The organism is Thalassolituus sp. UBA675 (assembly GCF_002297765.1).
Taxonomy (GTDB): Bacteria; Pseudomonadota; Gammaproteobacteria; order Pseudomonadales; family Oceanobacteraceae; genus Thalassolituus.
The window spans coordinates 1-45935 of sequence record NZ_DBNJ01000007.1 but is presented as its reverse complement, the minus strand read 5'-3'; the positions used below and the strand labels follow the sequence as shown (position 1 = coordinate 45935).

Annotated in this window: 39 protein-coding genes; 10 read left to right on the top strand and 29 right to left on the bottom strand. The window is 52.2% G+C overall.

The window, feature by feature from the left end; genetic code table 11:
* The first annotated feature begins 379 nt into the window (after nucleotides 1–379).
* The 3 genes from B3007_RS02980 to B3007_RS02970 all read left to right on the top strand — a co-directional run bounded on the left by B3007_RS02980 (nucleotide 380) and on the right by B3007_RS02970 (nucleotide 2682).
* A complete protein-coding gene (locus B3007_RS02980) occupies nucleotides 380–1342 on the top strand; it encodes an integron integrase (RefSeq protein WP_301376589.1) in 963 nt (320 codons plus the stop codon).
* A gap of 89 nt (nucleotides 1343–1431) precedes the next feature.
* Nucleotides 1432–1917: a phosphatidylglycerophosphatase A family protein gene (locus B3007_RS02975; RefSeq protein ID WP_068440532.1), complete on the top strand. Its 486-nt coding sequence runs from the start codon at nucleotides 1432–1434 to the stop codon at nucleotides 1915–1917.
* Nucleotides 1918–2052: 135 nt separating this feature from the next.
* Nucleotides 2053–2682 (top strand): hypothetical protein, encoded by a 630-nt coding sequence (locus tag B3007_RS02970; RefSeq protein ID WP_068440535.1) that lies wholly within the window; start codon nucleotides 2053–2055, stop codon nucleotides 2680–2682.
* Nucleotides 2683–2695: 13 nt separating this feature from the next.
* Here the strand turns inward: B3007_RS02970 and B3007_RS02965 are convergent, their stop codons facing one another.
* The 5 genes from B3007_RS02965 to B3007_RS02945 form a co-directional block, all read right to left on the bottom strand.
* Nucleotides 2696–3568 (bottom strand): ATP-grasp domain-containing protein, encoded by an 873-nt coding sequence (locus B3007_RS02965; RefSeq protein ID WP_301376588.1) that lies wholly within the window; start codon nucleotides 3566–3568, stop codon nucleotides 2696–2698.
* A complete protein-coding gene (locus tag B3007_RS02960) occupies nucleotides 3565–4173 on the bottom strand; it encodes a hypothetical protein (RefSeq protein ID WP_301376587.1) in 609 nt (202 codons plus the stop codon). The genes B3007_RS02965 and B3007_RS02960 overlap by 4 nt, the downstream gene beginning before the upstream one ends.
* 75 nt (nucleotides 4174–4248) lie before the next feature.
* On the bottom strand, nucleotides 4249–4926 hold the full coding sequence (locus tag B3007_RS02955; protein ID WP_301376586.1) for a zinc metallopeptidase: 678 nt from the start codon (nucleotides 4924–4926) through the stop codon (nucleotides 4249–4251).
* Nucleotides 4926–5750, bottom strand: coding sequence for a mechanosensitive ion channel family protein (locus B3007_RS02950; protein WP_297533107.1), 825 nt, complete (start codon nucleotides 5748–5750; stop codon nucleotides 4926–4928). The genes B3007_RS02955 and B3007_RS02950 overlap by 1 nt, the downstream gene beginning before the upstream one ends.
* Nucleotides 5743–7791 carry a hypothetical protein gene (locus tag B3007_RS02945; protein WP_301376585.1) on the bottom strand — a complete coding sequence of 683 codons (2049 nt, stop codon included), beginning with the start codon at nucleotides 7789–7791 and terminating at the stop codon, nucleotides 5743–5745. The genes B3007_RS02950 and B3007_RS02945 overlap by 8 nt, the downstream gene beginning before the upstream one ends.
* Nucleotides 7792–7968: 177 nt before the next feature.
* Between B3007_RS02945 and ribA the strand changes: the two genes are divergently transcribed.
* Nucleotides 7969–8583: a GTP cyclohydrolase II gene (ribA, locus tag B3007_RS02940; protein WP_068440551.1), complete on the top strand. Its 615-nt coding sequence runs from the start codon at nucleotides 7969–7971 to the stop codon at nucleotides 8581–8583.
* A 16-nt stretch (nucleotides 8584–8599) separates the two neighbouring features.
* On the opposite strand, the gene B3007_RS02935 is transcribed toward ribA, so the two are convergent.
* The 5 genes from B3007_RS02935 to B3007_RS02915 all read right to left on the bottom strand — a co-directional run bounded on the left by B3007_RS02935 (nucleotide 8600) and on the right by B3007_RS02915 (nucleotide 14177).
* Entirely contained in the window at nucleotides 8600–9931 is a 1332-nt protein-coding gene (locus B3007_RS02935; protein ID WP_273090996.1) for an HD domain-containing phosphohydrolase, read from the bottom strand.
* Nucleotides 9921–10919 carry a sensor histidine kinase gene (locus B3007_RS02930; protein ID WP_076517865.1) on the bottom strand — a complete coding sequence of 333 codons (999 nt, stop codon included), beginning with the start codon at nucleotides 10917–10919 and terminating at the stop codon, nucleotides 9921–9923. The genes B3007_RS02935 and B3007_RS02930 overlap by 11 nt, the downstream gene beginning before the upstream one ends.
* Nucleotides 10920–11038: 119 nt before the next feature.
* Nucleotides 11039–12910 (bottom strand): 1-deoxy-D-xylulose-5-phosphate synthase, encoded by a 1872-nt coding sequence (gene dxs / locus B3007_RS02925; protein ID WP_301376584.1) that lies wholly within the window; start codon nucleotides 12908–12910, stop codon nucleotides 11039–11041.
* A gap of 149 nt (nucleotides 12911–13059) precedes the next feature.
* Entirely contained in the window at nucleotides 13060–13935 is an 876-nt protein-coding gene (gene ispA, locus B3007_RS02920) for a (2E,6E)-farnesyl diphosphate synthase (RefSeq protein ID WP_301376583.1), read from the bottom strand.
* Complete coding sequence (locus B3007_RS02915; protein ID WP_301179598.1) at nucleotides 13932–14177, bottom strand: exodeoxyribonuclease VII small subunit; 246 nt, start codon at nucleotides 14175–14177, stop codon at nucleotides 13932–13934. The genes ispA and B3007_RS02915 overlap by 4 nt, the downstream gene beginning before the upstream one ends.
* Before the next feature lie 143 nt (nucleotides 14178–14320).
* Here B3007_RS02915 and pomA point away from each other — a divergent pair, with 143 nt between their 5' ends.
* The 4 genes from pomA to B3007_RS02895 all read left to right on the top strand — a co-directional run bounded on the left by pomA (nucleotide 14321) and on the right by B3007_RS02895 (nucleotide 17493).
* A complete protein-coding gene (pomA, locus tag B3007_RS02910; protein ID WP_301179597.1) occupies nucleotides 14321–15079 on the top strand; it encodes a flagellar motor protein PomA in 759 nt (252 codons plus the stop codon).
* Nucleotides 15080–15085: 6 nt separating this feature from the next.
* Nucleotides 15086–16063, top strand: coding sequence for a flagellar motor protein MotB (locus B3007_RS02905; RefSeq protein WP_297533104.1), 978 nt, complete (start codon nucleotides 15086–15088; stop codon nucleotides 16061–16063).
* Nucleotides 16064–16077: 14 nt separating this feature from the next.
* On the top strand, nucleotides 16078–16665 hold the full coding sequence (locus tag B3007_RS02900) for a PilZ domain-containing protein (protein WP_301376582.1): 588 nt from the start codon (nucleotides 16078–16080) through the stop codon (nucleotides 16663–16665).
* 96 nt (nucleotides 16666–16761) lie between these two features.
* Entirely contained in the window at nucleotides 16762–17493 is a 732-nt protein-coding gene (locus B3007_RS02895; protein WP_301376581.1) for a 16S rRNA (uracil(1498)-N(3))-methyltransferase, read from the top strand.
* On the opposite strand, the gene B3007_RS02890 is transcribed toward B3007_RS02895, so the two are convergent.
* Nucleotides 17456–18136, bottom strand: coding sequence for a hypothetical protein (locus B3007_RS02890; protein ID WP_301376580.1), 681 nt, complete (start codon nucleotides 18134–18136; stop codon nucleotides 17456–17458). The two genes, B3007_RS02895 and B3007_RS02890, sit on opposite strands and share 38 nt — an antisense overlap.
* Nucleotides 18137–18472: 336 nt before the next feature.
* Between B3007_RS02890 and radA the strand changes: the two genes are divergently transcribed.
* Nucleotides 18473–19843 (top strand): DNA repair protein RadA, encoded by a 1371-nt coding sequence (radA, locus tag B3007_RS02885; protein WP_068435477.1) that lies wholly within the window; start codon nucleotides 18473–18475, stop codon nucleotides 19841–19843.
* 10 nt (nucleotides 19844–19853) lie between these two features.
* On the opposite strand, the gene B3007_RS02880 is transcribed toward radA, so the two are convergent.
* The 18 genes from B3007_RS02880 to B3007_RS02795 form a co-directional block, all read right to left on the bottom strand.
* On the bottom strand, nucleotides 19854–20237 hold the full coding sequence (locus B3007_RS02880) for a Na+/H+ antiporter subunit G (protein WP_301376579.1): 384 nt from the start codon (nucleotides 20235–20237) through the stop codon (nucleotides 19854–19856).
* A complete protein-coding gene (locus tag B3007_RS02875; RefSeq protein ID WP_076517879.1) occupies nucleotides 20230–20499 on the bottom strand; it encodes a K+/H+ antiporter subunit F in 270 nt (89 codons plus the stop codon). Before B3007_RS02875 ends, B3007_RS02880 begins: the two co-directional genes overlap by 8 nt.
* The gene (locus tag B3007_RS02870; RefSeq protein WP_348655067.1) at nucleotides 20493–20981 is read right to left on the bottom strand and encodes a Na+/H+ antiporter subunit E; all 489 of its coding nucleotides are present in this window, start codon (nucleotides 20979–20981) and stop codon (nucleotides 20493–20495) included. Before B3007_RS02870 ends, B3007_RS02875 begins: the two co-directional genes overlap by 7 nt.
* Nucleotides 20978–22483, bottom strand: coding sequence for a monovalent cation/H+ antiporter subunit D (locus tag B3007_RS02865; RefSeq protein WP_301376590.1), 1506 nt, complete (start codon nucleotides 22481–22483; stop codon nucleotides 20978–20980). Before B3007_RS02865 ends, B3007_RS02870 begins: the two co-directional genes overlap by 4 nt.
* Complete coding sequence (locus tag B3007_RS02860; protein ID WP_301376578.1) at nucleotides 22483–22911, bottom strand: Na+/H+ antiporter subunit C; 429 nt, start codon at nucleotides 22909–22911, stop codon at nucleotides 22483–22485. The genes B3007_RS02865 and B3007_RS02860 overlap by 1 nt, the downstream gene beginning before the upstream one ends.
* Entirely contained in the window at nucleotides 22911–25712 is a 2802-nt protein-coding gene (locus tag B3007_RS02855) for a monovalent cation/H+ antiporter subunit A (protein ID WP_301376577.1), read from the bottom strand. The genes B3007_RS02860 and B3007_RS02855 overlap by 1 nt, the downstream gene beginning before the upstream one ends.
* A gap of 151 nt (nucleotides 25713–25863) precedes the next feature.
* A complete protein-coding gene (hemE, locus tag B3007_RS02850; protein WP_301376576.1) occupies nucleotides 25864–26928 on the bottom strand; it encodes a uroporphyrinogen decarboxylase in 1065 nt (354 codons plus the stop codon).
* A gap of 87 nt (nucleotides 26929–27015) precedes the next feature.
* Nucleotides 27016–28908 carry a hypothetical protein gene (locus B3007_RS02845; protein WP_301376575.1) on the bottom strand — a complete coding sequence of 631 codons (1893 nt, stop codon included), beginning with the start codon at nucleotides 28906–28908 and terminating at the stop codon, nucleotides 27016–27018.
* A 174-nt stretch (nucleotides 28909–29082) separates the two neighbouring features.
* Entirely contained in the window at nucleotides 29083–30501 is a 1419-nt protein-coding gene (locus tag B3007_RS02840; RefSeq protein ID WP_301376574.1) for an FAD-dependent oxidoreductase, read from the bottom strand.
* Nucleotides 30502–30531: 30 nt separating this feature from the next.
* Complete coding sequence (gene gltB / locus B3007_RS02835; RefSeq protein ID WP_301391053.1) at nucleotides 30532–34983, bottom strand: glutamate synthase large subunit; 4452 nt, start codon at nucleotides 34981–34983, stop codon at nucleotides 30532–30534.
* A gap of 175 nt (nucleotides 34984–35158) precedes the next feature.
* Complete coding sequence (locus tag B3007_RS02830; RefSeq protein ID WP_301377927.1) at nucleotides 35159–36655, bottom strand: SPOR domain-containing protein; 1497 nt, start codon at nucleotides 36653–36655, stop codon at nucleotides 35159–35161.
* A gap of 20 nt (nucleotides 36656–36675) precedes the next feature.
* A complete protein-coding gene (aroB, locus tag B3007_RS02825; protein WP_068438931.1) occupies nucleotides 36676–37761 on the bottom strand; it encodes a 3-dehydroquinate synthase in 1086 nt (361 codons plus the stop codon).
* Nucleotides 37761–38279 (bottom strand): shikimate kinase AroK, encoded by a 519-nt coding sequence (gene aroK, locus B3007_RS02820; protein WP_245820122.1) that lies wholly within the window; start codon nucleotides 38277–38279, stop codon nucleotides 37761–37763. Before aroK ends, aroB begins: the two co-directional genes overlap by 1 nt.
* Nucleotides 38276–40375, bottom strand: coding sequence for a type IV pilus secretin PilQ (gene pilQ, locus B3007_RS02815; protein ID WP_068438927.1), 2100 nt, complete (start codon nucleotides 40373–40375; stop codon nucleotides 38276–38278). The genes aroK and pilQ overlap by 4 nt, the downstream gene beginning before the upstream one ends.
* Nucleotides 40376–40377: 2 nt before the next feature.
* A complete protein-coding gene (locus B3007_RS02810; RefSeq protein ID WP_068438925.1) occupies nucleotides 40378–40920 on the bottom strand; it encodes a pilus assembly protein PilP in 543 nt (180 codons plus the stop codon).
* A gap of 1 nt (nucleotide 40921) precedes the next feature.
* Nucleotides 40922–41554 (bottom strand): type 4a pilus biogenesis protein PilO, encoded by a 633-nt coding sequence (locus tag B3007_RS02805; protein WP_301377926.1) that lies wholly within the window; start codon nucleotides 41552–41554, stop codon nucleotides 40922–40924.
* Nucleotides 41538–42104 carry a PilN domain-containing protein gene (locus B3007_RS02800; RefSeq protein WP_068438921.1) on the bottom strand — a complete coding sequence of 189 codons (567 nt, stop codon included), beginning with the start codon at nucleotides 42102–42104 and terminating at the stop codon, nucleotides 41538–41540. Before B3007_RS02800 ends, B3007_RS02805 begins: the two co-directional genes overlap by 17 nt.
* Complete coding sequence (locus B3007_RS02795) at nucleotides 42104–43207, bottom strand: pilus assembly protein PilM (RefSeq protein WP_348655068.1); 1104 nt, start codon at nucleotides 43205–43207, stop codon at nucleotides 42104–42106. The genes B3007_RS02800 and B3007_RS02795 overlap by 1 nt, the downstream gene beginning before the upstream one ends.
* 194 nt (nucleotides 43208–43401) lie before the next feature.
* Here B3007_RS02795 and B3007_RS02790 point away from each other — a divergent pair, with 194 nt between their 5' ends.
* On the top strand, nucleotides 43402–45873 hold the full coding sequence (locus B3007_RS02790) for a penicillin-binding protein 1A (RefSeq protein ID WP_301377925.1): 2472 nt from the start codon (nucleotides 43402–43404) through the stop codon (nucleotides 45871–45873).
* Nucleotides 45874–45935 lie beyond the last annotated feature (62 nt).

Below are 45935 nucleotides of genomic sequence, written 5' to 3'. Positions count from 1 at the left end.
TCCGTTTTATCGGGGCAAGATCATCCAACTATTATTCGTTTCAATTCGATCTCCTTTTGGCATTTAACAGCTTATTAGTGTGCGTGCGCGTTTATCCTGGGATACTCTTTCGAGCTTCCCTTGGTAACTTATTGAAAATAATGAAGAATCTTCCATAACTCAAATCTCCCATCAAGAAAAACGCGCACGCCTGTTATTTCGGCAACCCTGCGCACATAAACTTGTAAACCAAGTTTGCAAGTCTTTGATTCGATTGGAGTTTACGTTACCCCGCTCCGACAAAACGCGCAAGCACGAAAATAGAGCGTGCCAGATTTTCTTGAAATTCGCAAATCATACTGTATGTTTAACCAGTATACCTTTACATTTGGAGGCCAGGATGGCTAAGAGCAAATTTCTGACAGAAGTGCGCGAGTTCATGCGGCTGCATGGGTACAGTATTCGTACCGAACATACGTATATCTATTGGATCAGGTTCTATATCCGCTTTCATCGGTTGCAACACCCATCAACCCTTGGGCCTGAGCATGTCGTTATGTTCCTCAGCTTTCTTGCTAACCGCCGGGACGTCGCAATCAATACTCAAAAGGTTGCCTTGAATGCCTTGGCCTTCCTTTATAACAAATACCTTAACCAGCCATTGGGGGATATTGGCTTCACGTTCGCTACCCGCCCCCGGCACCTGCCTACTGTGCTGTCCTCAGCCGAAGTGGGGAAACTACTCGACGTGTGCAATGAGCGAGACCGCTTAATTTTTTCTCTACTGTTTGGATCAGGGCTACGTATCACTGAGTGTTTACGGTTGCGGATCAAAGATTTCGACTTTTCAAGAGGTACCCTGACGGTATTCGATGGGAAGGGGGCTAAAGATCGGGTAACTATCCTTCCGCAAAGCTTAAAGCCTGCCTGTCATGAGTTTTTTGAAATAGCCATCGCTTTGCAGAAGGAAGATAACAAACGTGGGGTTGGCCCTTCACTACCTGGCGCACTGGGTAAGAAGTATCCGTCTGCGCATTTGCAACCTGCATGGATGTTCGTTTTCCCATCTACGACTGTATGCAGCCATCCCTATACCAAAGTACTTTGCCGCCATCATTTGCACGACTCTGTGCCTCGCAAAGCGTTAAAGCAGGCAGTCATCAGTGCCGGGCTGACGTCGAAACGAATATCCTGCCATACCTTCCGTCATAGCTTTGCTACTGAGCTGTTACGCAGCGGCCGTGACATTCGTGCAGTTCAGGAGTTGTTGGGGCATAGCGATGTAGCAACGACCCAAATCTATACGCATGTTGTGGGGCAGCACTTTGCCGGGACCTCCAGTCCGTTGGATCTTCTGGTCTGAGTTGTTTCGCGCAAGCTTCGCGTTGCGCTCCTACAAAGGCGTTTTGTCGGTATACTCTCTGGTACGTTTTGACCTGTGCTGAGTATGTTATGACACCTCCTGATATGAAAAACCCGATTCACCTGTTGGCCTTTGGCCTGGGCTCTGGTCTGGCTAAGAAGGCGCCGGGTACCTGGGGCACTCTCGCCGCATTGCCTGTGTGGTGGTTTTTATTGCAGGGTGTACCGACCTTACCGTATATCGGCGTATTGCTCGCGGGTTTCGCCTTTGGTGTGGTGATATGTGAAATCACGTCCCGTGATATGGGGGTACATGACTTTGGCGGTATCGTTTGGGACGAGTGGATCGGGGTGTGGATTACGCTGTTGTGGCTGCCGATGTCGGGCAGTTTAGGCACCGATTTGCTGTGGTTGGCTTATGCGTTTGCTCTGTTCCGCTTCTTTGACATTATTAAACCGTGGCCCATCAAATGGCTCGATGCCAAAGTCCACGGTGGCTTTGGCATTATGATCGACGATGTAATCGCCGGTATTTTCGGCCTTGTGGTCGTGCAGTTAACGGCTGCTCTGCTCTGACGCCTAGCTATTTTCAGGGCACTATTGTACCACGCTGATCACCCTAACGGGTGATTGTGCAGGCAGAGTCATGATCCTGAGGTCATTTAGTGGTATGTTCTTTGGCGACGTATTCTGGGGTATGAGGAGCTTCCCATGACACAATCCGTATTTCCTGTTGCTTCGGTAGTTGCCGACGACACTCAAGATTTTCTTAAACAGTCAGACCCAGTCGCTTACGCCGTGTGGCGCCTTGCAGACGGCAGCCGATCAATTGAAACGCTGGCCGGTGATGCTGGCATTTCTGTTAAAGAATGCTGGACGGCTCTTGATCGTCTGGCCGATCAGAATGCACTTTCTGAGCGAGTGGCCCCACCGTCTGCCACGCCGCACCCAGCACTGCTGAATCGCCGTGAAGCTATGAGTAAGGTGATGATGGGTGCCTTAGGAGCGACCGCACTGATGAACGCCCCTCAGGTATTTGCGAACAGAGACATTTCTGTGGGCACAAACCCAGCTGTCGACACCCATGCCGCAGAACTGAAGCGACCAAAGGAGCAACACCGCAAGCAAGCTTCTGAGCAGCGGCATAAAGTAGTCGAGAAACGCAAAGCGTCGGAGCCGGATCAGAAAGCGGGCCAGCAGAAAGTCGTTGAGCAGCGTAAAAAGCAGGCAACTAAACAAGCCGCTGAAAAACGCAGCAAAGCAACTCAGCAGCGTGAAGCGGCCATGGAGAAAAAGTCGAAACGCGCTCAGCAGGAATCTAAGCGCAAAGCGGTACAGTAAGAAACTGCCGAGCTTAACCGGCCAGCTGCTCTTTGAGTCGCTGGCCTTTTTGTTTCAGATGACGAACTAAGTGGTCGGCAACATCCAGATCAATTGCGTGCTTAGGATGAGCAAAGTAGCAGGGAAAGTTCACTTCCAGAACGTATTCTCGTCCTGAGGTGTGCACCAGCACATCAACGCCACCAAATTCCAGCCCCAGCACCGCACAGGCATCAATCGCCAGCTGTTTCGCAGACTCAGGAGGAGGTGTAGTAAAACACTCTTTCTTGTCTTCATCGACGCAGGTTCTGAAGTCCCCCTCTTGAGGGATGTTCTGATAGGCTGCAGCGACTTCACCATTTACTACAAGCATCCGCCAGTGTTCTGCCGGTTCGACGCATGCCATCAAGTGAACGTACTGGCCGTGTGCGCTTTCAAGCGCATCAGCAACAGAATAAAAGGTTGGCCAGTTATCGACACGAACGACACCAACGCCCAATGATTTACCCGGGACTTTAAAAATTACCGGAAGGCCACCCAGCGCTTCAACCCTGCGCTTAAGTTCTTCGCGGTCGGTGGTCATGGCATGGAAAGTACGGGGCGTTTCGATGCCATTACGAGCAAGGAAGAGTGTCTGGTTATCCCAGATCAGAAAAGCCCCCAGAGCATCGCGGTAGCAGGTCGCTACGCCCGGATGCACAAGCTGCTGCTCTATCACACAAGACTCGTGAGTAATGGCAACCCGATAAAGGAGGTCGCCATGATTAAGTACAGGAGGCTCAACATGATCAAATAACGCTGGCTCGATAATAATCGGCTTAAGCTCGTGAGCATGAGCCGCCGCAACCAGCTGTTCAGTCAGGTCTTCGTCGGGCTCATCTGAGATGATGATGAGGCGCTGTGTCATGATCCGTTTTCAGCAGTCTTGCGCTGACCTTTCAGCAGTGATATTACTTTTTTCATATCAAACTGAATGGTCTGCTGGAGCAACGAGCCACGCAAAGTCTTCAGTTCGGTAGCAAGCTCATCTGTCATCTCAGTGTAGAAAGGCATGCGTACTGACATCTGTACCGTAAATACACCTTCACCTGCTTCGTCTTTCTGAATACGGTAAACGCTCAATTCCATATACTGGCGATTCGGCGGCCATGAAAGGAAGTCCAGAAGTACGACCTTTCCTTTCTCATCACCCACCAGCTGATACTTTGCACCGGGATTCAGAGCCTGCAGTCCTTCAACAAGGCGGACCGCTACTTTCTGAGGATCATCACCAATCTCTTCTATTCGATAATTGGCGTAAATAACCGTGCTGGTCCAGGTCTTGAAGTCTTCATTCGGTCTGATGTACTGCAAAGAGGTAACCCCCTCTTCTCCTTCAACGCGCGCAATTCGGGAGTAAACCTCGCCGTTCACGACGGGAACAACGTCCGCGGGCTTTAGCTCTTCAGCCTGAACACCGACACCCAGGAACAGAACAAATGAGACCACCAATATGTTTCGAAGCAACTGCATAAAACCACCATAGATAAAAGACACCTGTAAGACTACCGCCCGAACCTTTAAGCTTCAACGTCCGTAAGCGCATGTTTAACGCCTGAGTATCCGGGCAAGTGCGCCCAGATTAAGTAAGCTAGCGAGTGAACCAGCAACATAAGTCATGGCTGCTGCCGTCAGAATATGGCGCGCAGATGCCATGTCCGCCGAGCTTAGATACTGCCCTTCTTCGAGCATGGGCAGTGCTTTACCAAAACTGGCATCCCATTCAACGGGCAAGGTCACGAGGTTTACCAGCACTCCAATAAGCATGGAGCCAACCGCTGCGATGAGTGTCCAACGGGAAAGCGCCGGGTTAATCCAGATCAGCAGGGGCGTTGCCGCCAGAAACAGAGGTGCAGCCTTGCTTACAATCCAGCTCAAGCGGGCCAGGCCACCGCGTAGGGTAAACAAACTCTCGTTATTGTGATGCTGAATCGCATGCCCTACTTCGTGAGCTGCCACGACAACACCGGTCAGTGTACGCCCTTCAAACTTATCCTGGGTCAGGCGTACCGCTCTGTCCTGGGGGTCGTAATGATCGCCGTGTTCAGTAACCTCGACTTTGACGTCATCGATGTTGAGTTTCTGGAGCAGGTGCCTGGCCATATCGCCACCATTCCCCGGAAAGTCGCTACGCTCCTGACTGTGTTTTTTGAGTACAGATTTAACCCACAGACCAGGCAGGTACATGATCGCCATCACAATTACGACGAGAACCAGGTACAACATTACGTCCTCTCTGATGAGATCTTAGGACGAGCTATTTTATGCTCGTTTAATAACTGGGTACCACGCAGCACAATGTCACTCTGAAATGCTTTCTCGTAGCGCACATCAAGAACGTACGCTTTAACACGCAGGCGAATTGCCAGCATATGAGCGACTTCGAGTTCTTCGACAACGAATGAAACCGGCTTTTTAAGATAGGCATAGCGACTGGTAACGACGACCTCTTCAAGAAGTTTACGCGCCCAAGGGATATCAGCGTCCAACGCCAGATGGAAATCGGTCACCACCATCATGTCCAGTTCGCCAGCGTTACCAGACGACACGACGTCAGTTATAAAGCGGGAATTAGGAATCGTAACCAGATTATCGTCCAGCGTGACTAAACGCACAGTGCGTAGCCCGATAGATACAATTTCACCGTAGGTATCACCAAAACTGACCCGGTCGCCAACCCGGAATGGGCGATCAAACAACAACAAGATACCCGCAACCAACGAGGCCGCGATGTCTTTTAATGCAAAACCCAGGGCAACAGCGACGGAGCCAGCCGCAGCAAATATCAGCTCTTTGGGAGGCTGTAATACACCGATTAATAAACCGACGGTACCGAAAATATAAAGAGCAAAACTTAATAACGTCGAAATCTGAAGAATAAAGAATCGCCGCGCAGGGATTTTCTCCATCAACCGGTTACTGACATTATTCAGAGTTTTAGCTAACGCCCAGAGTGCAACGCCCCCTGCAAACAACAGGAAAATAGCGTAAAAGTTAAAAATGCCTGCAACACTCAGCAGGCCATCGACAAGACCACTGGTATCATTCATGCAACATATTCATCCTGTTAAGAATACTGACAACGGTGTGGTACCAGAGCGCGGTTATGCGGTAGCGTCCGTCCTCTCCTTTTTCGACGATTTCATCTTCCAACGTCGCCTTGAGTGAGAAACGGACTACGTTCTCGGAGAGATTTGTCACCCGCATAATTTCCGCTGTATTCAATGTGCCGTGTGTCACGATGGCCGCCAGAATAAACGACTGATTTGAGCCCGACTTTTCAATCCGGCTACCTGAAGGAATACGAGGTACCCTCACGGTCACTTCATTCCGCCGGGTCGTAACAGACTCCTGCCAAAGGCGTAACGCTGTAACAGGAACACCTCGACTCGCATCCCACAACAGGCTGAAGTACCTCTGTTCGGCATTGCGCAATGAATTATTAGCCGGCGCCCGCGTATCCATTAAAACATCGTCGTACCGAAGACGGTAACCGCTCTGCTGATTACGCGATAAAATCAAAGAACGGATTTCCGCCTGAGTCCAGCGCTTAACCCGAACGACATTGCGCATCTGATAATTGCGGCCAAATACATTACAGAGATAGGCCCAGCTCTGGTTATTCATGACAATCATCCAGAACAGGTTTCCAGCACGAGCATTCGTCAGGCTGAGCAGCGCCTGCCAGGCATCGAGAGCCCCGACATCAGCAAGGAACAAGTTCTCGGCGTTGTTAAGAACCAGGACAGTCGGCTCAAGTGCTTCATTGGCGTTAGCCAAAGCGACGGGCCCATCCGCGAGATCGACGCCGATCTGCTCGCCCACCAGCCCAAACAGAGTATTTGCATCCAGCGTTCGCGCCGGGATATCCAGCATCGAAATGCGAACTTCCTGGCTGCCAGCTGCAATTTCCTTGCAGAAGCGCTTCACCGCCGATTTTTTGCCGATACCCGGCTCGCCCGTCATCAGTAGGACATTGTCATCACCGCGATCAGCAATCCAGGCACTGTAGTACCGCTGAAAGACATCACTCAGTCCGGTGTTGATGATCGGGTACTCGACCTCACCATAGCTCTCAAACCAGCGCAGATAGTTCTCATCGGTACACTCTGCGACTTCGGCTTCTTCTGCGTCTTCCTGCAACTGATTCCGCATCCGGAACCATCGTGCACTCAGGCGCTGATACCATGCGAACTCCCCCAGCAACTGCTCAAGGAAAGCACGAAAGAACAACACCAGGTTTAGCGGAATCAGCAGAGGCAACAAGAAAACGGTTATGCGCCCCGCCGCCAGCGGCTCGATAACCGGGTCGAAACGCTCAGGTGTGAGTCGCTTAAGATTAATCACCAGAGGTTCGCGATAGAAGTTCAGCAGGTAACTCAGCATCAACCAGCTGAACAGCCAGACCAGTGCTCCGATCAGGTGACTTACTGCGGTACTTTGCAGCAGATATTCGGACAAGGTAATCACTACCCAAGGCAGCAGTAAAAGCGACGTCACCGAATGGGAACGACGCTCCAGAAGCTCAGTCGTCTCGCTATTGAGATAGCTGCCAGCGCCCTGACAGGCGCTGAGAAGAAACCACTCCAGAGACAGATTCACCAATACATAAATCACGTACACGGCGTAGAGCAGTGGTAGAGCACCGCCCGGCCCCGCTTCTGATGATGGAAACACAGGTACAAGCAGCGACGCCCACAAGAGGAGCAGCCAGGGTACCAACGGCGTGATACTGGTAACAAACCGGGTCAGTGCGCGCAGCCCCTTGTGTTTTATGTCGCCCGATACCAGTTGATTGTGCAGCCCGCGAAGGTAACCAGTCAGCCAGGCAGCAAACCAGCGCGACAGCGATCGCAGAGGCAGCAGTAATAAGAGAGGAAGGCCTGTGCGCGCGATGATGCTGACTTCTTCGCCACTGGGCATGCCCTGTAGCAACAGCGCCCACGCCCCAAGAACGCCTGCCATCACCGACTGTAACTCGCCCCACTCTCGCTCCAGCAGAGAAACAACCGCAGTCCGATCGACCGCTGCCCACGCACTCAAAGGCGCCGCAAACAACAGGGTAACAAATGTGGTCTTTTTTAATTTCATACTCTTCCTGAATAACAGGCGGGCTAAGGAAACGCCACCTGACGCCTATTAGCGGCTACTACGGCCTTGCCGTCAACCTGGGTTACGCAAAGAAACACCCTGTTCCGCTCATAGATTAGGCAATAAGAGCACCTGCTGATAGAATACGCGCCCTGTTTTACTCAGAGGGTAAGCCCCTTGAACATCAATTTCGTCGCCTCATGTAAGCTGCCAACACCCTTCGGTGTGTTTACCATGCATGGTTTTGAGGAAGCAGAAACAGGGAAAGAACATATCGCACTGACCATGGGCACGCTGGATGACGGTGAGCCGGTTCTGTTACGCGCCCACTCCGAATGTCTGACCGGTGACGCGCTGTTCAGCATGCGCTGTGACTGCGGTTACCAACTGGAAGAAGCACTCCGCTCCGTGTCTGAGGCCGGACGTGGCGTTGTTCTGTATCTGCGACAGGAAGGTCGTGGTATCGGGCTTCTGAACAAAGTGAAGGCCTATAACCTCCAGGATCAGGGTGCAGACACTGTCGAAGCAAACGAGCAGCTTGGTTTTGGCGCCGACATGCGAAATTACGGCATGTGCCAGCCAATGTTGGAGCATCTGGGTATCACTTCCATCCGCTTGATGACCAACAATCCGCGTAAAGTGAAAGCTCTGGGTGATGCTGGTGTCACGATCGAAGAGCGGGTCGCCATCGAAGTCGGTCGCAACCCCCACAACAACGGCTATCTGAACACAAAAGCCAGCAAGCTTGGGCATTACCTGTCGACTCATCAGGACGACGAGCCGGAAGCTTAATCATCTGCGCCGTAGGCTAGTCTTCATCCTGCGGCGGTTTCCTCACATGCACAAATATTTCGTGCCCCTCGAACTGACGCATCAGTGCCTGAAGTTTGGCAACATGCCGCTCAGTCAGCTGAGTGCCTGTTGAAAGCAGTACCGCACCACCGGGGCTGACCAGATTGCCCGCGAGAATCATGCCTTCTTTAACATCCGCGATATTCAGACGCTCCATACTGGAGATAGCGCCACCATCGTAGGTTTCCAGTGTTTCAGCAAAGACATCCACCAGCTCGCGGTCATAGCGTTGGCCGGCAAGTTTCAGAAGATATACCCGTGCATCCTTCTCGCTGAGAGGTTCTCCCAAAAAGTTACTTTCGCGCTGTAGCTCTGCATAGTCGCAAACGATGCGCAGAATCCGTGATGACTTGGGAATGGCATCCCCTGCCAAACGATCGGGAAAACCTTTACCGTTATAAAGCTCCATGTGCGAGCGAATAATGTTGGCGGCATTCTGCAGCGGCTCAAGCAGCATCAGTGAGGTCTGGCCGTTGATGGTAAAGCGCGCGTATTCCTGCTTTTCAGCGTTACTCATCTGCGGAATGGCTTTATTCAGAACCGAATCTGACAATGACATTTTACCGAGATTTTTTAGCAATGCTGCGTAGTAGGTGTCATTAATCTGAGCTTCATCCAGACCCGCATTTTTTGCGAATGAACGAACCAGTTCAGCGAATCTTTCGGTCGAGCCTTTTTCCATACCCAAGCGATCTTCCATGCTGCCCACAAGAATATGCACCATGGCATCAAACTCGTGACGCAGTGTTTTATAAGCTTCCTGCAGCTTTGCTTCCGCTTCACCCACCGCATCTGAAGAGGCTTCATATTTCGCTTGAAGCTCGCGATTAAGACGCGCCAGCTCGTCATTCTGCTCGACGATGTGCGCGCTCAGACGTTGGTTCGCTGACTTCAGTTCTTTTGATTCGAGCGCCTCTGCGACCATATCCCTGAGCTGATCATTGTCCCAGGGCTTAGAGATATAACGATAGATGTTGCCTTCATTTACCGCTTTAATGGCTGAATCAAGATCAGAATACCCGGTAAGCAGAACCCGGATCATGGCCGGATATTGTTCAAAGCAGGATTTCAGCAGCTCAGCGCCAGACATACCTGGCATGCGCATGTCCGAAATAATCATATCGAAAGAATCAGTTTCGAGAATGCTGAGTGCTTCTTCACCGCCATTTGCCAGCACGACATCGTAATGACGGTAGAACAGACGCTTTAACGCCTGCAGAACCCCCTGCTCATCATCGACCAGCAGTAACCGGCCACTTTTCTCCCGGCCTGTGGTTTCAATTGACATGGTCTTTCTCTCCATTGCGAACGGGTAGCGCCAGAGTGAAACGGGTGCCTTCACCCTCGCGACTATCTACTGAGATAGTCCCCTGATGCTCTTCTATTAATTTGTAGCACAAGGCCAGACCGATGCCCGTGCCTTTACCTTCTGCACGGGTCGTAAAAAATGGCTCAAATATATGGGCCTGCACCTCCGGGGACATTCCGCACCCGCTGTCTGAAATTTCAGTATAGAAGATATCCCCGCGATGGTACTGACGGACACTGACGGTACCCGTTTCTTCACCAATAGCATGCAATGCATTAATCATCATATTCATGATCACCTGTGCGAAGCGCGACGGGTGGCATAACATTAGCGGAGGGGTAATCAGATCCAGCTCAAGATTTACATTCGCAGGTAGCCTGCTGCGAATAATGTTAAAGACCGCCTGCAGATCTGTATTGATATCAGCAACCTGCATACTGGCGTCACCGCGACGGCTCAGCGTCTGCATGTCAGCCACGATACGTTCGATGTGGGCGATGCCTTCAAGGCAATCTTTCAGGCGCTCCGGCGCGCCCTTACACACCTCAGCAACATCGAGATTGTGATAGGCAGACAATGCCTTCTGGTAAAACGGGTTACGTATTTCAAGATGGTCGGAAGCTGAATCAAGAACACTGATGAAAGCGTTATAGGCCTCAATATCTTCATTCAGACCATGCAGATTGCTGTGGATGTAGGCGAGTGGATTGTTGATTTCGTGACCGATACCAGCCGCGGCCTCGCCTAACGTAGCAAGGCGCTCAGCCGAGAGGGCCTGAATTTCTATCCGCGCCTCGGCTCGTTTGCGACACCAGGCAGACACTCGCCAGATAACCAACGCGGAGAAGAGCACCAGTGCCGCACTCGCTATCGGAGATAAAGGACCAAACAATGCGGAAACAGCGTAGCCACACAAGGTCACGATAATCAGTGCAGAAATAGCGGTAAACTGGCGTCGCAGCGGCATGAGCCCCTCCGGAACTGAACCTTAATTCAGTTAAGCAGCTTCTATGTGAAGCGCTCGGCGACAGGGGCAAATAATGAGTGACTAATCAGACACTTAGGGCGCGCACACCCTGATCATAATCAGTCCTGAGGGAAGTGGCGACGAATAGCAGCCAGGATAGATGACTCATCGATACCGGCCACGACATGCTGCTGGGTCGGTGAATCGTGCTCAATGTAGGTATCCGGAATGCCAAGGACTTCAACAACCGACTTGAGCCCCTGATGAGCCAGCGACTCGAGTACAGCAGAACCTGCGCCACCCATTCGGGCGTTCTCTTCAACAGTCACTAAGAGGTCGTGCGTTTCTGCCAGTTCGGCCACCAGAGCATCGTCCATTGGCTTCACAAAACGCATATCAGCAACCGTAGCATCAACGACATCGGCTACTTTTAATGCGGCAGACAATGGGGCGCCAAACGCCAGGATAGCGACCTTCTTGCTTTGCGACTCACGACGAATAACGCCTTTCCCCAGAGGCAAGACTTCAAGTGGCGCATCAATGGCAGCACCTGTACCAGAGCCTCGAGGGTAACGAACAGCTGCTGGGCCTTCGTGCAGATAACCGGTATTCAGCATCTGCCGGCATTCATTTTCATCGGACGGCGTCATAATGACCATCTTAGGAATACAGCGAAGGTAACTAAGGTCATATGCACCGTGGTGCGTTGGGCCGTCTTCACCGACCAGCCCAGCGCGGTCAATGGCGAATAAGACATCGAGATCCTGGAGCGCAACGTCATGAATCAGCTGATCATATGCACGCTGAAGGAAGGTCGAATAGATAGCGACGACCGGCTTCACCTGTTCACAGGCCATCCCCGCAGCCAGAGTCACAGCGTGCTGCTCAGCAATGGCAACGTCGAAATAACGATCGGGAAATTCCTGTGAAAAGCGAATCAGGTCAGAACCTTCACGCATCGCTGGCGTAATACCCACGAGGCGCTCGTCCTGAGCTGCAACATCACACAACCAGCGACCAAATACGTTGGAATAGCTTGGTTTGGGTGTTTTCGCTGAGCCGCCCTTCTGGGCCTTCAGCGCGTGGTAGCGAATCGGCTCTTCTTCAGCGGGCGTGAAGCCTTTACCTTTCTGAGTGACGATGTGCAGAAAGCGTGGGCCTTTGAGTTTCTTCAGGCTACCGAGTGTCGCCACCAGCTCGTTCAGGTCATGACCATCGACCGGGCCGTAATAATTAAAACCCAGCTCTTCGAACAAAGTACCCGGAGCTACCATGCCTTTCATGTGCTCTTCAGTACGCTTTGCAAATTCCCAGGCGGCCGGAATATTCTCAAGCACACGCTTGCTGCCTTCACGCATGGCAGAGTAGGTCTGGCTCGACCAGATACGGGTGAAATATTTGTTCAATGCACCGACGTTATTCGAGATCGACATGTCATTGTCGTTAAGAATAACCAGCATATCGGCTTTTTCGTGCCCCGCATGGTTGAGAGCCTCAAAGGCCATACCGGCACTCATGGCGCCATCACCAATCACGGCAACGCTTTTGTTCGGTAGGCCACGCTGACGGAAACCAAGTGCCATCCCCAAAGCCGCACTGATCGACGTGCTTGAGTGACCAACGCCAAAGGTGTCGTATTCACTTTCTGTACGCAGCGGAAACGCAGCCGGGCCCTCGGCAGAACGGATCTTCGGCAACTGTTCGCGCCGACCGGTCAGGATCTTGTGTGGATAGGCCTGATGGCCCACATCCCAGACAATGCGATCATCTGGGGTATCAAAAACGTGATGCAGAGCTACCGTCAGTTCAACAACGCCCAAACCGGCACCAAAATGGCCACCCGACTGCCCAACGCTATAAATAAGATATTCACGCAGCTCACGACACAGAGGCTGTAACTGAGCAGAGCTCAGCTCGCGCAGGTCCGCTGGGGATTCAATCTGATCCAGCAGTGGCGTCTCTGGTCTGTGTTTGGGAATCTCTGTAAACATCTGAAGGAACTGCTTCCGGTAGAAAAAGTGCACCGGCAGCGCCGGAAAACTAAAGGGGGGCATTCTACCGGCTGAGAGACAAGATGAGTAGTTAAAACTCCCCTGCCCGGTAATACGGACAGGTGAGCTCTATCGTTGTTCCTGCGGTGTCAGTGATCGCGCTCAATAATGTAGCGCGCCAGTGACTCGAGTGTGGAGGTATCACCGGGCAAGCCCGCGAGTGCCTCAATCGCCTCATCGACCAGGGCTTTCGCACGCGTACGGGCTCCTTCAAGCCCAAGCAGTGACGGATACGTTGGTTTGTTCAACGCTTCATCCGCGCCCTGCTGTTTACCCAATACCGCGGTATCGCCTTCGATATCGAGAATGTCATCCTGTACCTGAAAGGCCAGCCCTACCGCTCTCGCGTAGGTATCAAGGGCTTCGGTGATGGATGCATCGGTGTTCTTATCAGCACAGATGGCGCCCATCTGCACGGCTGCCCTGATCAGCGCGCCGGTTTTATGCAGGTGCATATGTTCCAGTTGATCGACGGCCATCGACTTGCCGACGTTATTAATATCAATCGCCTGGCCGCCCACCATACCCGCGCTGCCAGCAGCACGACCGAGCACCTGCACCAGCTGCAGGCGCTGCTTTTCTGACAACTCTTTCGCAGAGGCTAATACTTCGTAGGCGCCATTGAGCAGTGCGTCTCCGGCAAGGATTGCAGTCGCTTCATCGAAGGCTATATGACAGGTTGGCTTACCGCGGCGCAGATCATCATCATCCATCGCTGGGAGGTCATCATGGACGAGGCTGTAGCTATGGATCATTTCAAGCGCGACGGCGGCACAGTCTGCAAGTGACTGCTCGGTATTGAGCGCATCCATGGTCGCGTAGACGAGATACGGCCTCAGACGCTTGCCACCATTCATCAGGCCATAATGCATAGCATCAGCCAGACGCTGATCAGCGATGCCCAGATCCGCGAGTCTGGCTTCAGCCAACTCAGCGACGCGGGCTTGCAAAGGCTGCAGGTTCATTCGCCGGCGTCTCCGCCCTGGAATGGCTGGGCGTCACTCTGACCATTGCGCTCCATAAGAAGCTGCACTCGCTGCTCGGCTGCCGTTAATGCTTGCTGGCACTGGCGAGTGAGGCCAATACCTTTTTCGAATGCTTCCAGGCTGTCTTCAAGGGTCAGCTCACCGCTTTCCATACGGGTGACCAGAGCTTCGAGTTCAGACAAGGCCGACTCAAAACCAAAGGATGAGGATTTCTCAGACATAGTTACTCCTGTCGTAAGGCTCGAACACTAAACCCAAGGCATGAGCGGGTCAACACAGGCTTTTTTTGTCAGATCACAGGAAGAACTGCAGGAAGCGTCTAAACTCTGTTACAGAAGCTACCTCAGTATGGAAAGGAGTGAGTGTGGATCTCGCGTCATTAGTAGGCCTTGTCGGCGCGTTCGGTATCGTAATTTTCGCCATGATTCTCGGTGGCGATATCACCATGTTTGTTAACGTGCCGTCGCTGCTGATTGTTATTGTCGGAAGTCTCTTTGCTGTAATGATGAAATTCGAGCTGGGCCAGTTTCTGGCTGCCGGAAAAGTCGCGGGCAAAGCATTTGCGTTCAAATTGATCAAACCTGAAGACCTGATTGGTGAAATTGTCGAGCTCGCCGGGCTTGCCCGTAAGGGGGGCCTGTTGTCTCTGGAAGGCAAAGAGGTCAGCGATGAATTTCTGAGTAAAGGGATTCAGCTACTCGTGGATGGTCACGACCCCGACGTTGTGAAAACCCTTCTCAGTAAAGAAATGAAACTCGCCAGTGAGCGCCACGATACCGGCATTACGATTTTCAAATCACTTGGCGATGTCGCACCCGCCATGGGGATGATCGGCACCCTGATTGGCCTGGTCGCCATGCTGGCAAACATGGATGACCCGAAAGCCATCGGCCCAGCAATGGCGGTAGCCCTCCTGACTACACTCTACGGCGCCATGGTTGCAACCATGTTGTCGCTGCCCATGGCAGATAAGCTGAATCTGAGAAAAAACGAAGAAGATCGGCTTAAGTCGATGATCATTGACGCCTTACTGGCAATTCAGAACGGTCAGAACCCCCGTGTTATTGAATCCATGTTGCAAGCCTACATCCAGGAAGGCAAACGCGTAGCGGCGAGCGAGTAGTAAGTCATGGCTGAAGAAGAAGACGAATGTCCACCCTGTCCCGATGGGATACCCGGCTGGGTAATGACCTTTGCCGACCTGATGTCGCTGCTGATGTGCTTTTTCGTACTCCTGCTGTCTTTCTCAGAAATGGACGCACGCAAGTTCAAACGTCTGGCCGGCGAACTCAGAGATGCCTTTGGTGTGCAGACGGTTGTTAATGCCAGCGATCCGCCCAAGGGGACCAGTGTGATTGCCCGGCACTTCAGTCCGTCGATTCCTGAACCGACACCGATTAATGAAGTCCGGCAAAAAACCAGCGACATCACCAAAAGCTCACTGGAGGTTCTGTGTCAGGATGAGGTGACGCAGCAGGAAGAACGTCAGGGCGACCGCGGTATGCAAACGCGTGAAGTCGTCGTGCCACGCGAGGACATCGAAAATAAAAAGAGCGAAGAAATGGCCGTCGAAATGGCTGCTCAGCTTGAAAATGAAATCGCACAGGGTCAGGTCGAGATTGAAACCGTGGGTAAGAAAATCATTATCCGCATTCAGCAGAGAGGCGCTTTCCGCTCGGGTTCAGATTATATCGAGGATCGTTTCTTACCTGTGATCGACAAAATCCGGGAAGTACTCGTTGATATTCCGGGCAAGATATCTGTGGAAGGGCACACCGATGATATTCCGCTCGCGGGCGGCCCATTCCGTTCGAACTGGGGACTATCGACTGCTCGTGCAGTTGCATTTGCACAGGAGCTGTTTATTGCTCCCGAAATGAACTCGGATCGGTTCCAGGTGGTGGGCCACGCAGATAAAAAGCCACTGGTGCCTAATATTGATGACGCATCCCGCGCACGTAACAGACGCGTGGAGATCGTCATTTTGCGTACGCACGAATTTGATGATGACGATCAACCGGAAATCACTCCGACGCAACAGGAGATTGATGACGCGGCGACAGCCCGCCCGGAAGATTTTGAATTAAATCCCAACGAAATATTCTGATCGGGAGAGAGACGATGGAAACTGGAACAATGGAAGAGAGACGCCGTTATTTCCGCCTGGATGATGAGGTCATCCTGGACTTTGAAGCCATCTCACAAGAAGAGGTACAACGCTGGAAGGCCCGCCATCAGGATCATATCAATGAGTTGGCAGAGCTGGAGCGGGACATCGCTGGTGTCCTTCATCAGGTACAGGCACAGAACCCCACTGTTGCTCGCTTGTTTGAGCTGCTGAACCAGAAGGTCAACCTGCTGAACTCCCCAGTGGGGCCGGATGCGAAACCAGAACTCTCGCAGACCGAAGTGCGTACGCGGGTGAATCTGAGTGCCTGCGGCATGGCGTTCCACTCCACAGAACCGCTTAGTAAGAGCGACAATCTGCGGCTGCAGATGCAGCTGAAACCGTCTAATATTCCCGTGACTCTTATGGGAACGATTGTTGGTGTGGAGCATACAGCAGATCCTGATGCTCCCTACCTTGTACGCGTTGACTTCGAAGGCCTGAGAGAGGCCGAACAGGAAATCCTGATTCACCACCTGTTCCAGCTACAGTCGCGTCGTCTGCGCTCTGAGCGCGAAGCTCAGAACGACGCTGCCTGCTGAACCCTATTCCACCGAGCCTTTTTTACTGCAGTAAAAAAGGCCTACCCTCTGCTATCATGCGTTTTAATTCATTCACTTTTACTCTAATGAGAGCGCATGATGTCTGGCCCTCGCATCTATACTTCCGAGTCACTCGCTAGCAGTACAACCATCGCACTGGATGATCAGGCAGTGACGCACCTGGTACGCGTTTTACGTATGAAAAAGGGTGACGATGTACGGCTCTTTAATGGCGACGGTTCTGAATACCAGGCACAGCTCATCATTGAGAGCAAAAAATCGGCATCGGCATCTGTCACTCATGCAATCCGGCAGGATGCTCCGCTGAAACTGGAGATACATCTGGGTCAGGTCATCTCAAAAGGCGACCGGATGGACTTCACTATCCAGAAAGCGACCGAGCTGGGCGTAACTGACATCACCCCTCTGACCAGTGAACGCTGTGATGTACGCCTGAAAGGCGACCGGATGGAAAAAAAGCTCGAGCACTGGCAGAAGGTAGCCATCTCAGCCTGCGAACAGAGTGGAAGAAACACCGTCCCGGTAGTTCATCCGCCAAAGTCGCTTAGTGACTGGAGTTCAGGAATAGAAGCCGACAGAAAATTGCTACTCCACCCTCATAACCAGAAGCCTCTCGTATCCGATCAGTCTCCAGAAAGCATTGCGCTTCTGGTAGGCCCTGAGGGTGGTTTCTCTGACATCGAAGTGACTCAATGCCAGGAGGCAGGGTTTGATGGTCTTTTATTGGGACCTCGTATATTGCGTACTGAGACCGCGGCGCTGACGGCTCTCAGCGTTCTTCAGTATGTGTGGGGTGACTTTCGCTAACGAGGCGGATGCCTTTCCAGTCCCAGTATGAGGATAAGAAATAGATCCCGATAAACAGGGTCGCCCACCATTCAATGATGCGCTTACCGTGACTCATCTCGATTCCAACGGTGACTCCGGCAAAGGCAATAAACATAAACCACAGAATTCCCATTACTGCTGTTTTCACCGCAAAGCTAGGGACAGCCAACCCCTGTTTTCTTGCCTTAAACGTCAAGACGTAGGCTGTGGTCAGAGCAATCAACATCCCCTGAAAAAACAGATTGGCGCCACGTACGTGCACACCCCAACGGGTATCTGATTTTTCTGGTAGCAACACCGCGGTACCAGCCAACAGACCAATGGCGGCCAGAACTCCGAAAAACTGCATTGCATTCAGCGCGATACGCCCGGAATACGGGCTCAACCAGACGCGGTATACCTGCCACCAGACCACAAAAAATGCACAGGCCGCAATCATTCCCCCACGAAAAATAAAGCCTGCATCGCCTTTCATCCCTGTATGGGTAATATCAGTACAGCCATCAAAAAATGGATTACATAATTCTGCCGTACCGGCTGACGTCCCAACAAAGTAAGTGACCGCAATCGTCCCCATAGAGAGAACGAAGGATGCTAACGCAATAAACTGACCGAACGACACGAAACCTCCCGAACAGCCCGGATTTCATTGGGCCATCAAAAATAAAGCGACATCATATCAATCAACACACCCCTGTAGAACTTTTAACATCTGCAATTAAGCGGTAACGGCGACAACTTCGCCTGCAGGCGTCATCGACTTGGGCACGCCGTAGATACATCCCTGTAGGCTCGGGCACAGCATCCATGCTGTGCACGCCCCTCGCCGACGATCCCTGCAGTTCATACATTCGCTGAAGCCGCAACACCGTGATATCTCATTCGACTATGTCGAAGATACACTCAAATACGAGTACACTTTTGACCACTATCCAGTATGAGAAACAGCGAACGCTACATGGCCAAAAAGAAAACCGCCTACGTCTGCAATGAATGCGGCGCAGATCACAGCAAATGGCAAGGCCAGTGTGCCGGTTGCGGGCAGTGGAATACTCTGCAGGAATTTGTCGTGTCTTCAGCGAAGACCGCTGCGCGGGATACCAGATTCAGTGGTTATGCCGGCGATGCCGGTGCCAGTGATGTTATTAAACTCGCCGACGTCGATCTCGCCGAACTGCCAAGATTCAGTTCCGGCATGCAGGAGTTCGATCGGGTGTTAGGTGGTGGCCTTGTGCCAGGCTCCGCCATTCTTATTGGTGGTCACCCGGGTGCAGGTAAATCAACGCTGTTGCTTCAGACTTTGTGTTATCTGGCGACACAGATGCCAGCCATCTACGTGACTGGTGAAGAAAGTCTGCAACAGGTGGCGCTGCGCGCAAACCGCCTTGGGTTGCCGACTGATCAGTTACAGATGCTGAGTGAAACCAACGTCGAGCGACTGACTAATGTGCTGCAGCAGCATAAGCCTCGTATCGTCGTGATCGATTCTATTCAGGTTATGCATGTGGATGGCATAGAGTCTGCGCCGGGCAGTGTTTCACAGGTTCGTGAAAGCGCAGCGTATCTGACCCGTTTTGCGAAACAGACAGGAACAGTTCTGTTTCTTGTCGGGCATGTGACGAAAGATGGTTCACTGGCGGGGCCGAAAGTCCTTGAGCATATGATCGACTGCTCAATCATGCTCGAGGGCTCAGGCGACAGTCGCTATCGGGTACTGCGCGGTATCAAAAACCGGTTCGGTGCCATTAACGAGCTGGGCGTCTTCGCTATGCTCGAGCGCGGCCTGAAAGAGGTTAAAAACCCAAGCTCGATTTTTCTAAGTCGCGGCGATGAACCTGCTGCGGGCAGTGTTGTGATGGTGATCTGGGAAGGCACACGCCCACTGCTTGTTGAAATTCAGGCATTGGTCGACGACAGCCATTTCGGGCATCCGAAACGGGTCGCCGTTGGCCTTGATCAGAATCGTCTGAACCTGTTGCTTGCAGCATTACATCGCCATGGCGGTATCCACCTTGGCGATCAGGATGTGTATATCAATGTGGTGGGTGGCGTGAAGGTAAACGAAACAGGAGCCGACCTGGCGCTCTTGTTAGCGGCACTGTCCAGCTTCCGCAATCAACCTCTTGAACAAGGCCTGATTGTCTTTGGAGAAGTAGGCTTATCCGGAGAAATCCGACCAGTACCCTCAGGTCAGGAGCGGATAAAAGAAGCGGCGAAGCATGGCTTTACCCGGGCAATTGTTCCCAAAGCGAATGTACCCAAGCAACCCGTTGAGGGTATGGAAGTGATCGGCGTTGATAAACTTCAGGAAGCTATCGAACGCCTGTAAGAAGACCTGTTCAGTCGTCGTCCCGGTCGTTAATGCCTTTTCTTTCAGCAGCGCGCTCTACTTCTTCCGCATTACGAGTGCCCTCAGCCAGAGGACGGCGGCGATGAATCGCAGCTTTGCCCATCATGTATGCTGACACAGGAGCGGTCAGGAAGAGGAAAATACTGATTACCAGCTCATGGATGTGCAGACTCTCTTCCTGCACGCTGAACCAAACAAGTGAACCAAGCAGAGTAGCCCCCATACCCAGCGTCGAGGCTTTTGTTGGCGCATGGAGCCGAGTATAGAAGTCGGGCAGCTTCGCCAACCCCCAGGAACCTACGAGCATAAATAACGCGCCACCAATCAGGAGTGCGGCAACAAAATAATCGCTATATACAGCCAGGTTATTCAATGATGTCACCCCGCAACAGATATTTGGCGACTGCCGACGTGCTGACAAAACCAAGCATAGCGATCAGAAGAGCCCCTTCGAAATACAGGGCGGTCCCGTAGTACAGGCCCAGCAGAATAATCAAAGCAATACTGTTGATATAGAGCGTGTCCAGAGCAAGGATACGATCAGTAATATCTGGCCCCTTTATCAAGCGCCAAAGGCAGAAAAGCATCGCCAGACCAATCATCCCGGTACAGATCATGATGACATTACTCAGCATCCGAATATCTCCTTCAGCGGCTGTTCGTAACGTTTGAAGATAAACGCCTGAAGTTCTTTTTCGTCTTCCAGGTGGAGTACGTGAATATAGAGACACGTGCGGTCTTCTGAAAACTCAACGCTTACCGTCCCTGGTGTCAGCGATACTGAGCTTGCCAGCACAGTCACCGGAAACGGCTCCGTCATAGATAAAGGATAAGCCAGCCAGCCGGGCTTCAGGTATCGGTTAGGCATCACCACACGACGCGCCACGTCAACGTTAGCCACCACGATGTCATATAAGAGGCGCAGGGAATACGCCATCATCGCCAGAGGCTTTTTAACCGGCGCATGCCCACGAACATACGGGTACGTAATAATTGGAATCAGCCAGGCCAGAATCACCGCCAGCAGTAACTGGCCGTACGAAAAACCGTTTAATAAAAGCCATACGACAATCAGCATCACTGAGTGCCATGGCATCGGCAGCAATCGCTTCATCATGGCTGCCCTCCGTTCAGATAATTCAACGTCACACCAGCGTGCAGGTCCTGAGCAGCCCTCAGAGACCATTCAGTCAGTGGTCCGCCGCCAATAACAAGAACAAGCGTCGTTGCGACCAATAGTCCTGAAGCCACAAGGTGAACATTGCTCAGCTTCTCCTTAGCTTCTGGAACAACGGAACCCTGGGTTCTCCAGAACAATGTAGTTCCAGCGCGAGACAAGGCAATGAGCGCAGCCAGACCAGAGATAAGGACGAGCGGCCAAACCCAGATGGCATCGCCACTGTCGACAGCAGCCTGAAGGATAAAGACTTTACCTAAGAAACCCGAGAACGGAGGTAAACCAATCATAGCCATCGCAGTTACAGCAAACAGAACGCCGGTAAATATCGGATACAGCAATGGGCGGGAACGCACGAATCTATCTTCCGCCTGGCCACGCTGCATAAGAATCAGGCCAGCGACCAGAAAGAAGGCCCCACTCATCAGCGTGCTATGCAACGTATAATACAGACCTGCCGCAACCGATTGAGTCGTGCCCATGGCGACCGTCATCAGCAGCGTGCCAACGGAAATAACAATCAGGTTAGCAATGAGCCAGCGCAGCGTCTGGCTCGCCAGAGCACCAATCGCCCCGGCAACTACCGTCAGGCCTGACAGCCACGCCAGTGGAACAACCCCAAGATCAGACAGTTCGCCACTGTCGTGACCAAACACAACACTGTGGATACGCCAGAGGCTATACACACCTACCTTAGTCATAACGGCGAACAAGGCTGCTACCGGCACTGAAGTTGTGCTGTAAGTTCTTGGTAACCAGAAATGCAGCGGTAACAGTGCCGCCTTCACGCCGAAAACAACCATCAGCAGTAACCCACCCGCCTGAGCCAACGGAATACTTTCTTCTGGTAAGGTAGGCGCTCGCGACGCCATATCCGGGATATTCAGCGTGCCGAAAGCTCTGTAAAGCAAGGCCAATGCAATAAGGAAAAAGGCAGAACCTATGAGGTTGTAGAGCACATAGTGCTGAGCTGCCCGGGTTCTCTCACGACCGCCGCCATGTATCAATAACGAGTACGAGGCGATGAGAAGAATCTCGAAAAATACGAAGAGGTTAAATGCATCTGCGGTCAGAAAGGCGCCGTTCAGACCCATTAACTGAAACATAAACAGGGGATGGAAAAAACGCCCTGTTTTATCTTCACCACCGCACGCAAAAAGGTGCGTACACAATGCCAGAACAGAAGTAACTACCAGCATAAAGGCAGCTAGCGGGTCCGCGAGCAGGTAAATGCCGAATGGGGCTTCCCAGTCGCCCATGGCGTAGCCCATTGGGCCTTCTGCCAAGGTTTTGAACAGTGTCAGCATGGATACCGCTACCAACATCAGCAAGGCGAACTGAGCGACCAGACGCTGAAGGTGCAGGCGCTTATTAAACCACGGATACAGAATCAGAATTGCCGCGAAAAATGGCAGAAGCACAGGAAGTGCCGGCAAATGCATCACCTTGTCTTACCTCCTGAGTTCTTCGCGGTATTGCTTGCGGTACTCTTGACAGTACTTTGACGGACTTTCCCTTGTGGCTCTTTATTCGCCAGAGAGTCGCCCGGCAAAGCGCGTCCATCGACCTGATCATTACCAAGATCTGCACGTGCCCGGATGGCAAGAATCAGAGCAAACGCTGTCATAGCAAAACCGATAACGATCGCAGTAAGCACCAGGGCCTGAGGCAGAGGGTCGGAATATTCTGCGCCGTCGGCCAGAATAGCTGGCTCGTGCAGCGCCAAACCACCACTGGCAAACAGAAACAGGTTTACGGCGTAAGACATCAGGGTAAGGCCAATCACAACCGCAAAGGTGTGGCCCCGCAGCATCAGAAACACCGAACAGGTCACCATCACGCCGACAGTGACTGCAAAAATCAATTCCATCAGGATCTCCTTCCAGGCCGTGTTGGTCGATCTGTCGTCGTCAGCTTGCCAAGGTTGGCAAGAATCGACAGCGTTGCACCGATTACTGTCAGATAGACACCAAGATCAAATGCCATGGCACTGGCCAACTCGAACTTACCGACTAACGGCAGATAGAAATAATCAAACCAGGACGTCAGGAATGGACGCTCGAATAACCAGCTTCCGACACCTGACCCGAAGGCAATAAACAAACCACAGACGATAAACCACTGGAATTTCAGGTCGCCACGATCGCGCATCCAAACAACACCGTTGGCCACGTATTGCTGGATCAGGGCAATCGCCGTAATCAGGCCTGCTATGAAACCGCCACCGGGCAGGTTATGTCCACGGAGGAAAATATAGGCGGATACCAGCAGAGCGAGTGGGAGCAGGCTCTGAGAAATCTGCATCAACATAAGTGGGTGGCTGTCTTTGGACCATGGCCGGCCATCCATATCCGCAGCAGGTACGAACAGGCGTACACCTGCCAACAATTTGTAGATACCAATCGCTGCAATCGCCAGAACGGTAATTTCACCAAAGGTATCGAAGCCACGGAAATCAACCAGAATGACGTTAACGACATTGGTGCCACCACCGCCGGTTTTCGCGTTGGCGGTGAAGAAGCTACTGATACTCTCAAACGGACGTGTCAGCATGGCATAGGTCAGGGTACCCACGATGGCACCCGCGGCCGTGGCTATCCCCATGTCGCGGACGATGCGCCCGGGAGAAAGGTGATTGAGGCTGACTTTCTGGGGAAGAAAGTAAAGTGCCAGCAGGAAAAGAATAATGGTCGCAACCTCAACCGACAGCTGCGTCAGAGCCAGATCCGGGGCTGAGAACCAGGCAAACGCTACCGACACCACAAGACCCACCACGGAAATCGTTACCAGTGCCAGAAGGCGTTGATGACTAAGCATCGCCGTCGCCACAGAAGCAACAATCATGAGGAGAGCACCACCGAAGGCAACCATATCCAGTTCAGTGACTTCGAGGCTTCCACGCGCATGAGGAATGTTCACCATAGGGACACTCATCGCGGCGATCGCCATCAATAATAACCACAGCGCGTAACGCTGGAAGCTGCCGTTATCGAGCCAAAGCTGAACACTGCGGGCACGCTCCACCAGCGTCTGGATCATATGCTCAAACGCCAGTTTAGGATCAACTTCAGTAAAGCGGGCCTGAAAGTTAAACATATGCCGACGCTGGCGATAGAGAGCAACACCGCCCAGTACAGCCAGAAAGCTCATCAATAGCGGGATGTTAAATCCGTGCCAGATAGAAATGCTGAACTCAGGCACCCCGGCAGGCATCAGAGACGCACCCACGGCGACTAAAAGATCGCCAACGATCAGGTCCGGCAAAACACCGACTAACAGACACAGAACCACCAGAATCTCGACCGGCACACGCATGTAGCGCGGCGGTTCGTGAGGTGTTTTCTCAAGCCCGATCGGCTCTCCATTAAAGAAGACGTCGTGAACGAAACGAAGAGAGTAAGCAACGGCCAGAGCTCCGCCCACCGTTACCAGCAAAGGAATCAACCATGACAGAGAACCGAAGGTTTCCTGTTGCAGAGATTCAGCAAACAACATTTCTTTAGAAAGGAAGCCATTCAACAGCGGTACACCCGCCATCGACGACGCTGCCACCATGGCCAGGGTCGCGGTATAGGGCATGTAACGGAACAGGCCGTTGAGTTTTCGCATGTCACGCGAACCGGACTCGTGATCGATAATTCCGGCGGCCATAAACAGCGATGCCTTAAAAACAGCGTGGTTAATCACGTGAAACATGGCAGCGATGGAAGCCAGCTCTGTATCCAGACCAAGTAACAGAGTGATCAGGCCGAGGTGACTAATGGTCGAATACGCAAGCAGACCTTTCAGGTCGTGCTTAAACAAGGCCGTGTAGGCACCCACCAGCAAAGTCGTCAGACCGACAAGACTCACCAAGGCAAACCAGAGTTGGGTATCAGACAGAACCGGATAAAAACGCGCCATCAGGAAGATACCGGCCTTCACCATGGTCGCAGAATGCAGGTATGACGACACCGGTGTAGGGGCGGCCATTGCCTGAGGCAGCCACGAGTGGAATGGGAACTGCGCTGACTTCGTAAACGCGCCGAGAAGCACCAGAACGACAATGACCGGGTAGAGGCTGTGCTCTGCTATTAAACTGCCACTGGCTAATACTGTACGCAAGTCGTAGCTCCCTACGACTTCGCCAATAAGAATCAGGCCCGCCAGCAAAGCCAGGCCACCAGCGCCGGTAATCGTCATCGCCATACGGGCGCCCTTGCGGGCGTCGGAGCGATGCGACCAGTAACTGATCAACATAAACGAACTGACGCTCGTCAGTTCCCAGAAAAACCAGAGCTGGATCAGATTTGCTGAGAGTACAACACCCAGCATCGCTGTCATAAACAGCAACAGACTGGCATAAAAGCGCCCTGCATTATCCGCCTCAGACAGATAATAGCGGGCGTAGAGAATAACCAGCAGGCCAATCCCGAGGATCAACAGGGTGAACATCAAGGCCAACCCGTCGAGCATAAAGCTGATCTGCAGGGATAACGCAGGTACCCAGTCATAGGTAACGACCGGGTTATTGCCCGACATGACCTCTGGTGCGAGAGAGACGACAATACCTAGCGCAATAGCAGGCAGAATGGCTGCACCAAGCGCCATTGTCGATCGAGGGTAGCGCCCGAGTAACAGTGAAACCAGGCAGCCCAGTAGGGGCAGAAGAGGAACCCAGATGAGGTTCATATTCAGAGAGTCTCCACTCACAGTTGTACAATAAGTGTATCAGCTCCGCACTTTTAAGACAGAAGTGCCATTTGCGAAGTATTGTCAGCTCGAGTCACTAACTATAGACGATAAAAAACCCCGAGTGACAGGGCTTTGTATCTTCGCGGTTTCAGCCGTGATACTGAGGACTCAGCTCAACAACAGCTTCAACAAAGGCCTTCGCATGCTCGGGGTCAACGAACTGATGAATCCCATGCCCAAGGTTGAATACGTGCCCAGAACCCTGGCCGTAGCTATCGAGAATACGCTTCACTTCTGCGCGAATAGTCGCTGGCGATGCATAAAGAACCGATGGATCCATATTCCCCTGCAAGGCAACCCGATCACCGACACGGCCGCGCGCATTGCCAATGTCCGTCGTCCAGTCGAGCCCCAGAGCATCGGCACCTGTATCCGCCATCAACTCAAGCCACTGACCGCCACCTTTAGTGAACAGGATGACTGGAATCTTCTGACCGTCGTGTTCACGAATGAGGCCATCAACAATCTGCTTCATGTACTTAAGAGAGAACTCGCGGTAAGCAACATCACTCAGGCTGCCACCCCAGGTATCGAAGATCTGAACCGCCTGAGCACCGGCTTTGATCTGACCATTGAGATAGTCAATCACCGACAGCGCCAGCTTATTCAAGAGCTCATGCATTACCTCTGGCGTGTCGTACATCATGGCCTTAACGTGCCGGAAGTCCTTAGATGAACCGCCTTCAACCATGTAAGTCGCCAACGTCCATGGGCTACCCGAGAAGCCGATCAGAGGCACACGGCCATTCAGCTCGCTGCGGATGGTCGAAACCGCTTTCAACACGTAATCCAGATCCGCTTCGGTATTGGCAATCGGAAGATCAGTAACATCCTGCTCAGTACGAATCACCTTTTTAAAGCGTGGCCCTTCGCCGGTTTCGAAGTAGAGACCAAGACCCATAGCATCCGGGATAGTCAGGATATCTGAAAACAGAATCGCGGCATCGAGCGGAAAGCGCTCCAGCGGCTGAATCGTCACTTCGCACGCCAGCTCAGCGTTCTTGCACAGAGACATAAAGTCGCCAGCCTGAGCACGTGTTGCCTTGTATTCTGGCAGATAGCGCCCGGCCTGACGCATCATCCATATCGGTGTGCGATCCACAGGCTCACGCAACAAGGCACGCAGGAAACGATCATTCTTCAGCTCAGACATAAAACTTCCGCAGGTAATCAAAATTTCGGTGAGGGATAATAACAAAAAACCCGGCGCGAGGCCGGGTTACATGAGTCTATTCTGCGATCAAGGCACTAGCGTAACCTTTAGAGTGCTGCCGCCTTGAGCGGAAACTATTGTGAATGAAACTTCCTCGGGGGAATCCTCTGGTGTGTAAGTAACCAAATACAACTGACCAAAACTCGATGACAAACCAGTATAAGAAGTAGGCAGCAAACCAACAGAATTACTGACATCGCCACTTGTACCACCCACCTTATAACCAGAGCCAGAAACGGAGAAGGTTGTTCCGGACGCAGGGATTGCTCCGTTTCCATCAGTCACAAGCACCCAAAAAGCGCCGGAATCAAATGTCGTAGGATCGCCATCAAGATCAGCATCAAGATCACCATTAAATGGAGTAAAGGCATCACCTACTCTTGTATAGAGTTCATATGCCACCGTATCTTGCCTCGACTGAGAAAGGACCAGTGAATCTCTGACATGCATCAGGCTAGCACAATGCCCAAGTGCACGAGCTGCATCGCTACAAAGTGCACCCTGGTAGGTTGACGGAGCCGCATCTCGCACACCGTCGAAGTCATAGTCTGCAAAAAATTCAACCGGACCATTGCCATCCTCGTCCATATCCACTGTGTCCCCAGTGAGATAAACATTCAGAAGGTCATCATCCCTCATCGCCTCAGGCCAACTTTCGAAACCCTCTCCGACGTCGAAACGGTTGTTGTTATTACTGTCGGTGTAACCACCTTCCCCCTGGGTGTACGCGGTGATGGTCGTGATACCAAACGCTGAGGTACCCGCACTGACATTGCTCTCGTTGACAAAATTGCGATCATCGAACGCAGCATCCGACTCCATTCCTGGACGGTAGTCACCACCCGATGTCCAGATCACTGAGCAGAAACCACCTTCAGTCAGGCAAAAAGACTCGATATTGCCGCTTTCAGCGTTGAAATTGACGACGGTTCCATCAGCCACCGGGTTCTGAAATTGGTCAGCAACGGAGACGGTCACAACAACCTCTGCTCCGAGAAAGTCGTATGCGCCGGGGTTCAATATATCTGCCGCGATGGAGAAGCTATCCTGATCAGGAATACCTGTGGTCACAGACATTGGCAATGAACTGGTGCTGATTTCAGTGGAACCATCTGTGCCCAAGGTTGTTGCTATTACAGAAAAGATAGTGTGAGTAGTGCCGGCGCGCACCACAACACTGACGTTACCTTGCTCATTAGTCACAGACGAATCGAGAGCGAGGGAAACATCCCCAGTGCTCGGCGCGATACGAAAATCTACTGATTTGTTGGCAATCGGATTACCAGAGGTATCCGACACGTTAAATGTGACCGTTGAAGTTTTAGGGAGCACATTATTGCCGATAGTACTGATGGATACCGCGGGGCTCGAATAATCGACAAAAACCAACTCACCAACTTCTGCAGGTGCCACTGTGATTGTTCCGGACGCCACTGCGAGGCGCTCCGCAGTATTACCTGCCTCGTAAAGACTGAAAGTAACAAAATCTTCGCCTGAGCAACCCGTTGCGGTGTAGGTAACGGTCACCTCGCCACTTGAGGTGGTCGTATCCTCTTTACTGAAACCTGCACGTCCATCTGACGCACAACTGGAGTTAAAGATTACTGTGTATTCCTGTGAGACGATCTTCTTGCCACCGTTACCGGTATCGACAATAGTCGCTGTGATTTGTGTACTCCCTCCGGCAGACAGTGAGGCCGTGTTGATATTCAACACCCCCTCTTCATACGCATTACCAGTTCCACTACCGATCGAAGGGGTATCAATAGACGATGATGTCGTTACATCGTCAGTATCTGTGCTACCAGTGCCTCCGTCGCTGGAGTCGTTACCACCGCTAGCAACCGGATCACCACCGCCCCCACACGCTGTAAGTACTGACGCGAAAAATAAAGTAGCTAAGTAAGCGGGCAAACGCATAGGTGACCCCTCCCTGAATATAATTATTTGTGCCTTTCGCAGGCCCGTTTATCACAATCGTCCAAGAATACCTTGCTTGAAGCCTCAGCTCTAGCGCAAAAAAAGAAAACGCGACCGAAGTCGCGTTTTCTGGCGCAGTCGGTCACTTCCGACTGCAATATCACTTATCCCGCCTCAGACGTCGAGATAATCGAGGATGCCTTCTGCCGCCTGACGACCCTCGTAGATCGCAGTCACCACCAGGTCAGAACCACGAACCATATCGCCACCGGCGAATACTTTCGGGTTTGAGGTCTGGTGTTTAAACTCCTGCTCTTCCGGTGCAACCACACCGTCCCAGCTGTTCAGTTCGATACCGAAATCTTTAAACCATGGTGCAGGGCTTGGACGGAAACCGAAGGCAACCAGTACAGCATCTGCTGGCAGGATTTCTTCAGAACCTTCTACTACTTCAGGACGACGACGACCGTTCTCGTCTGGCTCACCCATCTTAGTAGTGACAACCTTCACACCTTCAACCTTGTCTTCACCTACGATGGCAACAGGCTGACGGTTGAACAGGAAGTTAACGCCTTCTTCGCGCGCATTTACTACTTCACGCTTAGAACCCGGCATGTTTTCTTCGTCACGACGGTACGCACAGGTCACAGTGTCTGCACCTTGACGGATAGAAGTACGGTTACAGTCCATCGCGGTGTCACCACCACCCAGAACAACCACTTTCTTTCCCTTCATGCTAACGAAGTCTGCAGCGTCTTTTTCGAAGCCCAGATTGCGATTCACGTTAGAGATCAGGAAATCCAGTGCGTCATGAACGCCCGGCAGGTCTTCACCCGGGAACCCACCCTTCATGTAGTTATAGGTGCCCATGCCCAGGAACACAGCATCGAATTCGTCGATGATGCTCTGGAATTCAACATCTTTACCGACTTCGGTGTTCAGGCGGAATTCAACGCCCATGCCTTCGAACACTTCACGACGGTTAGACATTACGCTCTTCTCGAGCTTGAATTCTGGGATACCGAAGGTCAGCAGACCACCAATTTCCGGGTACTTATCGAAGACAACCGGAGTAACACCGTTACGTACCAGGATGTCAGCAGCACCCAGACCCGCAGGGCCTGCACCGATAATCGCAACACGCTTACCAGTCGGTTTAACCTGAGACATATCCGGACGCCAGCCCATAGCAAAGGCGGTATCGGTAATGTATTTCTCAACATTACCGATGGTCACGGCACCGAAACCATCATTCAGCGTACATGAACCTTCACACAGACGATCCTGTGGGCACACACGGCCACACACTTCTGGCAGCGTGTTGGTTGCATGGCTCAGCTCAACGGCTTCCATGATGTTGCCTTCACTGGCCAGCTTCAGCCAGTTAGGAATGTAGTTGTGTACCGGGCACTTCCACTCACAGTATGGGTTACCGCATGCCAGACAACGGTGTGCCTGGTCGGTCACCTCTTCCTGCTGGAAGGGCTCGTAAATTTCAACGAACTGCGCCTTACGGACGTCGATCGCTTTTTTGGATGGGTCCTGACGGCCCACATCCACAAACTGGAAATTATTGTTCAGACGTTGTGTCATCTCGAACCTCTCTCTCTCGTCCCGGACCAATTACTCAGGACGAGCACGGGTACTGTTCAGCAGTTGTTGTAAGTCAGCCGCTTTCGGCTTAACCAGCCAGAATTTACCGATGAAGCCATCGAAGTCATTCAGAATCTGCTGACCCCATTCGCTTCCGGTTTCTTCCACGAATTCACGAATAACACTACGCAGGTGGTTGCGGTGTGCTTCGGTCTCTTCATTGCTGATACGGTGGATATCCACCAGCTCGTGGTTGTACTTATCAACAAAGGTGTTGTCACGGTCAAGTACGTAAGCGAAACCGCCTGTCATACCCGCGCCGAAGTTATAGCCAGTTTCGCCCAGGACGCAGATCATACCGCCGGTCATATATTCACAGCAGTGGTCACCCGCACCTTCGACAACAGCATGAACGCCAGAGTTACGTACACCGAAACGCTCACCCGCACGGCCAGCCGCCAGCAGCTTACCGCCGGTCGCACCGTACAGACAGGTGTTACCTACGATAGACGTTTCATTGGTTTTGAACGTGGAGCCCTGAGGCGGACGGATCACCAGCTTACCGCCAGTCATGCCCTTACCGACGTAGTCGTTAGCATCACCTTCCAGCACCATTTCCAGACCGCCGGCGTTCCAGACACCGAACGACTGGCCGGCAATACCGGTCAGGTTCAGGCGGATTGGCGCGTCAGCCATGCCCTGGTTACCGTGACGCTTGGCGATCTCACCGGACAGGCGAGCACCGACAGAACGGTCACAGTTGGTGATGTGGAAGCTGAATTCACCGCCAGCTTTGTTCTCAATCGCAGACAGGGTCTCTTCAACCATACGCTCAGCCAACAGACCTTCGTCATAAGGCTTGTTGCGCTCAACTTTCACTGTGTGTGGCTTATCAGCCGGAATCAGATCACTACCAAACAGCGGTGACAGGTCCAGGTGACGTTGCTTCTCGGTGTTACCTTCCAGAACTTCCAGCAGGTCCGTACGGCCCACCAGCTCTTCCATCGTGCGAACACCGACTTTCGCCATCCAGCCACGAACCTCTTCAGCCACGAAGCGGAAGTAGTTCACGACCATGTCTTTGGTACCGATGTAGTGCTTCTCACGCAGATCATCGTTCTGCGTCGCAACACCAGTCGCACAGTTGTTCAGGTGACAGATACGCAGGTATTTACAACCCACAGCAACCATTGGCAGCGTACCGAAACCGAAGGATTCAGCACCCAGAATCGCCGCCTTCACCACGTCAAGACCAGACTTAAGACCACCGTCGGTCTGTACACGGACGTTGCCACGCAGGTCGTTGCCACGCAGCGCCTGGTGCGCTTCGGACAAGCCCAGTTCCCATGGCGAACCCGCGTACTTAATAGACGTCAGCGGAGACGCTGCCGTACCACCGTCGTAACCAGAGATGGTGATCAGGTCAGCGTAGGCCTTAGCCACACCCGCCGCGATCGTACCAACACCCGGTTCTGATACCAGTTTCACCGATACCAGTGCGGTTGGGTTCACCTGCTTCAGGTCGTAAATCAGCTGCGCCAGATCTTCGATCGAATAAATATCGTGATGCGGCGGTGGAGAAATCAGAGTCACACCTGGTACGGAGTAACGCAGAGTCGCGATCAGCTGGTTAACTTTACCACCTGGCAGCTGGCCACCTTCGCCCGGCTTCGCACCCTGAGCTACCTTAATCTGCAGTACTTCAGCGCTGGACAGGTAGTGCGGGGTTACACCGAAACGGCCGGAAGCAATCTGCTTAATTTTAGAGTTACGCGTAGTGCCGTAACGCAGTGGGTCTTCGCCGCCTTCACCCGAGTTAGAGCGACCGCCCAGTTCGTTCATCGCCATCGCCAGAGCTTCATGGGCTTCTGGTGACAGAGCACCCAGAGACATGGCCGCGGTATCAAAGCGAGGGAAGATCTTCTCTGCTGCTTCTACTTCAGAGATATCAATCGACTGGATATCTTTGCGGAAGGTCAGCATGTCGCGGATGGTAGCCACCGGACGCTTGTTCACCAGCTCAGCAAAACGGTCATAGGCCGCCTGCGAGTTGGTCTGAACGGCTTCCTGAATGTTCTTCACTACGTCTGGGTTGTAGGCGTGATATTCGCCACCGTGAACGTACTTCAGCAGGCCACCCTGTTCGATCTGCTTGCGTGGCTTCCAGGCAACATTGTTGATGACCATCAGGTCTTCTTCAAAGTCAGTGAAGCTCGCGCCTTCGATACGGCTAGTGACGCCGCAGAAACACAGATCAACGATTTCTTTGCTCAGACCAATGGCTTCAAACAGCTGAGAGCCACGGTACGAGGTGATGGTCGAGATCCCCATCTTAGACATGACTTTCAGCAGGCCCTTGCGGATCGCCTTGCGGTAGTTCGCCTGAGATTTCAGTGGATCGCCCAGCACTTCACCGCTGCGGTGCAGGTCAGTAAGGATATCGTACGCCAGCCATGGGTAAACAGCGGTCGCACCAAAGCCCAGCAGCACAGCAAAGTGATGCGGGTCACGGGCAGAACCGGTTTCAACCACGATGTTACCGTTGGTACGCAGGCCTTTCTGGCTCAGGCGGTGGTGAACGGCACCGGTTGCCATTGGCGCGGGGATCAGAGATTGACCTTCAGCCACTTCACGGTCGCTCAGGATCAGGATCACGTCACCGTTACGGATCGCCGCTTCAGCTTTGTCTGCCAGCGCAACAATCGCGTCTTTCAGAGACAGCGCTGAGTCGTAAGCCATCGACAGAGTCACGTGACGGAATTCATCACGACCGGTATCTTTCAGACCAACAAATTTCAGTGGTGACAGTACTGGAGAAGTCAGGATTACGCGGTTAGCGTGGTCTGGCGTCTCTTCGAATACGTTTTTCTCGGCGCCGATACAGGTTTCCAGCGACATCACGATAGACTCACGCAGCGGGTCGATCGGTGGATTGGTTACCTGAGCAAACATCTGACGGAAGTAGTCAGCCACGTGACGAACACGCTGAGACAGCACCGCCATTGGGGTATCGTCACCCATTGAACCAGTTGCTTCCTGACCGTCTTCGGCCATAGGGCGCAGAACCTGATCACGCTCTTCACGCGTTACAAGGTGCAGCTTCTGATGAGTGTTCAATGCATCGCCTGACAGAGCTTCCTGACCGTCGACTTTCTCGAGGTGCAGGCGGCTTTCGATGCGCAGCGCATTTTCTTTCAGCCACTGCTTGTATGGCTGAGAGGTTTTCATCATGGTATCGATATCGTCGGTACGCAGCAGCTTACCTTCTTTGGTATCGATCGCCAGAATGTCACCTGGGCCTACGCGGCCTTTCGCTACAACATCTTCAGGCTTGTAGTTGTATACGCCCACTTCTGACGCAACAGTAATAAAGTTATCTTTGGTGATTACCCAACGGGATGGACGCAGACCATTACGGTCCAGACCACATACCGCGTAGCGGCCGTCTGTAATTACCAGACCTGCAGGACCGTCCCACGGCTCCATGTGCATGGAGTTGTACTCGTAGAAGGCACGCAGATCAGGATCCATAGTTTCAACATTCTGCCATGCTGGCGGAATCATCATACGGATCGCACGGAATACATTCATACCGCCAGTCGCCAGCAGTTCCAGCATGTTATCCATGGAGGAAGAGTCTGAACCGGTGGTATTCACGACTGGAGAGATGTCTTCGAGGTTTGGCAGCAGCTCACTGGCGAACTTGCTCGCACGGGCATTCGCCCAGTTGCGGTTACCACGAATGGTGTTGATCTCACCGTTGTGCGCCAACATGCGGAATGGCTGGGCCAGAGGCCAGCGCGGCATGGTGTTGGTCGAGAAGCGCTGATGGAAAACACAGATAGCGGTTTCCAGACGCTCGTCGCCGAGGTCCAGATAGAAGTTCGGCAGATCGACCGGCATCATCAGACCTTTGTACGACAGTACGCGATCAGAGAAGCTGGCGATATAGAAATCAGGGTACTGCTCCAGCGCTTTTTCAGCAAAGCGACGGGCATAAAACAGTTTTACCGACAGGTCGGTATCGTCCAGCGTTTCGGCTGGCGCAATGAAGATCTGCTCAAAGCGTGGCAGGCAGTCAATGGCCATAGGACCGAGGCAGTCATTGCTGGTTGGCACTGTGCGCCAGCCCAGAACCTTAAGGCCCTGGCCTGAAACAGCCGCTTCAACAGCCGCTTTCTGTTCTTCGTAAACAGCATCGTCCAGATCCATAAACAGCATGCCCACAGCATACTGCTCAGGCAGCTCAATGCCTTGTTCCTGAGCGACGGCACGCAGGAATGAGTCTGGTTTCTGAATCAGCAGACCGCAGCCATCGCCGGTTTTACCGTCCGCAGCGATACCGCCACGGTGTGTCATGCAGGTCAGGGACTCAATAGATGTCTGCAGCAGTTTGTGGCTTGGCTCACCTTCAAGATGGGCAAGCAGACCGAAGCCGCAGTTATCCTTAAATTCGCCTGGAGTATACAGACCAGTTCTCATAGAACAGCTCTCACCAATAAATCGTTTAAATATCAAGGGCTTACAATCGAAAAGCGATCAAGAAATAAGCAGCCTTGAGACAAAAGGACGCTCATTCTACACATCTGAGGCGGTTGCCACAAATGAACAGAGGAAAGGCCCGGATTGACACACCCGGGATAAACAGGCTCAGGACTTACCGGATAACCTTCTGTACATCTCCCACAGGACGAACCCACGGCGACTGTTTACGCAGCGAGGATGGCATTGCATTTACCGCTGCTCTCGCTTCCGCACGGCTGGAGTAGACACCCGACACCACCACAAACCAGTCCTTACCTTTGTAGGTTGTCTGGTATCGATACAAAGTCCCTGTGACCTGACTCTGCCACTGATCGCGAAAGGTTTCAGCACCCGTGGAGCTGTGCGACCCCAGTAGTTGCACGATATACCCTGACTCAGGCGCCAACAAGGCTTGTTCGTCAGGAGTGTAAGACGGAGTCTTTGGTTGAGCAGTTGCGGCTTCTACTTGTGCCGCCTGAGGCTTAGCTGCTTCAGCTTTCACAGCCGGAGTGCCTGAGCCAGCGCCTTCAGTCATCGAGACTGCATCTATTTCAGAAGAACTTTCTGTATTTGCTTTGACGATTCCACTACCTGAGTCGGCGCTTGGTGCCTCTTCATTTACAGCACCTGCCTCCTCTCCATCCGTGGCTTCCACGACGACTCTGTCGGCAAGCGTTACCCCTTCGCTGTTCCCTGCCTCAGCCTGATGACCAACGTCAGAGCCGGGGTAATTAAAGTCCTTAACGGAATCCAACTGAGTCTGAATCTCGGGCGACAGTTCATCATCCTGAGAGGAAGCTCCCCACTGATAAATGAATACCATTGCGATAGCAGTAACTACACCAGCAATAGCAAGGATATTGCGGAGGGGAAAACCAGCCGCTGATGCCGTCGCCGCTGGGCGCGTCGAGGAAGAAAGTATCCGTTCACCCTGACGTAGTGCAGGACCAGGCAAGCACCCGGAGTCCATCATAATGTCTGCCAACTCCTTATCACCGAATGGACAGACCTCACCATCACCGAAAACACTGGCCATCAAAGCGGCGATTTCCGAATCGGTTAAAGGTTCGACCGCCAATACATGGACAGGAGCCTGAGCCGGCGAATTTCTGAAGTGAGTTTCATAGCCTGGTGCACCGAACAGAATCACAGATATCGCCTGAGGCGCTAACAACGCAAAATGAGCGATATCATTCAGCGTCTCAGCATCTAACTGATCCGCCTGATCAATAATCAGTAACAGGTTGCCACCGGCTTCGCTTCTGTCTATTGCCTCGTTACGGATAGCCTCACGTGCTTGAGCACCATCTTCATGAATAGCCGGCATATCCCAATGAGCAGCGATTGAAGAAAGTATCCCAGGCATCCCCAACATGACGCTTGCTGTTAATAACAAGGTTTCATCAGGAGCCTCTCTTTGCGCTGCCAGGTTATTGGCAATAAAGGACTTTCCAGCCCCCTCGAAGCCGGTGACCGCAACCAGCAGCTCGCTGTAGGACGCCAGGTGGGATAGGAGCTCGACATGACGTTTCTGAGAATCAAGAAGGCTGTGCATAGAAAATGCCTCGTTACCGGCGGAACTGGGCGCCACATTCACACCTGAAAGGTCCAGATCAAAATCCGTTTCCATAACTCCCCCAGTTGTTATATTCAGCGAGTTGCGCCATAAGCCATCAGAGTCTCTTCAAGCAGGTCTCGTGGAACGTCTGAGGTAATATAGGCCTGTCCAATCCCCTTAAGCAAGACCAGCCTCAGCGCGCCATCAAGAACTTTTTTATCCACCGCCATACGACTGATGTAGTCATCACAAGACATGTCCTTTGGCCCTTTCACTGGCAGGTGCGCCGCCTGCAGCAAACGTAAAAGATCGTGTTCGTCCTTTTCAGTCAGGTAACCCAGTCTTTTGCTCAGATCAGCTGCCATCATCATACCCGCACCGACCGCCTCACCATGCAACCACTTTCCGTAACCCTGGTGCGCTTCTATGGCATGGCCAAACGTGTGCCCCAGATTCAGTGTCGCGCGAATTCCGCCCTCACGCTCATCCTGAGCAACGACATCCGCTTTGTTTTCACAGGAACGATATATAGCTTCAGCAAGTGATTCATCATCCCCCGACATCAGGCCTGCTACATTGTCCTGTAGCCAGAGATAAAACTCAGAGTCAGAGATCAAGCCATATTTGATCACCTCTGCCATCCCTGCTGCCATTTCACGAAGCGGCAGAGTTTCCAACGTGCCGGTATCGGCAATCACAGCCTGCGGCTGATGGAAAGCACCGATCATATTCTTGCCCAAAGGGTGATTGACCGCTGTCTTACCGCCTACTGACGAATCAACCTGTGAAAGCAGCGTCGTGGGTACCTGAATAAAATTAACACCGCGTTGATAAGTGGCCGCAGCGAAACCCGTCATATCGCCGATAACGCCTCCACCCAACGCAACAAGAGTAGTCGTTCTGTTATGGCGTCTGTCGAGGAGCTCATCAAAGATCATATTCAAGGTATCGAGATCTTTGTATTTTTCACCGTCCGGCAGAATGACGGTGTCGACCTGATAATCGGTCAGCGCCGACTTCACATCATCGAGATAGATTGGAGCGACCGTTTCATTGGTGACAATAAGCACCTGCCGCCCTTTAATGTGGGGAGAGTACAGCTCTTTGTTCCGCAGGAGGCCAGGGCCGATGTAAATTGGATAACTACGATCGCCAAGATCTACGGTAAGGGTCTGCATTATTCACCTTTTAAACGTTTTTTGAGTTCCTGAATTACCCATCTTGGATTGCGCTGATCCGTTTCAATAATGATATCGGCGACAGAGCGATACAACGGATCGCGCTCCGCAAAAAGCTTGCGCAATACTGCCTCAGGGTCGGCCGTCTGGAGTAACGGGCGGTTACGGTCTCGAGCCGTTCTAGCCAGCTGCTGATCCACAGAAGTACATAGATAGATGACCGTTCCTCTCGAGGCGAGGTGCTGGCGATTCTCACTTCGTAACACAGCGCCACCACCCGTAGATAGTACGATCCCCTTCTGCTGAGTCAGTTCATCTATGACAGACTCTTCACGTTCGCGAAAGCCCGCCTCACCTTCTTTATCAAAGATCCAGGGGATATCGGCGCCGCAACGTTCCTCTATTACTTTATCTGAGTCAAAGAACTCGTATTTAAGTTCCTGAGAAAGCAGACGGCCGATGGTGCTTTTTCCAGCACCCATCGGCCCAATAAGAAATACAGACTGTGTCATCTTCAACGTGCTGAGAGCGTTTCCTTAACCAGTCGAGGAGTGATAAATACGAGAAGCTCACTCTTCTCTTCCTGCTCACTAGTACGACGGAACAGAGCTCCGATTAATGGCAGATCACCAAAGAATGGCGTTTTAGATACCTGGCGAATTTCCTCTGAGCGGAAAATACCGCCAAGCACAATGGTCTCACCGTTTTCAACCAGCACCTGAGTCTCAACTGCATTGGTATCAATAGCAGGACCAGCGGTAGTCAACTCTCCAACGGAATCCTGATTAATCACCAGATCCATGATAATACGATCATCCGGCGTAATCTGAGGAGTAACCTCAAGACGCAGTACCGCTGACTTAAACGCTACGTTCGCAGCACCACTTGAGCTTGCCTGCAGATAAGGAATCTCAGTACCCGACTCAATGGATGCAGTCTGGCCATCAGCAGTGATTACGCGAGGCTGAGAGACAATTTCTGCGCGCCCTTCAGTTTCAATAGCAGATAGCTCCAGATCCAATAGGAAATCAGCGGTCTGGTAACCAATAGCAAAGGTCGATGCTGCAGCATCCTCAACACCGAAATCGACAACATCCGAAGCCTCAAGATCAATGGTTTGAGTTGATGAACCGGTAGTCGCCCGGTCAAACAAAATCTGATTGCCTTCACGCAGAGTAGTCTTGCTGCCCCCGAAGGTAGTCCAGTTATCGCCATTATTCTGGAAACCAGCGCCACCCCACTGCACACCTAATTCCTCACCGACACTTGTACTGGCAACCACGATGCGGGCTTCAATTAACACCTGCCGCACTGGCACATCGAGCATTTGAAGAGCTTCACGAACTTTCTCAAGATTCTTAGCGGTATCTTTCATCAACAGCGTGTTGGTACGACCATCAACCACCGCAGTGCCACGCTCAGACAGCAAGCCCTGCTCAGATGTCAGGAGCTCAGCAAGATCCGATGCTTTCGCATATTTGAGCTGCATATACTCTGTAACTAGAGGGGCAAGCTCTTCAACCTGGCGCACAGCTTCGAGTTCAACTTTTTCACGGGCTGCGATCTCTTCAGCAGGAGCGATGAGCAATACCGACCCCATCTGACGCTGGCCAAGCCCCTTGGTTTTCAACACAAGGTCCAGCGCTTGGTCCCAAGGCACATTCTGCAGGCGCAGTGTAATGTTGCCGCCGACTGAATCTGAAGCGACGAGGTTGAGGCCGGTGAAGTCTGCAATCAACTGAAGTACCGCACGCACTTCAATATCCTGGAAGTTCAGGGACAGTTTCTCACCAGTGAAAGGAAATTGCTTCTCAGCCACCGCCTCTTCATCAGCCGGTGGCTCAGAAACATTAATTGAGAGTAACTTATCAGTTTGATACGCCAGGTACTCAAACTCAGAAGAAACAGGCTCGATAACGATTCGCGCGCGACCAGCGGTAGCCGTCGTGTCTACATATTTCACAGGCGTAGCGAAGTCGGTGACATCAAGGCGACGACTTAAGGCGTCTGGCAGTGATGCTCCCTCGATATCAGCGATGATTTTTGCACCCTCTCGGCGGATATTTGCCGAGGCGCTATCATCACTCAAAGTAATCTGAACCTGACCTTCGCCCTGATTACCACGGCGAAAATCAACGTTTACAACCTTAACTTCGGAACCAGGCTGAACAACCTCTCCTGTTAGAGTCGTTTGCTGATTACCTGCGAACTCTTCATTCACATCAGCCTCACCGATACGGACAAAGAGACGATTACCTTGCACTGTGGTGGTATAGCCAACCAGCTGATTCAGGTTGATCACTAGCCGGGAACGGTCTTTTGCCTCTACTACAGTAGCGCTTCGCGCATTACCGTTACCAATATTGTGTCGCTTAGTAGTAAGCGCGCTATCAACACCTGGTAAATCCAAAGCAATCCGCGCTGGTTTTTCAATGGTGTAGCCGCTGACTTCTGGTGGTGCAGAGTCAAATACCAGCTCCAACTGAGTAACATCACCCGGGGCAGTGGAAAAATTAAGGTCGGTCAGAGTGGCCGAAACAGCCTCAACCGACCAGATTGCAGTCACACACACAAAAGCGCGGGCAAGGGTGCTAATGTTGTTCATGATTTTCATAGTTATTCTCCTGGCGCCCCATTCAGAGCCAACGTTCTGGGCCGCTCAAGCCACCCACCCTGTCCATCAGGTACGATTTCAATTAGATTCATTCTGTCGCTCTGAATCGACACGATACGTCCGTGATTTCGACCCATATACTCACCTTCCCGCACCCGGACAACTCCACCGTAGCCGTCTTTAATCAGTGCAAAGAGATCTCCTTTCGGCTTCTGAAGCGTACCCACCATGCCCAGCTGATCAATATCAAACTGTTCCAGATATTCTTTCGAGCGGTCGTTATCTGGGCGGACATCCATACCGTTAGAGTTCAGTCTTTCCGACTCTTCTGGCACTGCTGGCAGGCTGAATGGCGACCTCAACGCAGACGCGCGATAGGTAAACGCCTCGTATGGTTTAAACTCAGGAATGGGCTCTACCCGCCCTCTCGGCTTCGAGCCCACATCATCAACGTAAACCTGCAGATCAGCAACATCACCTGATGATGAACAAGCTACAGTGGCCAAAGATGCAGCAACCAGAAACAGCAATCGTATTGTCTTCATATCACTGTCCCTTACTATCTGCGTCGTATTGATAGGTTTTAGCCTGGATCTCCATTGAAAGGCGATCCTGCCCCTGAGTTTTCACGATATTAAAATCGTGCAACGTTACAATTCGCGGCAGAGAAGCGACCCCAGAAACAAAGGCCCCCATCTCATGGTAGCCCCCTGTCACTTCGATATTTATCGGTAGTTCTTTATAGAACTCCTCTTTCTTCATATCTGCAGGGTCAATCCGTTTCAGGTCAAGACCAGAATTCAGCGCAGTTGCACTGATATCATCGATAAGCCCCGGGACTTCAGTGTCTTTGGGTAACTGTTTGAGTAGCGAGCCAAAACTGGCCTCCATCTCAACCATCTGCGCCTTATATTCATCCAGATTCGCGACGCGAAATGCTTTAGTTTCAAAATCCCGCTTGAGCTGCTGCTCTTGCCTCTCAAGAGAATCCAGCGACGCCTGCTGCCCCTGAACAAGCCCTATGTAAGCAAGCACACCCGAGGCCACGACCACGGTTATACAAAAAGACACCTTACCGACAAGAGGCCAGGATCCCATATTTTGCCAATCGATATCATTAATATCGAAGCTTTGCAGCTGCTCCAGAACAGAGCCTGATGGCTTATTTGACTCCGCCATTGTCATCCTCCTCTGCTCTCGGATTAATCCTCGTCATCACAATTTCGAATTCGTTCACACCCGGAGATTTAGATTCCACCTTGATCAACGACGGATCTCTGAACCACTCTGACTGATCGAAATTACGCATTAAGGCTGAAACACGGTTATTTGTCGATGCAATGCCAGAAATCCGGACTTTATTGCCTTCGACCTCAAGCTCCCGGAAATAAAGGTCCTCGGGAACCGAGCGCACGATCTCATCAAATACACGAACAATAACCGGGCGATCCCCTTGCAAACGCTGAATCAGCTCCATTCGCTCTACCAGCTCTGCCCGGGTCTCTTTCAGTTCCTGAATCTCGACAATCTTCTGATCCATTGCTGTTATCTGATTTCTCAGGAAAGCATTACGCGAGTTCTGAGTCGCTGCCGCTGCATCATAGTAGCGATATACGCCGAACACACATGCAGCCGCTACTGCAACAACAACCCCGATAACAACGTAGAAATTTTTATTACGTTCTTCTCGTAGCTCTTCACGCCAAGGTAATAAGTTAATATTCGCCATCAGTCGAAGCTCCTCATTGCCAGGCCAGCTGCAATTAAGAGCGAAGGCGCATCATTCGCAAGCCAGGTAGCATTCACTCGCTGCGAGAGCGTCATGCTGATAAATGGATTGGCGACGACTGTCGGCGTGCCCAGCGCAGACTGAACCTGTTCTTCCAGCCCCGGAATGGAGGAGGTACCCCCGGCGAGAACAATATAGTCAACGTCGTTAAACTGACTGGAGGAATAGAAAAACTGCAGAGAGCGACTCACTTGCTGAACAACCGCCTCGCGGAAGGGACCCAACACTTCAGACTCATAATCGTCAGGCACGCCACCCTCAAGCTTGGCTCGATTAGCATCCTCTTCACTCAAACCATAGCGACGCATAATATCTTCTGTCAGCTGACTGCCACCAAACAGCTGCTCACGGGTATATATCGACCTACCTTCGTGCATAACACTCAGGGTTGTCATCGTGGCGCCGATATCAATTACTGCCACCGTCTCTATTTCTTCGCCTTCCAGCTGTGCATCGAGCAAGGAGAAAGCGCGTTCGGTACAGAAAGCTTCAACATCTACTTTGCTGACTTCAAAACCCGCGATTTCTACGGAATCTTTTCTGCGTTCAACAGTCTCAGAACGACAAGCAGCCAGCAGAACGCTGACCATATCTGGAGATTTATCGCTCGGACCGGTCACTTCCCAGTCAAGAGCAACCTCTTCCAGGGGGTAAGGAATATATTGATCGGCTTCAGTTCGGATCTGAAAATCCATATCGTCGTCGCTAAGACCAGCGCTCATATCAATGGTTTTCGTAATAACTGCCGAGCCCGCGACAGCAAGAGCAACGTTTTTAGCATTAGAACGCGAGCGAACTACCGCCTGACGAATTGCATCACCGACGGCTTCTTCGTTGTTGATACCCTGTTCCACAACGGCATTAGGAGGCAAGGCTACCGTTGCGTAGGCTTCTACCTGATAGCGTTCCCCCTGGCGACTCAACTCCAGCACTTTGACGGACGTTGAACTTATGTCCACCCCGAGAAGCGCCTTATTTTTCTTCTTAAACAGGCTGCCCAGCACGACAAAATCCCCTTCTGTTTCGCGAACTTGCGCGCGCAAGCTCACACAGATCCTATATAATTCCGGCCATTATAAGCACAATCCTGCGAAAAGAACAAAAAACCCTTATAATGCCGCATCCCGCATGATAGCTGGCTTTTTCAGGAATTTAACGATCTTTTTATATGAATATGGCAACTCCGCTCCTTAAGTTCACAATCTGGCTGTTTTTGTCTATCGGAGCCGGAACGACCATGGCCATAACCGGTGTTTATCTTTATTTAGCGCCGACGCTCCCCGATGCAGAAACCCTGAAAGATGTAGATCTTCAAACCCCTCTGCGCGTTTACACGGCAGACGGACTTCTGATAACGGAGTATGGCGAGAAGCGCCGAACCCCTATTACATATCAGGAAATCCCCCCTCAATTCATTGACGCACTTCTCGCTTCTGAAGATGACGGCTTTTTTGAGCACTCAGGAATAGACCTGAAAGGCCTCGCGAGGGCAGTATTTGATCTGGTGACCACCGGCCGGAAGAAATCAGGGGGCAGTACGATCACCATGCAGGTAGCCAAAAACTACTACCTGAGCAGCGAAAAGACCTTTACCCGGAAGTTCACCGAGATCCTGCTGGCACTCAAAATTGAGAAGGCACTGACCAAAGAAGAAATCCTTGAACTCTATGTAAACAAAATCTATCTGGGTAAGCGCGCATACGGGATCGAGGCCGCCTCTCAGGTCTACTATGGTAAGTCAATCACCGAGCTGAACCTGGCAGAGCTGGCGATGATTGCCGGCTTGCCGCAGGCGCCTTCGGCAGCAAACCCGATACGCAGCCCGGAGCGGGCTGTTTCTCGTCGTAACTACGTGCTTGCTCGCATGCATAACCTCGGAAAAATCTCCGAAGCCGAGTTCCAACAGAGTATCCGTCAGCCCGCAACAGCTCGATATCACGGTGCAACCTCCGAGATCAGTGCTCCTTATGTTGCCGAGATGATTCGTCAGGAAATGATCAGACGTTACGGCAACAAGGCCTACACTTCTGGGTACAGCGTCTACACCACCATTAATTCAGCGCGACAGCGTGCTGCCAACGCAGCCTTACAGAAAGGCCTGCTGAAGTACGACCGGGACCATGGTTACCGCGGTGCTCAGACCTCCTATGCTGTTATCCCCCTGAGCGTTCCGGAGGCGCCGGAGCTCGAAGAGTGGATAGCACAGGCCGACCCAGCAAAGGATGTAGACTGGCCGCAGACCCTTGAAGCATGGGAAGAGAAGCTTCGTGACTTGGGCGACTTCGGTATTATCGAACCAGGCGTCGTCATGAACGCTACTGAAGAGGGTGCCTGGGTATACGGTATCGGTAAAATACGCTGGCTACCTTTTGCAGGAATGACTTGGGCAGCGCCGTACCTGAGCGTTAATTCGGTTGGAAATGCTCCCGAGAATGCCCTCGATGTTATCAGTAACGGTGACCTGATCTGGCTCGAATCAACTTCATCAGGGTTGAAACTTGCCCAGGTCCCGCAAGCAGAAGGCGCTCTGGTGTCTATGAACCCTCACAACGGAGCGATCGAAGCCCTGGTCGGCGGCTTTTCAAACTCAGATAACCAATTTAACCGTGCGACTCAGGCGGAGCGCCAGCCGGGCTCTGCTTTTAAACCCTTCATCTACAGCGCGGCCCTGGACAATGGCTTCACCACAGCCAGCCTGATTAACGATGCACCTGTCGTATTCAAAGATGCCAGCCTCGAGAGCACCTGGCGCCCCGAAAATTACAGCGGCAAGTTTTACGGTCCGACCCGCCTGCGGCAGGCTCTTTATCGCTCACAGAACCTGGTGTCGATCCGCATTCTGAAACAGATGGGGCCGGCCACAGCCGTTCGCTACATTCAGGATTTTGGTTTTAACCCAGCACGTCTGAACAAAGATCTCTCACTGGCACTGGGCGCATCAGCTGTTACCCCTCTCGACATGGCGACGGGCTATAGTGCCTTCGCCAATGGTGGCTACAAGGTCAGCCCCTTCGTTATGCAGAGTATTATCTCCGACACGGGCGAAGTGCTTTACGAGGCCAACCCAACACTCGCAATGGCACCACCAGAAGAGGGTGCAACCGGCAACTTAATCCGCGAAGGGCTTAACGATAACGATTCGCCGACTGAGGGTGAGTCCGAGCAAGTAGAGAGCATTGAAGTACCTACACTTTACGCAGAGCGCATAATGTCTCCAGAGAACCATTATCTGACAGTAAGCATGATGCGGGATGTTGTGCGCAGAGGCACAGGTAGAAAAGCGCTAGCGCTGGGTAGAAATGATCTCGCCGGAAAAACAGGTACAACCAATGATCAGAAGGATGCCTGGTTTTCCGGCTTCAATCCCGACCTCGTAGCCACTGTCTGGATCGGTTTCGACCAACCAACCACATTGGGACGCTGGGCATCTGGTGGCGGTACCGCGCTTCCGGTGTGGGTCGATTATATGAGAGAAGCTCTTGATGGCGCGCCGGAAGAGCATTTCGAACAGCCTGAAGGGATTGTCACTGTTCGAATTGATCCAGACAGTGGGCTACTGGCTTCACCGGGCCAGAAAGACGCGATATTCGAATACTTCAAGGCTGGGTCCGCTCCAACGGAATATGCCAGAACGAAAGACATCATCCCCTATCAGGAAGACGAAGGTGGTTCAGGGGGAGGCAGCGTCATCCCAGAGCAGCTTTTCTGACCCTGCATCCGTCACTATGAAATAAAAAAGCCCGGCAGTTGCCGTAATGCTGTTCACTTAAG

Bases quoted from the DNA above. Each gene is read 5' to 3' on its own strand.
- B3007_RS02945 (WP_301376585.1), bottom strand. From the start codon at position 7,791: ATGAAATTAAAAAAGACCACATTTGTTACCCTGTTGTTTGCGGCGCCT.
- B3007_RS02790 (WP_301377925.1), top strand. From the start codon at position 43,402: ATGGCCATAACCGGTGTTTATCTTTATTTAGCGCCGACGCTCCCCGAT.
- B3007_RS02845 (WP_301376575.1), bottom strand. From the start codon at position 28,908: ATGCGTTTGCCCGCTTACTTAGCTACTTTATTTTTCGCGTCAGTACTT.
- B3007_RS02800 (WP_068438921.1), bottom strand. From the start codon at position 42,104: ATGGCGAATATTAACTTATTACCTTGGCGTGAAGAGCTACGAGAAGAA.
- B3007_RS02935 (WP_273090996.1), bottom strand. From the start codon at position 9,931: ATGTCAATTGAAACCACAGGCCGGGAGAAAAGTGGCCGGTTACTGCTG.
- B3007_RS02975 (WP_068440532.1), top strand. From the start codon at position 1,432: ATGACACCTCCTGATATGAAAAACCCGATTCACCTGTTGGCCTTTGGC.
- radA (WP_068435477.1), top strand. From the start codon at position 18,473: ATGGCCAAAAAGAAAACCGCCTACGTCTGCAATGAATGCGGCGCAGAT.
- pilQ (WP_068438927.1), bottom strand. From the start codon at position 40,375: ATGAAAATCATGAACAACATTAGCACCCTTGCCCGCGCTTTTGTGTGT.
- B3007_RS02915 (WP_301179598.1), bottom strand. From the start codon at position 14,177: ATGTCTGAGAAATCCTCATCCTTTGGTTTTGAGTCGGCCTTGTCTGAA.
- B3007_RS02870 (WP_348655067.1), bottom strand. From the start codon at position 20,981: ATGATGAAGCGATTGCTGCCGATGCCATGGCACTCAGTGATGCTGATT.
- B3007_RS02860 (WP_301376578.1), bottom strand. From the start codon at position 22,911: ATGGAATTGATTTTTGCAGTCACTGTCGGCGTGATGGTGACCTGTTCG.
- B3007_RS02895 (WP_301376581.1), top strand. From the start codon at position 16,762: ATGATGTCTGGCCCTCGCATCTATACTTCCGAGTCACTCGCTAGCAGT.
- B3007_RS02865 (WP_301376590.1), bottom strand. From the start codon at position 22,483: ATGCATTTGCCGGCACTTCCTGTGCTTCTGCCATTTTTCGCGGCAATT.
- B3007_RS02965 (WP_301376588.1), bottom strand. From the start codon at position 3,568: ATGACACAGCGCCTCATCATCATCTCAGATGAGCCCGACGAAGACCTG.
- hemE (WP_301376576.1), bottom strand. From the start codon at position 26,928: ATGTCTGAGCTGAAGAATGATCGTTTCCTGCGTGCCTTGTTGCGTGAG.
- B3007_RS02805 (WP_301377926.1), bottom strand. From the start codon at position 41,554: ATGGCGGAGTCAAATAAGCCATCAGGCTCTGTTCTGGAGCAGCTGCAA.
- B3007_RS02950 (WP_297533107.1), bottom strand. From the start codon at position 5,750: ATGAATGATACCAGTGGTCTTGTCGATGGCCTGCTGAGTGTTGCAGGC.
- B3007_RS02960 (WP_301376587.1), bottom strand. From the start codon at position 4,173: ATGCAGTTGCTTCGAAACATATTGGTGGTCTCATTTGTTCTGTTCCTG.
- B3007_RS02930 (WP_076517865.1), bottom strand. From the start codon at position 10,919: ATGCCGCTGCGACGCCAGTTTACCGCTATTTCTGCACTGATTATCGTG.
- B3007_RS02875 (WP_076517879.1), bottom strand. From the start codon at position 20,499: ATGCTGAGTAATGTCATCATGATCTGTACCGGGATGATTGGTCTGGCG.
- ispA (WP_301376583.1), bottom strand. From the start codon at position 13,935: ATGAACCTGCAGCCTTTGCAAGCCCGCGTCGCTGAGTTGGCTGAAGCC.
- B3007_RS02855 (WP_301376577.1), bottom strand. From the start codon at position 25,712: ATGAACCTCATCTGGGTTCCTCTTCTGCCCCTACTGGGCTGCCTGGTT.
- B3007_RS02955 (WP_301376586.1), bottom strand. From the start codon at position 4,926: ATGTTGTACCTGGTTCTCGTCGTAATTGTGATGGCGATCATGTACCTG.
- B3007_RS02980 (WP_301376589.1), top strand. From the start codon at position 380: ATGGCTAAGAGCAAATTTCTGACAGAAGTGCGCGAGTTCATGCGGCTG.
- aroB (WP_068438931.1), bottom strand. From the start codon at position 37,761: ATGCAGACCCTTACCGTAGATCTTGGCGATCGTAGTTATCCAATTTAC.
- B3007_RS02810 (WP_068438925.1), bottom strand. From the start codon at position 40,920: ATGAAGACAATACGATTGCTGTTTCTGGTTGCTGCATCTTTGGCCACT.
- B3007_RS02905 (WP_297533104.1), top strand. From the start codon at position 15,086: ATGGCTGAAGAAGAAGACGAATGTCCACCCTGTCCCGATGGGATACCC.
- B3007_RS02840 (WP_301376574.1), bottom strand. From the start codon at position 30,501: ATGACACAACGTCTGAACAATAATTTCCAGTTTGTGGATGTGGGCCGT.
- B3007_RS02970 (WP_068440535.1), top strand. From the start codon at position 2,053: ATGACACAATCCGTATTTCCTGTTGCTTCGGTAGTTGCCGACGACACT.
- B3007_RS02830 (WP_301377927.1), bottom strand. From the start codon at position 36,655: ATGGAAACGGATTTTGATCTGGACCTTTCAGGTGTGAATGTGGCGCCC.
- gltB (WP_301391053.1), bottom strand. From the start codon at position 34,983: ATGAGAACTGGTCTGTATACTCCAGGCGAATTTAAGGATAACTGCGGC.
- dxs (WP_301376584.1), bottom strand. From the start codon at position 12,910: ATGTTTACAGAGATTCCCAAACACAGACCAGAGACGCCACTGCTGGAT.
- B3007_RS02900 (WP_301376582.1), top strand. From the start codon at position 16,078: ATGGAAACTGGAACAATGGAAGAGAGACGCCGTTATTTCCGCCTGGAT.